Origin of the sequence: Musicola keenii (assembly GCF_014855505.1) — a bacterium.
Lineage (GTDB): Bacteria > Pseudomonadota > Gammaproteobacteria > Enterobacterales > Enterobacteriaceae > Musicola > Musicola paradisiaca.
Window position 1 is genome coordinate 1 of the sequence record NZ_JAAWVW010000018.1, and the last position, 55,452, is coordinate 55,452.

Genomic DNA, 55,452 nt, shown 5'->3' on the forward strand with positions numbered 1-55,452 from the left:
CGATTAAGACGATTAAGACGATTAAGACGATTAAGACGATTAAGACGATTAAGACGATTAAGACGATTAAGACGATTAAGACGATTAAGACGATTAAGACGATTAAGACGATTAAGACGATTAGATAAAGGTGTAAACAAAATGGCTATCAGCATTCGATTGGATGAAGACTTCGTCACTGAAGTCAAGGTGTATGCAGAAGCATCCAGCCGTAGTGTGCCCAAGCAGATAGAACACTGGGCCAGAATCGGCAGGATTGCTGAGGATAATCCCGATCTGACATACGAATTTATTATGGAAACTTTGCTCGCCCGAAGCGAAGCAGAGAATGGTAAGGTTTCTCGTTATGTCCGAAGAACAAAACCGAGCAGAGATTGAGGTTTATCAGACCAACCGGTTTGAAAAAGCAATGGACAAATTGCCACAGCAGTTCAGATCCGTTGTTGAAGATGAGATTGATGCGATTGTTGAAAATCCTGAACTGGGTGAACTCAAGAAAGGCGACTTGAGTTATTTAAGGGTTCATAAGTTCAAGCTGAACAACCAGTTAATATTGCTGGGATACAGTTGGAACCAGAACCAACTTATCATCCACCTGTTAATTTTGGGTTCTCATGAGAACTTTTATCAGGAACAGAAAAGGGTGAGAAAGTCAGATTTAAAACTCATCAGGTAAACGAACCCCGGCATCAGCCGGGGTTTTTTGCTTAAAAGTGGCGATGAAATCTTAGCCGCGTACCGCAATAGCTTCGATTTCGAGCTTCACATCTTTCGGCAGACGAGCCACTTCCACGCAGGAACGCGCCGGGAAGGTTGCATTATGCTCTTTGAAGAAGGCTTCATAAGCGGCGTTGACGGTGGCGAAGTCGTTCAGGTCTTTCACGAACACCGTGGTTTTGACGATGTTGCCTACGTTCAGACCAGCGGCTTCCACGATGGCTTTCACGTTTTCCAGCGACTGACGAGCCTGCGCGGTAACGTCGTCCGGCACCAGACCGGTTTTCGGATCCACCGGGATCTGGCCGGAGGTGATGATCATGCTGCCTAGGTCTACACCCTGAACATAAGGGCCGATCGCGGCCGGAGCCTGTTCCGTACTGATAATGCGTGACATGTTTTCTCCTGATTCATGCTGAGTGGACGTGTAAGGGGCACATTATTCCAAAAAGCCGGTGGTGTCGCCATCCATCGCACCGCTTTGGGGTGCTTAGTGGCCGTTCAGCACCGCCTGGCGCTCAAATTCTTTTTCGCAGTATTTGCACTTCAGGTGCACATCGTCATTGCGCTGTTTGACGCTGAAGGAAGAACTTACCGGTTCGATGCGGCTGATGCAGTTAGTGTTCGGGCAGGTGAGAATACCCTCGATATGGGAAGGCAACTGCGGACGTAGTTTGCGCACCACCTCGTAGTTATCGATCTGGTTGACGGTGGCCTGCGGCGCGTACATCGCCAGCTGGTTGGCCTGTTCTTCCGTCAGAAAAATGTTTTCTATTTTGATCAAATCCTTGCGGCCCAGATGGTTGGAGGGCAGGTTCAGGCCGATGGTGATACGTTGATCAGTGGCGGTGAGTTTGAACAGAGTCAGCAGTTTGAAACCGACCTGAGCCGGGATGTGATCGATAACCGTACCGCGTTTGATGGCTTCTACCTGTAGTTTGTTGTCGTGAGTCATTGTCTGTTCCCCCTTCATCACAGAACCAGTTCGCTGTTCAGCACCAGTGCCAGCAGAGCCTGACGTGCATAAATACCGTTGCCCGCCTGCTGGAAATAGTAGGCATAGGGCGTGCTGTCCACATCGGTGGTGATTTCGTCGATACGCGGCAGCGGGTGCAGGACTTTCAGGTTATCGCGGGCGTTGCCTAGGTCGGCGGCGCGCAGGATAAACTGCGATTTGATATTGATGTATTCCGACGGGTCCAGACGCTCTTTCTGAACGCGGGTCATGTACAGGATATCCAACTCCGGCACCACTTCTTCAACGCTGGCGTGCAGGCTGTAAGGGATGTTCTTCTCAGCCAGCATATTGAGGATGTAATCCGGCATCGCCAGCGCGTCTGGGGAAATGAAGTAAAAGCGGTTGCCGTCGAACTTGGCCAGCGCCTGGGTCAATGAGTGCACGGTGCGGCCGTATTTCAGGTCGCCGACCATGGCGATGTTGATATTGTTCAGGCGCCCTTGGGTTTCCTGAATAGTGAACAGATCCAGCAATGTCTGGGAAGGGTGTTGATTGGCGCCGTCGCCTGCGTTGAATACCGGTACGCCGCCGGAGAATTCGGCCGCTAATCTGGCCGCGCCCTCTTGCGGATGGCGCATCACGATGGCATCGACATAGTTGCTGATGACCGAAATGGTGTCGGCCAGGGTTTCGCCTTTTTTCCCAAGCGAAGTATTGCTGCTGTCGGCAAAGCCTACCACGGAAGCGCCCAACCGGTGGATGGCGGTTTCAAATGACAGACGGGTTCGGGTGGAGGCTTCAAAGAAGCAACTGGCGATCACTTTGTGCTTCAGCAGTTCCGGCTGCGGGTTGGCCTTTAGACTGGCGGCCACCTTCAACGTCAGCTCTAGATCGTCCCGGCTGAGATCGTTGATTGAGATAATGTGTTTTTTATAGAGCGGATTGACCATTTGGCGATTCTCCCCCACGGTTAGGTCCGATAAACAAAAGAAGCGATGTGTGCCGCCCAGCGCGACAGGCAAAAAAAAGCCCCTCGAATGAGGGGCTTTTTTAAAGAACGGTTGGGCAACGGAAGGAAAAAAACTGTCAGGCTGCCGAACGGCAGTTGCGGTTGATAACCCACGAAGACAGCGGTATTGGACATGTTCCCTCCCGGCAAATTGTGCGGCATTATACGCGCCGAAAATGTGAATTCAAGCAAAAAACGCCCGTTTTATGCGCCTGGCAATCGGTTGCGGACACCTGTGAACAGGAAACCTGACAAGCGGCGGTCTCGGCTTTCGCCGAGGGGAAAAATGACGGCTGTCGCCAGATGCCATTCATGCTGTCGTCATTTGCGCGCGGCAATATCGATAAGAGTACGCTTGGTATTTGTCTGGTGCCGTGTCGTAGGAATCAAATGTTTTACCGCATCACTTTTTTGCGATGACATGCTGGCGGGGGGCCGCTGGGAAGCGTATAAGGTGCTGTAAAACGTTGTTTCATTTTTTAAGGAGTGACCATGATCACCGGTAACGTCAATCATCTTGAGCTGGTTCCTTATTTGCCTGCTCGTCTGCGCGATGCGATTGAGTATGTTAAGCAGCACATTACGGCGCAGACGCCGCTGGGTAAGCATGATATCGACGGTAACAAGCTGTTTGTGCTGGTTTCCAACGACAGTACCGATGCATTTGAAAATCGTCGGGCCGAGTATCACGCCAAATACCTGGATATCCAAATCGTGCTGGAAGGCACTGAAGGCATGACGTTCAGCAACTTGCCGGCCGGCAAACCAGACGTTGACTGGTTGGCGGACAAGGATATCGCGTTCCTGCCGTCGGGCGAGCAGGAAAAACAGGTGGTACTGCAACCAGGGGATTTTGTGGTGTTCTTCCCCGGCGAAGTACATAAGCCGCTGTGTGCGGTCGGCGCACCGGCGCCGGTACGCAAGGCGGTAGTGAAAATCGATGCCTCTTTGGTGCTGTAACTGTTTTATCTAAGGCGCTGCGGCGCCTTTTCTCTCCTTACGGCAGGACGCTGCCGTCCACATCGTAGCAAAACGCAACCTTCTATTTTTTACCCGTATCTCTGTTTGATGTTGTCGTTGTCGTGCCGATAACCCAGCGCTGTGATCCACCTCGTAAATCATGGCGACAAAAATGAAACCGGTTGCTGCTATAGGATGTTTCAGGCAATCTGAAACCGGTTTCAGTGCGATAGAAACCCATCGTCTTGCATACCCGAAATGATTCAGGTCGCAGGAAGCGGCAGCCGAGCGAGCCCCGGTAGATGGTGGAAATCAAACGATCGGGGGCGATATACCCGTCGGCAGTCGGTTTCAAAGAGCCGGTTGATGAACGCGCAGACAAGGCCGAGGCGGCTAGGGGCTGTGAGTGGGCCACGCTGGCCTGAGATGATGATGGGGATCTCTGTTGCCGCCGGCTTTCGGCAGCTTTTACAAACAAGAGGTGGAAACTGTGAGTAAATTACCTGATGGCTTCTTATGGGGCGGCGCAGTTGCGGCCCATCAACTGGAAGGCGGATGGCAGGAAGGGGGTAAGGGTGTCAGCGTCGTGGATGTGCTGACGGCGGGGGCGCACGGCACATTGCGACGCATCACCGAAGGCGTATTGCCCGGCGAGAGCTACCCAAATCACGAGGCGATCGATTTTTACCATCGCTACAAGGATGACATCGCGCTGTTTGCGGAAATGGGGTTTAAGTGTTTTCGCACCAGCATCGCCTGGACCCGTATTTTCCCGAAGGGAGATGAGCTGGAGCCCTGTGAGGCCGGCCTGCGGTACTACGATGACCTGATCGACGAATTATTGAAACACGGGATCGAACCGGTCATGACCCTCAGCCATTTCGAGATGCCGCTGCATCTGGTTCAACAGTATGACGGCTGGATGAGCCGCAAAACGCTGGAGTGCTTTGTTCGTTTCGCCACTACGGTGATCGAGCGCTATAAGCACAAAGTAAAATACTGGATGACCTTCAACGAGATCAACAATCAGAAAAATGTCGCGGCGGAGATCTTCGGCTGGATGTGTTCCGGGGTGCGTTTCCCGCAGAAGGAGAAACCGGAGGAGGCGATGTACCAGGCGGTGCATCATCAGTTTGTCGCCAGCGCGCTGGTGGTGAAACGGGCGCATGACATCAATCCGGCGATTAAAGTGGGCTGCATGTGCTCTTTTGTGCCTTTCTATCCCTATTCGTGCCACCCGGAAGACGTGATGCTGGCCGCCAGATCGATGCACGATCGTTTCTACTTTTCCGACGTTCATGTGCGTGGATGCTATCCCGGTTATGCCCGGCGGGAGTGGGCGCTCAAAGGATATCACATCCGTATGGAACCGGAGGACGAGCAGATCCTGCGCGAGGGCAAAGCGGACTACATCGGTTTTAGCTATTACATGTCCAGCGTGGTCAAACATGATGTGCAGAACGCTATTGCCGCCAGTATGGACGGCAGCTCGGAGCATTCAATCCCGAACCCGCACCTGAAAGCCAGCGACTGGGGCTGGCAGATTGACCCTGTCGGCCTGCGCTATGCATTGGTGACGCTGTATGAGCGGTACGACGTGCCGCTGTTCATTGTGGAAAATGGGCTGGGCGCGCTGGATAAACCCGACGAAACGGGGGTTTGTCAGGATGACTACCGCATCGATTATTTGCGTTCTCATATCGAGGCCATGAAGGCTGCGGTCTGGGAGGATGGTGTGGAGTTGATGGGGTATACGCCATGGGGCTGTATCGACCTGGTGTCGTTCACGACGGGAGAAATGGCGAAACGCTATGGCTTTATCCATGTGGACAAACATGACGACGGCACCGGTACGTTGAAACGTACGCCGAAGAAATCTTTTTACTGGTATCAGCAGGCGATCGCGTCCAACGGCGAAATGCTGTAGGGCTCGCCCGGCGATGTCTTGCCAGACGGCGCGTTCGGTCTCGTTGGCTGAACGCGCTGCCTCTCGCCTGACTCGGCAAGGTTTTGGTGCCCTGTGGTTGACGGGAATGGCGATGCCGTTACGGCAGCTCGGCATTCTGGGCGAGTGTCGCCACCATGACCGCTTTGATGGTATGCATCCGGTTTTCCGCTTGGTCGAACACGATGCTATGTGTCGACTCGAACACGTCATTAGTGACTTCCATGCCATTGTGCAGGTCGTACTGCTCGGCCATTTGCTTGCCGAGAGTGGTCTGATCGTCGTGGAATGCTGGCAAACAGTGCAGGAATTTCACCTGCGGATTCCCGGTGGCGGCGATCATGTCCATATTGACCTGATACGGACGCAGTAGATTGATGCGCTCCGCCCAGGCGTCTTTCGCTTCGCCCATCGACACCCACACGTCGGTGTAGATGAAATCCACGTCTTTCACACCAGTGGCCACACTCTCCGTGAGGGTAATCGAGCCGCCGGTTTTGACGGCAGCGGCCTGGCATTCCGCTACCAGCGCCGCATCGGGCCAGCAGGCCTTCGGGGCGATCAACCGCAGATCGAGGCCGGTCAACGCGGCCGCATCCAGCATGGAGTTGCCCATGTTGTTGCGGGTATCTCCGACATAGGCCAGTTTCATGGCCGACAGCGGTTTCTCCGGCAGATGTTCCTGCATGGTCATCAGGTCGGCCAGCAACTGCGTGGGGTGGAATTCGTTGGTCAGGCCGTTCCAGACCGGAACGCCGGAAAATTCCGCCAGCGTTTCCACTAGCACCTGGCCGTAACCACGGTATTGGATGCCGTCATACATGCGGCCCAGCACACGCGCTGTGTCTTTCATGGATTCTTTATGACCGATCTGGCTGCCGCTGGGCCCGAGATAAGTTACTTGTGCGCCCTGATCATATGCAGCAACTTCGAAAGAGCAACGAGTGCGAGTCGAATCTTTTTCGAAGATGAGTGCGATGTTTTTGCCTTGCAGATGGCGGGTTTCAGTACCGTTTTTCTTATTGATTTTGAGGGTAGCGGCGAGTGACAACAGCGTTTCTATTTCCGCAGGGGTAAAATCCATCAGTCTTAAAAAGTGACGCTTATAAAACGGGTTCATCTTTTTGTCTCCATGTGGCTCAACGCGCGTGGTTGAATTAAAATTCACTTTATATGTGTAAATATTCAATTTCAAGTGTCGGCTTAAAACTTTCTGGTGGAGACGAACGCGGGGCTGTGGGAAAATAAGACCATCTTTGCCGTTTTTATGAGGACTGGGACATGGCAAACCGTGAATTGCTGGAAGAACAACGTGAAGAGACACGCCTGATTATCGAAGAGTTGCTGGAAGATGGCAGCGATCCTGACGCGCTCTATACTATCGAACACCATTTTTCCGCCGAGAAGTTCGAGGATCTGGAAAAGGTGGCGGTGGACGCCTTCAAGCTGGGCTACGAAGTTACGGACGCCGAAGAGCTGGATACGGAAGAAGGTATCACGCTGATGTGTTGCGATGCGATTTGCGAGGTGTCGTTGAATGCCGAACTTATCGATCAGCAAGTGGAGCAGTTGCTGGCGCTGGCGGAACGTCATCAGGTCAACTATGACGGCTGGGGCACCTATTTCGAAGATCCGAACGGCGACGATGACGATTTCGACGAGGAAGACGAAGATTTCTACGATGAGGACGATGACGGCAAACGTCATTGATTCTTGGGGTTGTTCTGATACCCGCCGCCCGGCGGGTATTTTATTTCCGGCTTAAAGCGTTTTCAGCATTCTGACTTCACAATCCACATGACCGGTACAACCCATGGCATGGTTGATATGCTGGAAACCCAGTTTCTCATAAAGATGGATGGCGCGGGTCAGGTGCCCGGTCGTTTCCAGATAGCAGCGTTGAAACCCTTGCAGACGGCCGAACTCCAGCGCGCGTTCAGCCAGTTGCCGGGCGATGCCCTGTCCACGGGCGATGGGTAAGAAATACATCTTTTGCAATTCACATACGTCGGTATCTCCGCCTGCCAGCGGCGCTAAACCGCCTCCGCCAACCACTTCGCCACGATATTCGACAACCCAGTAGATGCAGTGGGGACGGCTGTACACCTCGAACAGTCTATCCAGGTCGGGGTCGGAAACAGTGTATCCCTTATCGGCGGTTAGACCGAATTCGGCGGAAACACGCCGGATTACGCCAGCTATCGCGTCATTGTCGGCGGCGGTAATCGGGCGTGTCAGCAATGGGACTGAAGCTGGGATCGTCATGGATGCTCACTCTGGTCTGAAGACGGAGGAATCATGCTGACGTGTAATGGACAGCATGCTATATCGCCCGGCGATTATACGTGGTGAATGTGTCGAGCCAAACGTCTGTTATTGGGATCACCCCGAAATGGTTGTCATCAACTGGCGATCGGGCCGCATGACAATATTTCTGACGGCGTATTGCACTGATTTCTCTTTTATGAGATTTTTTCTCTTATTAAAGAAATGAAGGGGCGTTTAGCGATGGAAAATCGATTGTCGGATATCGATTTACGGCTGTCTGAACGGTTGTCCGCGTTGCGTCGTGAACGCGGTTGGTCGTTGGATGAGCTGGCGCTTAATAGCGATATCAGCCGTGCTACGTTGTCGCGTATGGAGCGGGGGGAAACCAGCCCGACGGCGGCGTTGCTGGGCCGGCTGTGTGTTGTGTATGGCTGTACGATGTCCCGTCTGCTGGCTGAAGTGGAAACACCGTCGCCGCAAAAGCTGGAACCGGGGCAGCAGACGGTCTGGGTGGATACTGAAACGGGTTTTGTCCGGCGTAGCGTTTCTCCGCCGGTAAATGGATTCAATGCGGAGATGATTCTCGGCCAGTTGCCAGCCGGTGCCCGGATTGAATACAACGCACCGCCGATTTACGGCCTTGAACACCATCTTTATGTTTTGGACGGGCGTCTGGAGATCGCGTTGGATGAGCGGATGTATGCATTGTCACCTGGCGATAGCCTGCGTTACCGGTTGCATGGTCCGTCTGCTTTTCATAACCCTGGCGCGGGTGATGTCCGTTACCTTATCGCCATTTGTAAACCCTGACAGGCCGTGATAGGAGCGGAATATGACTCATTCTGTCAATATGGCGGCAGTGCCGCTGGTGATTCGCAAAGATGATTTGTCCGGCGATAAGACCCGGGCGTTGGTGGCGCTGCATCTGGCGGGAATGCATGAAAGTTCGCCGCCGGAGCATGTTTTTGCTCTGGACGTGTCCGGATTACAGGCACCGAACGTGACATTCTGGAGCGTCTGGCAGGGGGACGACGTGGTAGGGATCGGCGCGTTGAAAATGCTGGATGCCGGGAGCGCCGAAATCAAGTCGATGCGTACCCATCCCCGGCATCTACGGAAGGGCGTGGCGGCATATTTGTTGGATTACGTTATCATGCAGGCTCGTCAGAGCGGGCTGCGTCGCCTGAGTCTGGAAACCGGCAGAGGCGATGCGTTTGAACCTGCATTGGCGCTGTATCGTAGTAGAGGGTTTGTTAATGGTGAGGCATTTTCAGATTATCATGCAACAAAATTCAATAAATTCATGCATTTAATTTTGTAGAATTCAGTGGGTGAACAGAGATCTCTGTGTGAGTGTCGTCGGGATGAGCGTTGGGTATTGAGGATATCGCGACCGATAGCAAGGATTGTTTTCTAATGATGATTATTAATCAGATAATATTTCAATCTAAGTAAAATCAATGGGAGATAATATTTTTTTTCATAGTTAGTTCGCTATCGTTATTGGGATATTTTAGTGAAAACATTAATATCAACATTCCCATTTCTTCAGTGACGAATAAAGTGCTGTTTATGGTAAACCGTATAGCATCATGGATGGCGGGGTTGATGTTCCTGCTTGTTTTTTCTTCTTTTTCTGTTAGTGCAGATGCCGAAGGTCTTATTCCTCAGGAAGGTGACTGGATTGCACCTGAATTTACTTTTCATACCGGCGAAACGCTGAAAGCCTTTCGTATGCATTATTACACGCTCGGCGATAGCAAAAAGCCGGCAATATTATTGCTGCATGGCACCAATCAACCAGTAAAAGCTTTGTTGGCCAACGGGTTTGCAGGTGAATTATTTGGGCCGGGGCAGCCGCTGGATATTAATAAATATTTCATCGTTATTCCTGAAAGTATTGGTTCGGGTAAAACCGCTAAGCCGTCAGATGGATTGCGTATGAAGTTTCCGCAGTACAATTATGCGGACATGGTGTTGGCGCAATATCGTTTGTTGACCGAAGGTCTGGGAATTACGCATTTGCGTCTGGTTATGGGATATTCCATGGGCGGAATGCAAACTTGGCTATGGGGCGAAAAATATCCTCAGATGATGGATGCGCTGGTGCCGATGGCCTCTCAGCCGACAGAGTTGTCCGGTAGAAACTGGATGCTGCGCCGGATGCTGATTGAATCCATCAAACGCGATCCTGCCTGGAACAACGGTGATTACACCGCACAACCGCCGGCGCTGCAGACTGCCAATATTATGTTCAGCATCGCCACTACCGGCGGTACGCTGGCTTACCAGAGCAAAGCGCCGACGCGCGCCCTGGCGGATAAACTGGTAGCGGAGCGGCTGGTTGCGCCTGTGACGGCGGACGCCAACGACTTTATTTATATCTGGAGTTCATCGGCAGATTATAATGCGGTACCGGAGTTGAACCGTATTCAGGCCCCCATGTTGGTGATTAACTCCGCCGATGATGAGCGTAATCCAATTGAAACAGGCATTCTGGATAATGAGCTCAAAAAAATAAAACATGCCGAGCTGTTCCTTATTCCTGCAAGTAAGGAAACTAGCGGACACGGCACCATGATGTCAGCGAAGTTCTATAAAGCCAGACTGGGTGAATTTATGGAGAAAATCCAGAAACATCATAAATAATCAGTGTCCGGCGGTATTTCGTTTTTCGGAGCAATGACTCCGGATGGCAATGAAGTCCGCCTACCTGTTAATGGCTGGCAAAAAATGCAATTACTGTCAGCCTTATTTCTTCTGTGATATTTCCTTTTCGTTTTTATTTCGGTTTATATCCGTTCAATTCAGGTTGCAGATAGCCGTGCCATTTACCGACCGAATGACAGCGGATATAGCGTTTTCCTGTGCGGCAATGATGGTGTTATTGCTGCGCTGTTCCATATATCAGGTTTGTATTCGCCATTGGGATACAGCATAAACAGCAGGGACAAATTATGTTTCGCAAAATCAAGATTCGCACCACATTAACCATCATGATTTTCTTACTGGCGGCGCTGTTGCTGTTTGTTGGTGTTATCGGGCTGGTCGCTGTGCAGTCGGGTAATCAGTCGTTTTCCAAAGTCGATAAAGACGTACTGCCGGGGCTGGTAGCGTTGAATGAAAGTTCCGAGTGGCTGCTGCGCGGCCGTCTGGATTTGCGTTTGTATGAATCGTTGGTCGGAAAAGGCGATATGGAAGCGGCTAAAGTCGCGCTGAACAGAGCCCGTACCAAAGTGGATGATTCCGGGAAAAAGTGGCGGGAATACCTGACTTATCCGCAGTCCGAGCAGGAAAAAGCGATCTCTGCGGAAATGTCCGCCCGACGTGACGCGCTGATGAATGACTTTATTGATCCGGCCTTCCGGGCATTGGACGCGGGAAATCTTGACGAATATCGGCAGCGGGCAGGGAAATCCACCGTGCTGTATGCCAGCTTTGATAAGGCGGCTAAAAATCTGGTGGCATTTAAACGCCAGAGTATTGATGACGCCTATGACGATTCCAACCAGCGCGTGTCGCGCGTGCGTATCGTGTTGGGCGTAGTGGTCGTGGTGACATTGCTGCTGGCTGTCTTGGCGTGGAATATCCTGACTAATCTGGTGGTGAAACCGCTGAATCAGGCGATTACGGTTTTTGACCGCATCGCGGAGGGCGATCTGCGGGCCCAGATCGATATCAACGGTAAAAACGAGATCGCCCATCTATTTGCCGCGGTGCAGCGTATGCGCGACGGGTTGGAAAACATGGTACGAGTGGTGCGTAGCGGTACCGATTCTATCAGCGTCGGCGTGGAAGAAATCGCTTCCGGTAACATCGACTTGTCCAGCCGAACCGAACAACAGGCCGCTTCGCTGGATGAAACCGCCGCCAGTATGGAACAGATTATGGCGATGGTGAAAAACAACGAGAGTCATACCCGCAAAGCGAATGATCTGGCGAAGAAAGCGTCCGATACCGCATCACGCGGTGGCGAGGTGGTGACGGAAGTGGTGGACACCATGCAATCCATCCGGGAAAGTTCGTCGAAGATCCCCGATATTGTCGGCGTGATTGATAGCATTGCGTTCCAGACCAACCTGCTGGCGTTGAACGCCGCCGTCGAAGCGGCGCGAGCCGGCGAACAGGGCAAAGGCTTTGCGGTAGTCGCGTCCGAAGTACGAATGCTGGCGCAGCGTAGCGCAACGGCCGCGCGTGAGATTGGCACCATGATTGAGAATTCACTGGGGCGCATCGAGAAAGGCGCCGGATTGGTGGAGGTGGCCGGTAAAACCATGAATGAAGTGCTGTTGGACGTCAGCAAGGTGGTTACGGTGATGGATGAAATCATGCTGGCTTCCGGCGAGCAGAGCCGGGGTATTTCACAGATTAATATCGCCATCAACCAGATGGACGGCGTGACGCAGCAGAACGCTTCGTTAGTGGCGGAGGTGGCGACCGCCGCCGGTTCGCTGAAAGAACAGTTGGGTAGCCTGCAGCAATCCGTGGCCAGTTTCCGGCTCGATAATGCACCCCATGATGCTCAAAGACAGCCATCCTCCGATCCGCGCTTTGCGCTGGTCGATAGACGCTGACGGGGCGCTATGATCCCCGGCGTCGGCATAAGGCGCCGGTGGGATGTCCCCTGTAGCGGCGATGATAACGTAAAAAGCCCCGGTTTCCCGGGGCTTTTTTATGCGGGCGATATCATTACAGCGCAGCGATGACGGCCTGTTGTTCCAACAACTTGGCTTTGGCAACTGCATAACCGTCACGTTTTTCACGCTCTTTGGCAACGACGGCTTCCGGTGCGCGCGCCACGAATCCTTCGTTGGACAGTTTGCTGTCAATACGGCCGATTTCCACTTCGAGCTTCGCCACTTCTTTCGCCAGACGATCCAACTCGGCGGCTTTATCGATCAGACCTGCCATCGGGATCAGCAGTTCAGCGCCGTCCACCAGTTTGGTGACGGAAACCGGGCCTTTGTCGCCGGCAGGCAGCAACGTGATGCTTTCCAGCCGCGCCAGCGTCTGAATAAAGCCGAGGTTATCCTGCACCCGGCGCGCGGTATCGGCGGAGGCATCGCGCAGCAGCAGCGTCAGCGGCTTGCTGGGGGCGATGTTCATTTCGGCGCGGATATTGCGCACGGCAACGATCGCCTGCTTGATCCACTCCAGATCGTTGAACGCTTGCTCATCTTCCAACGCGACGTCAAACGCCGGGAACGGCTGCAACATGATGGTATCGGCATTCACGCCTTTCAGCACTTTGACGCGCTGCCAGATGGTTTCGGTAATGAACGGAATAATCGGATGCGCCAGGCGCAGCAACGCTTCCAGCACTGTTACCAGCGTGTGGCGGGTACCGCGCAGTTCTGCTTCGCTGCCGCCGTTCATCACCGGCTTGGTCAGTTCCAGATACCAGTCGCAGAATTGGTTCCAGGTGAATTCGTACAGCACATTGGCGGCCAGATCGAAACGGTAGCTGTCCAGCGCTTCGCGGTAGGCTTTCACCGTGCGGTTGAATTCCGCCAGAATCCAGCGGTCTGCCAGCGACAGCACTTTTTCGCCGCCGCTAAAGCCGCAATCCTGCTCTTCGGTATTCATCAGCACGAAACGGCTGGCGTTCCACAGCTTGTTGCAGAAGTTACGGTAGCCTTCCAGACGTTTCATGTCCCAGTTGATGTCGCGGCCGGTAGAAGCCAGCGCCGCCAGCGTAAAGCGCAGCGCATCAGTACCATGCGGTTCAATGCCGTTCGGGAACTGTTTCTCCGTGCGTTTGCGGATTTTCTCCGCCAACTGTGGCTGCATCATGTTGCCGGTGCGTTTTTCCAGCAGGGCTTCCAGTGAAATGCCGTCTACCATATCCAGCGGGTCAATCACGTTGCCCTTGGATTTAGACATTTTCTGGCCTTCTTCGTCGCGGATCAGGCCGGTCATGTACACGGTATGGAACGGTACCTGCGGTTTGCCGTCTTCATCTTTGATGAAGTGCATGGTCATCATGATCATGCGGGCGATCCAGAAGAAAATGATGTCGAAACCGCTCACCATCACGCTGCTGGGATGGAACGCTTTCAGCTCCGGCGTCTGTTCCGGCCAGCCGAGAGTGGAGAATGTCCACAAGGCGGAAGAGAACCAAGTGTCCAGCACGTCGTCGTCCTGACGCAACGCGATACCCGTTTCCAGATTATTGTCGCGGCGTACTTCGGCTTCATCACGGCCGACATACACCTTGCCGTTGTCGTCGTACCACGCCGGGATGCGGTGGCCCCACCACAGTTGGCGGGAGATGCACCAGTCCTGAATGTCGCGCATCCAGCTGAAATACATGTTTTCGTACTGTTTCGGCACGAACTGGATACGCCCATCTTCCACGGCTTCCACCGCTGGCTTGGCCAGCACGGCGGCGCGCACGTACCACTGATCGGTCAGCATCGGTTCAATGACGACGCCGCCGCGGTCGCCGTAGGGCACTGTCAGGTCGTGTGGTTTGATTTCGTCAAGCAGGCCCAGTTCGTCAAAGGCGGCTACGACCGCTTTACGGGCGGCGAAACGCTCCAGCCCGCGGAAGGCGTCCGGTATTTCGCTGCTGTAGGCGGTGCTGGCTTCACCGTTGGTGCTGAATATTTCCGCTTCCTGGCGGATATCACCGTCGAAGGTCAACACATTGATCATCGGCAACTGATGACGTTTACCGACTTCATAGTCGTTGAAATCGTGCGCCGGGGTGATTTTCACGCAACCGGTGCCTTTTTCCATATCGGCATGTTCGTCGCCGACGATTGGAATGCGGCGGCCGACCAGTGGCAGGATCAGGTATTTGCCGATCAGATCTTTATAGCGCGGATCTTCCGGGTTGACCGCGACGCCGGTATCGCCCAGCACGGTTTCCGGACGGGTGGTGGCGACAACCAGATAATCTTTACCGTCGGCGGTTTTTACGCCATCAGCCAGCGGATAGCGCAGATGCCACATAGAACCTTTGACGTCGCGGTTTTCCACTTCCAAATCGGAGATGGCGGTACGCAGTTTCGGATCCCAGTTCACCAGGCGTTTACCGCGATAAATCAGGTCTTCTTTATACAGGCGAACGAACACTTCCTTCACCGCATTGGAAAGCCCCTCATCCATGGTGAATCGTTCGCGTTCCCAGTCTACGGAGTTGCCCAGACGGCGCATCTGCCGGGTGATGGTGCCGCCGGATTCGGCCTTCCACTGCCAGATTTTTTCGATAAAGGCGTCACGGCCGTAATCGTGGCGATTTTTACCCTCTTCAGCGGCGATTTTGCGCTCCACCACCATCTGGGTGGCGATGCCGGCGTGGTCGGTTCCTGCCTGCCACAGGGTGTTTTTACCCTGCATACGTTGGTAGCGAATCAGGGTATCCATAATGGTTTGCTGAAAGGCATGACCCATGTGCAAGCTGCCGGTGACGTTGGGCGGCGGGATCATAATGCTGAAACTGTCTTTGCTGGTATCGCCGTTGGGCTTGAAATAGCCCTGTTTTTCCCAGTGTTCGTAGAGCGGCTGCTCAATATCGTGTGGGTTATATGTCTTTTCCATTATGCTCAAAATTCAGTGAGTTGGCGGCGTCGCCGTGGTCAATTGGAAGCCGACGCTGCGGTAGGCTTTATAGCGTTCGCGCGCCAACTGTTTCAGGGATTCTTCGTAAGGGACGAAGTCTATCACTTCATGGAAAGCGGTGGCAAAATCTGCGAACTGGGGCATTAGGCTTATCAACAGGTCGCGCGGCCCGTTGCCGCGTTTGTGCGGCCAGGCCAGTTCCACCGGAGCACCCTGGCGAGGGCCTTCACCCGCCAGATTGTGGGGGACAAAGGTGTGCGGCTCTCGCTGCCACAGTGCTTCGTCCAGCCGCAGGGCTTGTTGTTCGTCTTCGCAGGCGATAAGAACGCGCTTTCCTGCCCGCCAGGCGGCCGCAGCCAAATCGCAGGACAGCGCCTCGCAGGCGTTAAGCTCTCCGCTGGGGGTGTCATGGTCGAGCAGATAAAAGATGGCGTTTTTCATAACGTTAACCGGCCGATATCCATAGAACGTCGCTGACGGGGTTCATCCCCGCCCTGGCGGGGATGGTGTGTCGACGCTATGTTAACAGCGTTCGGCGACGGGCGGACATTATTCCGTATCGTTCAGGCCGGCGCGGTTGAGCAGAAACTGGGACAGTAACGCCACTGGGCGCCCTGTGGCGCCTTTGGCTTTGCCGGAACGCCAGGCAGTGCCCGCGACATCCAGGTGGGCCCAATTGTACTTGCGGGTGAAACGAGACAGGAAGCAGGCGGCGGTGATGGCGCCGCCAGGACGACCGCCGATGTTGGCCATATCCGCGAAGTTGGATTCCAACTGTTCCTGATATTCATCGCCCAACGGCAGGCGCCAGGCGCGATCGCCGGACTGCTCGGCGGCCCCCAGCAGCTCGTGCGCCAGTGGATTGTGGTTCGACATCAGCCCGGTGAGATGATGACCCAGCGCGATCACGCAGGCGCCGGTTAGCGTAGCGACGTCGATAACCACTTCCGGATCAAAACGCTCGACGTAGGTCAGTGCATCGCACAGCACCAGACGGCCTTCGGCGTCGGTGTTCAGCACTTCAACAGTTTGGCCGGACATGGTGGTGAGGATATCGCCGGGACGATAGGCGCGGCCATCTACCATATTTTCGCAGCCGGCCAATATGCCGATAATGTTGAGCGGCAACGCCAGCTCGGCCGCCATGCGCATCACGCCGTAGACGGACGCGGCGCCGCACATGTCGTATTTCATTTCATCCATGCTGTCGGCGGGTTTGATGGAGATACCGCCTGCATCGAACGTCAGACCTTTACCCACCAGAACGATCGGTTTGACGTCGTTACTGGGGTCGCCCTTGTATTCAATCACCGACATCAGCGATTCGTTCTGAGAACCCTGTCCGACGGCCAGATAGGCGTTCATACCCAGTTCTTTCATCTGCTGTTCGCCGATCACGCGGGTGGTGATCTGGTCATAGTTGTCTGCTAACTGGCGTGCCTGTGAGGCCAGATACGCCGCGTTGCAAATATTCGGCGGCATGTTCCCGAGATCCTTGGCGGCTTTGATGCCGGAAGCGATCGCCAGGCCATGCTGAATAGCCCGTTCGCCGGAGGTCAGTTCGCGGCGGGTCGGTACGTTGAACACCATCTTGCGTAATGGGCGGCGTGGTTCGACACGGTTGGTTTTCAACTGATCAAAGGTATAGAGCGTTTCTTTGGCGGTTTCGACGGCCTGCCGTACTTTCCAGTAGGTATTGCGGCCTTTGACGTGCAGTTCGGTCAGGAAGCAGACGGCTTCCATGGAGCCGGTATCGTTAAGCGCATTGATGGTTTTCTGGATCACCTGTTTGTATTGGCGTTCGTCCAGTTCGCGCTCTTTTCCGCAACCAATCAGCAAGATACGCTCGGAAAGAATGTTCGGTACATGATGCAGGAGCAGTGATTGCCCAACTTTGCCTTCCAGTTCGCCGCGGCGCAGCAGTGCGCTGATATAGCCATCGCTGATTTTATCGAGTTGCTCCGCGATCGGGGACAGTCGACGGGGTTCAAATACGCCGACCACAATGCAGGCGCTCCGCTGTTTCTCCGGGCTACCGCTTTTTACGCTGAACTCCATGTACTCTCCTGAATCTCTAAAGACAACGGCGGGATCTACGGTTAGAATGTGACACTCCGTAATACTTTCCCGCCGTTGCGTTAACGTAACCTGTGTTAAGCTAAACGACGTAGCGAATTTGTTGCTGATGATACTCAGCAGGTTCTGATAAACATCCCGAAACAGGGATGTTGTAATAATGCTTTAGCTACGAAGGTTGCCACAAATGAGTATAAATGGCGAGTTAGCGAAAAAACTATCGACTTTCCTGCAAAAAGACAAGTTTTCACAGGCGTAATTGAGCGTGATCATCATTCGATATCTGGTTCGGGAAACCTTCAAAAGCCAAGTGGCTATCCTGTTCATCCTACTGCTGATTTTTTTCTGTCAGAAACTGGTGAGAATTCTGGGCGCCGCAGTCGACGGCGAGATACCTACGAATCTGGTGCTATCGCTATTGGGGCTGGGCGTGCCTCAAATGGCGCAGCTCATTTTGCCGCTGAGCTTGTTTCTGGGGTTGCTGATGACCTACGGAAAACTGTATGCGGAAAGTGAAATCACCGTCATGCACGCCTGCGGACTCGGCAAAAGCGTATTACTTAAAGCATCCCTGTTGTTGGCGATATTGACGGTGCTGTTGGCTATGGTGAATGTACTGTGGCTGAGCCCCTGGTCTTCCCGGCATCAGGACGAGGTTTTGGCGGAAGCGCGGGCCAACCCCGGCGTAGCATCCATGGTGGAAGGGCAGTTTCAGCAAACGCAGGATGGTAATTCGGTATTGTTTGTCGGCAATGTGAGCGGACAGGATTTCGAGCGTATCTTCATGGCGCAATTGCATCCACGCGAGAATACGCGCCCGTCTGTGGTCGTCGCTGATCGCGGACATATCGTGGCGCGTAATGACGGTGCCCAGATAGTTACCTTGAGCAAGGGGGTGCGGTATGAGGGCACTGCGATGTTGCGGGATTTCCGCATTACTGATTTTGTGAACTATCAGGCGGTAATGGGGCACCAGGACGTGGCGATTGATCCGACCAATGTCGAACAGATGGATATGAAAACGCTATGGAGCTCGCCCGATATTGCTGCCAGAGCCGAATTCCACTGGCGCCTGACGTTGGTTTTGTCTGTGCTGATTATGGCGGTGATGGTGGTGCCGCTCAGCGTGGTCAACCCACGTCAGGGGCGCGTATTGAGCATGCTTCCCGCGATGTTGCTCTATCTGGTGTTTTTCCTGCTGCAAAGTTCGCTGCGTTCTAATGCAAGTAAAGGCAAGTTGGATCCTCTGATGTGGATGTGGTTGACGAATCTGGTCTATTTCGGGATTGCGGTCGCGCTGAATCTATGGGATGGCGTACCGATGCGGAAAGTGCGGGCTCGTCTGCGAGTGAGAGGAGCCGTCTGATGTTTCGTGTGTTGGATCGCTATATCGGTAAAACTATTTTCAATACCATCATGATGACGTTGTTCATGCTGGTATCGCTCTCCGGCATCATCAAATTCGTCGATCAACTGCGTAAAGTCGGCCAGGGCAGTTATTCGGTTCTAGGCGCGGGTCTTTATACGCTGCTCAGCGTCCCCAAAGATATTGAGATCTTCTTCCCGATGGCCGCGTTGTTGGGGGCCTTGCTTGGGCTGGGCAACCTGGCGACGCGCAGTGAACTGGTGGTGATGCAGGCCTCCGGTTTTACCCGCCTGCAAATTGCCGGTTCGGTGATGAAAACCGCCATTCCGCTGGTGCTGCTGACGATGGCGATTGGGGAGTGGCTGGCGCCGCCGGGGGAACAAATGGCGCGTAACTATCGTTCCCAGATGATGTATGGCGGCTCCATGCTGTCCACCCAGAGTGGGTTATGGGCGAAAGACGGCAACGACTTTGTCTATATCCAACGAGTGCAGGGTGAGAATGAACTCGCCGGTGTGAACATTTATCATTTTGACAATCAGAGCAAGCTGCTGTCGGTGCGTTATGCGGCGTCTGCGGTGTATGAAAACGGTGTTTGGCAGTTGTCCCAAGTGGAAGAATCCGATCTGCGCAGCAACAAGCAAATCAGCGGAAGCCAGACAATCAGCGGCGAATGGAAAACCGGGTTGACGCCGGACAAATTGGGTGTGGTGGCGCTTGATCCGGATGCGCTTTCCATCCGTGGCCTGTATGACTATATCAATTACCTGAAACAGAGTGATCAGGAGGCCAGCCGTTATCAACTGAACATGTGGAGCAAACTGTTTGCGCCACTGTCGGTGGCGGTCATGATGCTGATGGCGCTATCGTTTATCTTCGGCCCACTGCGTAGCGTGCCCGCGGGGGTACGTATTGTGATTGGCATCAGCTTCGGTTTTCTGTTCTATGTGCTCGATCAGATCTTCGGGCCGCTCAGCCTGGTATATCGCATACCGCCGATACTTGGCGCTCTGCTGCCCAGTGCGTTGTTCCTGTTCATCAGCATTATGCTGTTGCTGAAACGTCGTTAAGCCTGACGGCTGGCGGATAATGCCGTCAGCTGTTGGCCACTTCCTCATGAGATTTTCCTATTTTTGCCGTCGATGGAAGTGATAAAGATGATTTTTTCAGCACTCGATATGCCAATGAAAGGATTAAGGTTGCGCTGTATCGATGTAACGGTATAATCCACCACGTTTTCCGCAAAGTACTACTTCGTGCCGAAGTGGCGAAATCGGTAGACGCAGTTGATTCAAAATCAACCGTAGAAATACGTGCCGGTTCGAGTCCGGCCTTCGGCACCAAAATTCAAAAATCAAGCCACCTTCGGGTGGCTTTTTTTGTGTCCGCTATCGTCCACTGACTTCCATATATCATTGTTAAATAAAGATTTAATCTGATTTTATTGTCTGGGTAGATTGTGCGTTTTTTCCACAATGGTCTTTTTGCATCCGTTGACATCCAGATTATTTGGGGGTCAAGATAAGGGTCAATTCGCTTCGATTATGAGTTGACCCCCAATTATGGCCCTGACTGACGTTGTTGCTCGTACCGCTAAGCCCCGCGAGAAGGCCTACAAGCTTGCGGATGCACATGGCCTGTACCTTCTGGTGAGTCCTAACGGTTCTAAGCGCTGGTATCTCAAGTACCGTTTCGACGGTAAGGAAAGCCGGATTGCTTTCGGTGCCTACCCGCTGATCTCGCTGGCGAAGGCCAGGGTGAAACGCGACGAGGTGCGATTACTGCTGTCAGAAGGCATCCACCCAACGGAAAAGCGGGAAGAAGAGAAAGAACAGGCACAGGCTGCGCTGAACACCTTTGAAAAGGTGGCAAAGGACTGGCACCGAAACATCAGCCAAAACCGATGGTCACAAACGCACGCTGGACGGGTATGGCGTGACATGGAACGTAATATTCTGTCTGCCATCGGCCAGCGCCACATCGCCGACCTGAAAACCAAAGACCTGCTTGAACCGCTTAAAGTCGTGGAGCAAAACGGCCATCTTGACTTGGCGTCGCGGCTACGCCAGCGCGTTACCGACATCATGCGTTACGCGGTACAAAATGACCTGATCGAGCGCAACCCGGCGCAGGATCTCACCGGGGTGATAGCTGCGCCAAAGGCGACGCATCGGCCAGCCTTGAAGCTCGATAAACTGCCTGACTTTCTGACACAGATTGAACGCTACAAAGGGCGAGCGTTAACCCGACTGGCTTTAAAACTCACCCTGTGCGTTTTCATCCGTTCCAGCGAGCTACGCTTTGCCCGTTGGCCGGAAATCGACTTTAAACGCGCGATGTGGACGATACCGCCCGAACGTGAAGCCATTCCCGGAGTGAAACACTCACAGCGTGGTGCAAAGATGCGCTCTGAACATCTGGTGCCGTTATCCCGACAGGCTTTAGCACTGCTGGAAGAGATTAAGGCTATCAGCGGCGCTCACGAACTGGTCTTCCCCGGCGACCACCAACCAACCAAACCGATGAGTGAAAACACCATCAACAGTGCATTGCGAACAATGGGCTATGACACCACCACCGAAGTATGCGGACACGGCTTCCGCACCATGGCCTGTAGCGCACTGGTAGAATCCGGTCAGTGGCCACGGGATGCGGTAGAACGCCAGATGAGCCATCAGGAACGCAACGGCGTCCGTGCTGCGTATATCCACAAAGCCGAACATCTTGAGGAGCGCAAGCTGATGCTGCAATGGTGGGCGGATTATCTGGATGCCAACCGGGAAGAGCATGTTGTGCCGTATGAGTTTAGAAATATCTGATTCATTAGAGAGTTGGCGATGTTGATGCCGGGCGTATCCTGCATCGAAGGTGTATGTATTAAGTTCCGCACCAGCCCCTTTTTGTGGGGGGCTGGTGCTCATTTTTCTTATGTGGATGATTTTTCTTGAGGATCATCATACCCAAGTATTATTTCTGCCAGCTAGTCAGAAATAATAAGCCTGGATGTGTCGCACCGATGCCAACCGACAAGCCAGTGCAAAATCCGGCTTATGAACACTGCGTCAATCTTAACCCAGTGACAGCTTAAGTTGCATTCCGCAAGCAGCGGCATATCGTTGTAAGGTTGAGATACTGGCACTGGATACATTTCTCTCAAGGCGACTTACGGCGGGGTGGCTCACACCCATGCGAGCGGCGATCTCTATACTTGTCAGACTTGATTTGGACTTCATTTCGATCAGAACAGCGCGAAGCGCTTCTTCTTGAGTTTCGTCCTCATACGCTTTTTTAACTTCAGGATGAGAAAGCGCTTTCGCTTTAACATCAGAAAATCGGATACCTTTAACTGCCATCTTTCAATTCCTCCCATCGTGACTTTGCCAGCGCTATTTCAGCTTTTGGGGTCTTAGGGGTTTTCTTGAGGAATGTCCTTAAAATATAGATCTTACGTCCTTTGGCGTAAGCAAAAAACGTTCTGCTGATGTCTTTTCTACCAACCCGTAGCTCAAACAATCCATCTTCAATGATGCCCGTGTCTGGATATCTTAGCTCGGGCCCTTTAGCTTCAAGCTTTTCCAGCCCTTTAAGCGCCTTTGCCTGCATAACAGGTTCGAGGTCATGAATTTCGCTTGCAGCTTCGGGGTGAAAAATCAATTCATACTGGCCGCTTCTGCAATGTCACACCGCCTGACGCGGGCGACCAGATCTAGACCATCATCGTGGCCGCAATGATTGCAGAACCAGGTGCCACGCCCCCGCTTGTCATCAAAGCGGAAGCGATCTTTTCCACCGCAGACAGGGTAAGGGCCATGCTGGCCCCCGGCAGGAAAGTAGATATCTAATGCCGCCAGAATCGACGGCGTAAAACACGCTCACCGTGGCTCAAAAATGTGCACTCCGCACCTGGTGCCGCTTTCCCGGCAGGCGCTGGCAACCTTAAAGCAAATCCAGCAAGTTAGCGGCGACCATGTGTTTATCTTTCTTGGCGACCATGACCCGCGTAAACCCATGAGTGAGAACAGGGTGAACAAAGCGCTGCGAGTGATGGGGTATGACACCAAGGTTTTTCTTCACTACCTGCTATTAAAAATCAGCTTCAGTCCCAATAGACCCATAACGCATCCGGCGGTGCTATCGACGATTTTTCTGTATTTCAGATAGGCGTTACGTGGTGATTCGGCGGAAAGAACAAAGGCGACGATAACATACCATCCGGCATCAATCAGGAATGCCACCAGTGGGATAACGGCATAAAAATACAAGGGAATCTGCTGGGGTAATAACGCGGAAAATACTCCGGCGAAGACAACTGCCGTTTTCGGGTTGCTTAATTGGGTGAATAGTCCAAACAGAAATGCACGCCGCAATGATAGGTTCGTTGTTTCCGTCTCGGGGCCTTGAGCCAACGGTGTGTTGGCGGAACGCCAGATCTTGACGGCCAGATAAACCAAATAGACTCCGCCGAAGACTTTCAACAGCCAGAATATCATCGGGACTGCCAAGAACACCGCATGCACGCCCAACAAGGCGATGACGGAAAATATCAACGCGCCTGAACCCATCCCCAATGCGGTGGCAACACCGTGATGTCGCGACAGCGCTATCGAATTCCTGGCCACAAACAGAAAGCTGGGGCCGGGGCTGATGGCACCGACGGCGAGCGCGGCGGCGATAGCGAAGATAGACATGTAGGTTGGCATTATTGACCTCTCTGGAATGGGAGCATTACACCTTTTGAGGTTAAGTCTGGCCGGGGGTGTGTGCAATAACAAGCTGAAAATAAAAGGAAGATCTTAGAATGAAGCGCTGCCCAAGGGGGACGAGAGCGACGGGAGACCGTGCGCCAGGTTGATGATTTGTGCGGTGGCTTGCTGCCGTCAAAAATAGTGTGATGTTTGGCTAATAACACAAGTCTGAAGGTCTAATTAATTGAATAATTACTATTTATTTTCGTTTTGCTTGCGAATTGACCGGCTTTTGACGCGATAGCAAAGATAAGAATGTGATATGGATCGCATCTTTTGTAAAAACGAATATAGTAACCATGGTGATAATTGACTTGTCAGTTACAAGGAACGAATTGGTAACAGTAATTTAAAGATAAGGTAACGATTATGAACATGAATATTAAAACCACCCTAGCTGCCATCGCACTGAGTGCTCTGTCCTTCGCCTCTTTCGCTGCAACTGAAGTTCAGGCACCGCAAGGTCAGGAAATCGGCAGCGTGTCCGCCAACGCTTCTACGTTGGATGGCCTGTCGGCTCGACTGGCGGCAAAAGCTGAACAAGCTGGCGCCAAGTCGTTCCAGATTGTTTCCGTCAGTGGTGACGACACCCTTCACGGCAATGCCGTACTGTACAAATAATTAACCGCGGCGTGGCGGGAGACCGCGACGCCACTTGCAGTTTGCGGTGCACGTCATATTCGTTGTACCGCCAGAATCCCTCCTTGTGTGTCCATTTTCTTTGTGTTGGCCGGGCGTTAGCCCGGTTTTTTTTATGCTGAGTTCCCCAAATGAGTGGTACCCATAACACCTGATGGGATAGGCGCTTCTTTCTGCTATCTATTTCCGGTTTAAAACTCGCTGAATATTCTTGTCGTTTTCTTTATATCCCTCTGAAGGAATATCCATAACCGATCCATAGAATGGTATGTCTTGCCGATGCATCTTGCTTGTCTTGATCGTATTGGCGGTCGCTGCCCCGAAGGACGGCTGGCAGACGAGTCGCTGTTTGCATAGAACGTGTTGTGGAGGGGAGTGATGACAAAGTTAACCCGACTTGCGGTGATGGCCGCGGGGGCTCTGCTGGCGGTGGGGTTTAGTTCGGTGGTGCTGGCCAGGCCGTACGGCCCTGGGCCCGGCCCCGGCCCGTGGCATGATTGGCGCTGGGGGCCGGTGTGGTATCCGGGCCCGGTGGTAGTGGTAACGCCCGATCCCGGCCCGCCGGTGGTTTATACCCAACCTGCGCCGGCGCAGGTATGGGTGGAGAAAACGCCGACGTATCGTTACTACTGCCCTGATCCGGCCGGGTACTACCCCAAAATCGGCCGTTGTCCCAAAGGTTGGATGAAAGTGGTGGCGGATAAGCCGTAACAGGAAGGACGTGGGAATGAAACGAAATTATGCGCTAGGCGTTATCGTTATGCTGCTTACCGGCGTCGGGCTATCAGGGTGCGTCTCGACGCCCACCGCGCCATCGGTGATGTCGTTACCCGGCAGTGGTAAAAGTTATGAGCAGTTCCGCGCCGACGATGCCGTGTGTAAAAACACCGCGTATCGAGCGGTGAATGGCGAAGCCAGTACGGCCAACAATCAGAGTGTCACGACAGCCGTCGCCGGTGCGGCTATCGGTACTGCGACGGGGGCGCTGCTGGGAGCAGCCGGCGGTGGCCCGCGGGGGACGTCCAACGGCGCAGCCGTAGGTGCGGCGAGCGGCCTGCTGGTCGGGTCGGCCATCGCCAGCGGCAATGGCGCTCGTACGCAGGGGGCATTGCAGGATCAGTTTGATGTGGTTTATATGCAGTGCATGTATGCGAAGGGCGAAAAAATCCCGCAGGCGTACTCTTGGGCGCAGCAGGCTGATGCTTCGGAAGTACCGCCGGATTACTCTCCTGGCGCATCGGCGGTGCCGCCGGATTATCACCCCTGAGGGGCGCCGTGCCACCTGTCTTTTTTCACTACCGGCGCAGGCCGGGCTCCGTATAACGGCGGCGCTCGGTCTGAAAGGATGTTGGCGCCGGCGAGTGGAAATCCGGCAGGAAGCGGCTGACATCCACCTCTTTAAACGCCGAACGCTCAACGTGGGTTTTGAGATGAAACGGTACGGTGCAGTCGAACAGGGTTTTGCACGATATGCCCAGCGGCAGAATGCTCGGGCGGCACTCCGGCGACTGGGTAGGATCCCACGGGTGGCAGCGTACACCGGGAATAAATACCGTATCGACGTCGCCCTGATCGCGGGTCGGCGTGGCCCACATCACGTCGTCGCTGTCAAAAATATCCACGTCTTTGTCCACCAGCATCACATGTTTTAGCTCAGGGAATGCCGAGAACGCCGGCCATGCCCTACCCGCTGGAGCTGATGGCGCCGCAAGGCTGCCCGTTTCCTCATTCTTCAGTCCAACCGCATCTAGCGGGTATATTTAAAACATGATTTTGAACATAATGATTCGTCTGCTTTTATTCACTCATGGCTTATAGGTTGTATGGTGAAATCTCCTGTTTCCAACTCGTCATCCCCGCACATTGCTGACGGTTTACCCATGCCAGCCCGTATCGGGGCGGTGTTGACGATAGCATTCGGTATCGCCATGGCGGTACTGGACGGCGCGATTGTCAATGTGGCGCTGCCAACCATCGCGGCAGATTTCCACATCACGCCAGCATCGTCTATCTGGATCGTCAATGCCTATCAACTGGCCATCACCATGACGTTGCTTTCCCTCTCGTCACTGGGAGATATCCTCGGTTATCGCCGCGTTTATCTGGTGGGCCTGGTGCTATTCACGCTGATGTCGGTGGTGTGCGCGCTGTCCGATTCGCTACTGACGCTCACTATCGCGCGCATCCTGCAAGGGTTGGCGGCGGCGGCGTTGATGAGCGTTAATACCGCGCTCATCCGGCAGATCTATCCCAAAACCCTGCTAGGGCGCGGCATGAGCCTCAACTCGCTGGTGGTGGCGGTATCGATCGCCGCCGGGCCGACTATCGCGGCGGCGATCCTGAGCATGGCCAGTTGGCAGTGGCTGTTCGCCGTCAATCTGCCATTCGGGGTGATAGCGCTGTTGCTGGGGCTGCGTTATCTGCCGCCGAGCAGGGGGGAGAAAGGGCACCGTTTCGATAAGGCGAGCGCGGTGCTGAACGCCTTAACCTTTGGGCTGTTTTTTACGGCGTTAGGCGGCGTTGCCCATCATCAGGCGCTGTGGTTAACGCTGATTGAACTGGCGGCGACGTTATTGGTGGGAACCTATTTTGTCCGCCGCCAGCTTTCCCAGGCTTACCCGCTGTTGCCGGTCGATTTGCTGCGCATCCCGGTGTTTGCCTTGTCGATGGGCACCTCGGTCAGTTCGTTCTGCGCCCAAATGCTGGCGATGGTATCGATGCCGTTCTATTTCCAGAGCACGCTCGGTCTGAATGAAATCGAAACCGGCCTGCTGCTGACGCCCTGGCCGCTGGCGACCATGGTGGCGGCGCCGATCGCCGGCCGTCTGTTGGAACGCATCAACGCCGGTATTTTGTGCACCGTGGGGCTGGCGATTTTCTCGGTTGGGCTCTATTCGCTGGCCTGGCTACCGGTATCAGCGGGGTATCTGGATATCAGCCTGCGTATGATGATCTGCGGCGCCGGGTTCGGCCTGTTCCAGACACCCAACAATCACACCATCGTCAGCGCGGCCCCCCGTCATCGTAGCGGCGGCGCCAGCGGCATGCTGGGTACCGCCCGGCTGGTGGGGCAGACCACGGGTGCGGCGTTGGTGGCGTTGATGTTCAATTTCTTCGGGAGTTACGGCACCCACGCCGCATTGCTGGCGGCGGGCAGTTTTGCCGCCGTGGCGGCGCTGATCAGCGGGCCGCGTATTTCCCGGTTGAAAGCGAAGTGAGCATAAGACAGCGACGGCCGGTTCGGCGCGCAATCGCCACGTTTCCTCGCATAAAGACGACGTTATGCCGATGAAACCTGATGGTTTCACGTCACAATCCTCATTGCCGATAGGGCGATGAGGAGACTGAAAAATGATTGGTAATGAGCAGATAAGATGGGATCCAAACAATGCGACCAACAAGGGAAAGGTCATCAATCGGGCGATGACGAATGGCCAGTACAAGGTCATTAATTTTCCGGATAACGGGCGGCGGGTTGTATTCCAGTGTTTTCATTGTAAAAGCTGGATCACTGAAGAAGCCGTTGAAGCGGATCACTACCCAAATCCTTCCGATCCCACTCTTCCCAATAACAATGACATCGGCCGGCTGGTGCTGGCCTGCCGGCCCTGCAATGCGGCGAATATCCAGAATACCCAGCAGATGAAGACCAGAGGTCAACTCAAGCTGGCGGGAGATGACCGCAAATATACCGAGGTTCAGGTAGCAGGCAAGCGGGTAGGGTAATTCTCATTGGTCAGCGTCAACGGTGTAAACCTGTTGGCGTAAAAATGCAGAGGCGAGGCTCCCGAAGGGACGCCTCGCCTCTCGTTATCGGCTCGGTGTCACGAGGTTATCCCTGTCACGACGCCACCATCACCGTCACCCCCAGCGCTTCGAATGCGGCTATCGCCTCCTGGCTGATGCCTGCATCGGTGATCAGGTAGTGGATGTTGGCCCAATCGCACGGCAGGGCGAACATGGAAACCTTATCGATTTTGCTGGAGTCCGCCACCACATAGACGGTTTTGGCCGAACGGATCATGGCGCTTTTCACCTTGATATCCGTCTCGCTGGGGAAACTCAACCCCAGACGCGGCGAGATGGCGGCGGTGGCGAGAAACAGCTTTTCGGCCAGCACATTTTCGAAGAAGCTAGCGGCCTTGTCGCCAGAGGTCGAGAGGGTGGGAAACTTGAAAGTACCACCGGTCAGCAGGATGTTGATCCCCGGTTCGCCGCCCAGTTTGAGCGCGATGTTCACCGCAGTGGTAATGACCGATAACCGGTGGATGTGCGCCATGTGTTCGACGATGGCGGTGGTGGTGGTGCCGGAATCGAAAATCACCGTGTCGCCGTTTTCGATCTGTGCGGCGGCCAGCCGGCCGATGGCGTCTTTTTCCTCTAGGTGAATCTGCCGTTCCAGCAGCAACGCGCCGGTGTTCTGTTTGCCGGTCACTAGCGTAGCGCCGCCGTAATAGCGTTGCACATGTCCCGCCTTCTGCAATTCACGCAGATCGGTGCGGATGGTGGCTTCCGTCAGGCCAAAGGTTTCGGTCAGCGTTTTTACGGTAACGGTGCCGTCTTCGCGCACCATCTCCAGAATTTTTTCCCTGCGTTGCTGCATATCCGCCAGCTGTTCACTTTTGCTTTTCAATCGAAACTCTCCTGTACCCAAACCGGTGACGATGCTCCGCCGTCAACCCGCTAATTGCCATGAAGTTTAACCTTCGTCTGTCCGGAATGCGAGGTGACGACGGCGAAAAAACAGGGACGTTTTCGCCGTTCCCCTGAGGCGTTCGCTCCGAACTCCCGCCGTGTATGCCCATCGTGCGCGCCTTGGCGCTGAATCATCGCCGTCTATAGGCGCTTCAATTTTTATCTGCTTTTGTTTGATATTTGATCTTGTCCACAGAATAGGCTAAATAGAGGGTGTATGTTTTCGATCGAAAATGAAATGTGATCGATCGATAGCGATGTGTCATGACGATCAGGAGGTAAGGGTGGACGTACAGGCAATCAGACAGACAGCGCGACAGGCCCGGCGCTATGTGTTGCAGATGAATCACCGGGCAGGCAAAGGGCATACCGGGGCTGATCTTTCCGAAGTGGATATTCTCTGCACGCTGTTCATGGCGGTGATGGATCGCACTCAGGCGCGGCCGGATCAAGATCGCTTCATCCTGTCGAAGGGGCACGGTGCCGGCGGGCTTTACTGCAGCGCTGCCGCCATGGGGCTTATCGATCCGGAAATTCTGAGTCAATACATGGGGGATGACACCCTGCTGGCCGGCCATCCCATTCATCAAAAATTGCCGGATCTGGTGGAAATCAACTCCGGCGCATTGGGGCACGGGCTGCCGATCGGCGTCGGGCTGGCGCTGGGCAACAAACTGGCTGGACGTGCGCATCGCCGTGTCTTCGTACTGATGGGCGACGGCGAACTGGCGGAAGGCTCCAACTGGGAAGCGGCGATGGCCGCCAGCAAATTCCGGCTGGATAACCTGGTTGCCATTGTCGATCGAAACCGTCTGCAACTGGCGGGCAAAACCGAAGACATCATGCCGCTGGAACCGCTGGCGGATAAATGGCGCGCCTTTGGCTTCGAGGTCGTCGAATGCGACGGCCACGATCCCGCCGCCATTATTCATGCCGTGAATGCTCCAACGGTGGGTAAACCGCGGGTGCTTCTCGCCAATACCGAAAAAGGGCACGGTATCTCATTCATGGCGAACGTACCGGCCTGGCACCATTCGGTGCCGAATGATGAACAGCTGGCGCAGGGGCTGGCGGAGCTGGAGGAGTGATGATGCAAGACTTACGTGATGCCGTAATCGCCACGCTGCTCGAAGAGCAAAACGCAGGCGCTAATCTGTGCGTCGTGGTGGCGGATTCCACCTCCACGTCGAAAATCGCACCGTTCGAGAAAGCCTTCCCCGAACGGGTGGTGAACGTCGGGATCGCCGAACAGAACATGGTAGGCATGGCGACAGGTTTGTCGCTGAGCGGGCCAACGGTGTTTACCGCCAATGCCGCGCCGTTTCTGCTGGCGCGCTCCAACGAACAAGTGAAGAACGACGTCTGTTACACCGACGCCAACGTCAAAATGCTGGGGCTCAATGCGGGGTTCGCCTACGGCCCGCTGGGCGCGACCCACCACTGCATGAACGATATCGCCATCGCCCGTTCGTTCGGCAATCTGCACATCTTCGCGCCGGCGGATGCGGTGCAGGCCAGCGCGATAGCGCGTTACGCCATTCATCATCGCGGGCCGGTGTATATCCGTATGGACAGCGACAAAGTGCCGGTTTTGCACGATGCCGACTGGTCGTTGACGCCGGGCAAGCCGGAGGTGGTGCAACAGGGGAACGAGGTGGTGGTGTTCTGTCTCGGCACGATTGTTCATGAGGCGCTGGCCGCTGCGACGGATGCCACCATTGTATCCCTGCCGTCGTTATGGCCGTTGGATGAAATGTCACTGTTGAAAATTATTAGCGAGCATCAGTATGTGATCTCGATGGAAGAACACGTACTCAGTGGTGGCCTCGGCAGCATCATTGGTGAATTGTTGCATAAACACCATTTGAGGCAGCGTTTCACCCCGCTGGGCGTCCCTCCCTACGAATTTACCCACAGCAGCAGTCGCGGCGCGTTGCGGCGTCAGTTCCATATCGATGCGGTCGGACTGCGCTTTACCCTGGAACAGCTTGCGTTACGCACCATTGCCTGAGGAGAAACAACCTGATGAGTAATGACAACGAGTATGACGTGAATTTGCGTTATGGCGTAGATACCGGGCTCAGCCTGACCGACAAGGTGGCGGTTGTCACCGGTGGTTTAGGCGGCATCGCCATGGCGAGCAATCAAATGCTGCTGGAGAAAGGCGCGCGCCTGGCGCTGCTTTATCCCGGTTTTGAGCGGGAAAAGGCGGCGCAGGTCGCCGAGCAGTTTGACCCGGCGCGGGTGTTGTTCGTGGAGTGCGATGTGACCGCACCCGACGACGTGGAAAAAGCGTTCGCCACGGTCGAGGCGCATTACGGCCAGCTAGACATCCTGATTAACTGCGCCGGCTACGTGATGTTGCAGCCGGTACTGGAAACCGAATTCGCCGAATGGCAGAAGCAGATTGCGGTCAACCTGAACGGCCCGTTCCTGTGCTCACAGGCGGCGGCGCGCCGAATGGTCAAGGCCGGACGCGGCGGCAAGATCATCAACATCGCCTCGCAGGCGGCGTCCATCGCCATCGATAACCACGTTGCCTACACCTCGGCGAAAGCAGGGTTACTGGGCATGACCAAAGTGATGGCAAAGGAGCTGGCACCGCACGGTATCAACGTCAACACCCTGTCGCCTACTGTGGTGCTCACGCCGATGGGTGAAAAAGCCTGGCGCGGTGAGAAGGGCGAAGCCATGAAGAAATTGATCCCGCTGGGCCGCTTTGCCTACACCGACGAAATCGCCGCCGCGGTGCTGTTCTTCGCCAGCAACGGCAGCGACATGATTACCGGAGCGGATTTAATGATCGACGGCGGGTTCACCATCTGGTGATGGTCGAAAATCGTTAAAAAATGTTTTTAAACAATTGATTACGCTGTTTCGCTGTACCCCGACAATAACGAAAGATAGAGAGAATATCATCATGAAATTGCGTTCAATGCTGTTAACTGCTGCCATCACCAGTGCCTTATCGCTGACCGCCCACGCGGCGGAAAAAGGCACCATCATGATTCTGGTCAATTCACTGGATAACCCGTACTACGCCTCGGAAGCCAAAGGCGCAGACAAGAAAGCGCAGGAGCTGGGTTATAAAACCACGGTGCTTTCCCACGGTGAGGACGTGAAGAAACAGAGCGAGCTTATCGATGCGGCTATCGGTAAGAAAGTTCAGGGCATCGTATTGGATAATGCCGACTCCACCGCCAGCGTCGCGGCGATCAAAAAAGCGAAGGCGGCGGGGATCCCGGTGGTGTTGATCAACCGTGAAATTCCGGTGGATGACGTCGCGCTGGTACAGATTACCCACAACAACTTCCAGGCGGGTTCCGATGTCGCCAACGTGTTCGTCGAGAAAATGGGCGAAAAAGGCAAGTATGCCGAATTGACCTGTAGCCTGGCGGACAACAACTGCGTGACCCGTTCCAAATCCTTCCATCAGGTGTTGGATCAGTACCCCGGCATGGCGAGCATCGCCCGTCAGGACGCCAAAGGTACGCTGATCGACGGTAAACGCATCATGGACAGCATTCTGCAGGCGCACCCGGATGTGAAAGGGGTGATCTGCGGTAACGGCCCGGTGGCGCTGGGCGCCATCGCCGCGCTGAAAGCCGCCGGCCGTAACGATGTGGTGGTGGTCGGCATCGACGGCAGCAACGACGAGCGCGACGCGGTGAAAGAGGGCTCGCTGAAAGCCACCGTCATGCTGCAGGCCCAGGCCATCGCCGCCCAAGGCGTGACCGATCTCGACAACTTCATCCAGAAAGGCGTGAAACCCGCCAAACAGCGCGTCATGTTCCGCGGCATCCTGATCCAACAGGATAACGCGAGCAAGGTGCAAGACTTCAACTTCAAATCCTGAGTCCATGCTGTCGCGCCCCTACGGGGGCGCAGAGGAGAAGAGTATGTCCAGACAAGTCTGGCTGGCGCTGGCCGTGCTTGGGTTGGGCGGATGCCGCATCGTCTCGCAGCAGGAGTTGGCCGACCTGCGTCATCCCCCCAATCCTCATATGGCGAATATCGGGCAAACCTGGCAACAAAAACTGGTGCCGCAACTGGTAAAAGAAGCACGCCCGCTTGCCGCGCTGATGAAAGATCTACGCAGCAGCAACGATATGGACGCCGCCTGCAAACAGCTCGGTTATCGTGCGCAGGATGAGAACGCCTGTGTGTTTACCGTGCGCGTCACCGGTACGGTAGAGCAAATCGATACCGCATCGCGCAATGGCAAGATGCTGATCAAAGACGCCGACGGCGAGAGCGTCTCGGTACAACTGGGGCCGACGCTGCGCGGTACCGAATTGCGCGATAGCTATAAAGGCACGAGTTATCAGGACTTCAACGATCAGGTGCTGTTCGGCGATTACGGCCGCGCCATCAACCAGCAGGCGCTGGCGATGATCCAGGCGGCGCACCCGAAGGTCGGCGATCGGCTTGACGTGGTGGGCGTGTTCAGCGCCTGGGATATTCCGCAGTCGGCGCCGGATATCACGCCGGCGCAGATCACACGCACGGATAAGGGGGGATGATGGCAGACATGACAACGCCCCTGTCGCCGCAGGCCGCGCCGGACGTGATTATCGAAACGCGCGACCTGTCGCGCGTCTACCCAGGTGTGACTGCGCTCGATCGGGTCAACTACCGGGTGTACCGCAACCAGGTCAACGTGCTGATCGGCGAAAACGGCGCGGGCAAATCCACCATGATGAAAATGCTGGCGGGGGTGGAGACGCCGTCGTCCGGGCAGATTCTGCTGGACGGCGAACCGGTGACGTTGGGCTCGACCCATCAGGCGGAGCGGCAGGGCATCAGCATTATTTTTCAGGAACTCAACCTGTTCCCCAACATGAACGTGATGGACAACATCTTCATCGCCAACGAATTTTTCCAGCGTGGGGTGATCAACGAAAAGTACCAATACGCACTGGCCAAGACGTTGCTGGAACGGCTGGAACTGGACGTCGATCCTTATACGCCGCTGGGCGAACTGGGCATCGGCCATCAGCAGTTGGTGGAGATCGCGCGTGCGCTGTCCAAGGACACGCGCGTGCTGATCATGGATGAGCCGACCTCGGCGTTAAGCCAGTCGGAAGTCAAGGTGCTGTTCAGCGTGATCGAACAACTCAAACGCCGAGGCGTCACCATCATCTATATCTCCCACCGGCTGGAAGAACTGATGGAAATCGGCGATCACATCACCATTTTCCGGGATGGTCGTTTTATCGCCGAACGTGAGGTGCGAGACGCCAGCGTGCCCTGGATCATTGAACAGATGGTCGGCGACAAGAAGAAACACTTCGATTATCAGCCTGCGCCGCAGGGCGAGACCGTGCTGGAGGTTCAGGGGCTGACGGCCTTGCACCAGAGCGGCGGCTACCGCCTTAACGACGCGTCATTCACGCTGCGCAGAGGCGAAGTGGTGGGCATTTACGGCCTGCTGGGGGCCGGGCGCACTGAATTGTTCAAAGGCTTGATCGGCCTGATGCCGTGCCAACAGGGCAGCATTCGTCTCAACGACGACAGTGTTGAACGCCTTGGTTTTCAGCAACGGTTGAAAAAGGGCATCGCGCTGGTGCCGGAGGACAGGCAGGGCGAAGGCGTGGTGCAACTGATGTCCATCAAATCCAATATGACGCTGTCGTCGTTCAGCCTGCGCGGCTTTCGACGCGCCTGGTCGTGGCTGAAACCGCAGGAAGAAAACCGGCAGGTAGATGAGATGGTGCAGCAGTTGTCGATCAAGGTCAGCGACGTTGAACTGCCGATCACCTCGCTGTCCGGCGGCAATCAACAAAAGGTGGTGCTCGGCAAGGCGCTGATGACCCGCCCGCAGGTGGTGCTGCTGGATGAACCGACCCGCGGTATCGATGTGGGCGCCAAAACCGACGTTTATCACCTGATCGGCAACATGGCCCGGCAGGGGCTATCAGTGATGTTTTCCTCTTCCGAACTGGATGAGGTGATGGCGCTGGCCGACCGCATTCTGGTGATGGCGGACGGGCGCATTACGGCGGATTTGCCGCGCGAACAGGTGACGCGGGAAGCGCTGATCAGCGCATCCACCCCGCACGCATAAACAGGCCGGAGTTGATCATGAATCAAAAATATATGTTTTACATGTACCTGCTGAAGGCCAGAACTTTTATCGCGTTGCTGATCGTGGTGGCCTTTTTCAGCCTGATGGTGCCGAACTTTCTTACCACCTCCAACTTGCTGATCATGACCCAGCATGTGGCGATCACCGGGTTGTTGGCGATCGGCATGACGTTGGTGATCCTGACCAGCGGTATTGATCTGTCCGTCGGCGCAGTGGCCGGTATCTGCGGCATGGTGGCCGGCGCGCTATTAACCAACGGCATCCCGTTGTGGGGCGGCAATGTGCTGTTTCTCAATGTGCCGGAGGTGATCCTGGTCGTTGCGTTGTTCGGCGTGCTGATCGGGTTGGTCAACGGCGTGGTGATCACCCGGCTCGGCGTGGCGCCGTTTATCTGCACGCTGGGCATGATGTATGTCGCCCGCGGCGCGGCGCTGCTGTTTAACGACGGCAGCACCTACGCCAACCTCAACGGCATGCCCGAACTGGGCAATACCGGGTTTGCCATTCTCGGTTCCGGCACGCTGCTCGGCATCTATCTGCCGATCTGGCTGATGGCGCTGTTTCTGCTGATCGGCCTGTATCTGACGCGCAAAACCCCGCTGGGCCGCTACATCTATGCCACCGGCGGTAACGAATCCGCCGCGCGCCTCGCCGGGGTGCCGATCGTCAACGTGAAGATTTTCGTCTACGCCTTTTCCGGCCTGTGCGCCGCGCTGGTGGGGTTGGTGGTGGCGTCGCAACTGCAAACCGCCCATCCGATGACCGGCAACATGTTCGAGATGGACGCCATCGGCGCCACCGTGTTGGGCGGCACCGCGCTGGCGGGCGGGCGCGGGCGGGTGTCCGGCTCCATCATCGGCGCGTTCGTGATTGTTTTTTTGGCCGACGGCATGGTGATGATGGGGGTCAGCGATTTCTGGCAGATGGTGATCAAGGGCGTGGTGATCGTCACTGCGGTAGTGATCGATCAGTTCCAACAGCGCTTGCAGAACAAGGTGGTGATGATGCGTCGTCACGAAAAAAAGCAGGCGGTTAACCCGCTGTCGGAGGTGAGCCATGTCTAGAGACATTATCGTCGCGTTGGATGAAGGCACCAGCAACGTCAAGGCGGTCGCTATTGATGCCGACGGCCGGGTCGTCGCCAATGCCTCGCGTGCGCTCACCTTGATGACGCCGCAGGCCGGTTGGGTAGAACAGGACGGCGCAGCGCTACTGGCCGGGTCGTTTGCGGTGGTACGCGAGGTGATGGAACAGGTAGGCGCTGAGCGGGTGGCGGCGCTGGCCGTCAGCAACCAGCGGGAAACCGCCATCGGCTGGCGGCGTGATACCGGCCAGCCGATTTCCCCCGCGTTGACCTGGCAGTGTTCCCGTTCCGCGCCGTTTTGCGAACAACTGCGGCGCGAACATCGGGAAGCGGCGATCCGCGCGATTACCGGGTTGCCGGTGGCGCCGCTGTTCTCCGGCTCCAAGATGCGCTGGCTGCTGGATAACACGCCGGATGGCCACGCCCGAGCGGCGCGTGGTGAGATTTGCCTGGGCACCATCGACGCCTGGCTGTTGTGGCATCTGACCGGCGGACGCCAGTTCCGCTGTGATTTGTCCAACGCCGCTCGCACCCAATTGCTTAATCTGCATCGTTTGCAGTGGGACGATGACATGCTGGCGCTGTTCGGCGTGCCGCGTGCGGCGTTGCCGGAGCTGATGCCCTCGGCCGGCGAATTCGGCGTCACCCAGGGCGTGCCCGGCGTACCGGACGGTATTCCGATTCTGGCGATGGTGGGGGATTCCCACGCCGCGTTGTACGGCCACGGGCTGGGGCGTCCGGGCGGGGTGAAAGCCACCTACGGCACCGGTTCGTCAGTGATGGCGCCGCTGGGCGTGCCGGATACACGTATTACCCAACTGGCCACCACCGTGGCCTGGCACGACGGCGAACGGCCGGTGTATGCGCTGGAAGGCAATATTCCCCATACCGGCGACGGCGTGGCCTGGATGTTACAAGCCACCGGGCTGAACCGGCTGCCGGCGGCGGAGCTGGCCGCGCAGTTGCAGACGTTGCCCGCCAGCGTGGACTCCACCGACGGGGTGTATTTCGTCCCGGCGCTGACCGGCACCGGCGCGCCTTGGTGGAACGATCGCGCCCGCGGCGTGATGTGCGGACTAAGCCGTGGCAGCGGGCAGCCGCATCTGGTGCGGGCGGCGTTGGAAGCGATCGCTTATCAGATTGCCGATGTGGTCGACGCCATGCGTCAGCACCCGGATTTTCATCTGGCGCAGTTGATGGTGGACGGCGGGCCGACGCGCAATGCCTGGTTGATGCAGTTTCAGGCCGACCTGCTGGGCTGCCCGGTGGCGCGCAGCGCGACCGCCGAACTGTCGGCGTTGGGCGCCGGGCTGCTGGCGCGGCGCATGCTGGGGCGGCTGAGTGACGCACAACTGGAACCACTGCTGCCGGCGCACGAGTGCTGGTACCCGGACGAGGCGCGGCATCGGCGGTATCAGGAAAGCTGGCAGGGCTGGAAGGCGGCGGTACAACGCACGTTGTGGCAGGACGCGCCGGTACTGGCTTGAGCTATCCAAACAATGATGTATGGTCATGAAGAGGAGAATCAGAGTGCAACGGAATTTTCAGGGTAAGACGGTGGTGATTACCGGCGCCTGCCGGGGGATTGGTGCCGGCATCGCGGAACGTTTCGCACGTGACGGCGCTAGCCTGGTGATGGTCTCCAACTCGGAGCGGGTGTTTTCCACCGCCGACGGCATACGAGAGCAGTATGGCGCGGCGGTGCTGCCGTTGGTGGCGGATGTCACCGATGAAGAGCAGGTGCAGCACCTGTATCAGCAGGCGATGGCGCATTTCGGGCGGATTGATGTGTCGGTACAAAACGCCGGGATCATCACCATCGATTACTTTGACCGGATGCCAAAGGCCGATTTCGAGCGGGTATTGGCGGTAAATACCACCGGCGTGTGGTTATGCTGCCGAGAAGCGGCGAAATACATGGTGAAACAGCAGTCCGGCTGCCTGATCAATACCTCATCCGGTCAGGGCCGCCAGGGCTTTATCTATACGCCGCACTACGCCGCCAGCAAGATGGGCGTCATCGGCATTACCCAGAGCCTGGCGCAGGAACTGGCGCCCTGGAACATCACGGTTAACGCCTTCTGCCCCGGCATTATCGACAGTGAAATGTGGGACTACAACGACCGGGTATGGGGAGAGATCCTCAGCACCGAGGAAAAACGCTACGGCAAGGGCGAGCTGATGGCGGAGTGGGTACAAGGCATCCCGCTCAAACGCGCCGGCAAACCGCAAGATGTCGCCGGGCTGGTGGCGTTTCTGGCATCAAGCGACGCGCGCTACATCACCGGCCAGACGATCAATGTGGACGGCGGGCTGATTATGTCGTGAGGGGCGACGACACGGGCGGATTACCGCTGAATGCCGCGAGCATCAACGCCTGCACCGGAGAGATATCTGGCGCGGGCGTTTTTATTCCGATGAGGATGCCCGTCAGGTGATGGGGATTGGCAAGCGCACCCACATCGCATTCAGCTTGTTTACAGATGGGCGCGGCGGCGGGAAGCCGAGTCGATGTGCGGCGGCATTCGTGCTGGCGGCTAAGTTAGCGCTGAAAAATATGCTGCCGATGGTACGCCAGATGGGCCAGATCCGGTGCGTAGCGTTCAACGTCCGGCAGCCTCATTTGTTGGCCTTCATATTGTGCGAACAGTGTGGCGCTGGCGGGGCTGACGAGTTTTTTGATCTGGCGGGACAGCACCAATTCCAGATGATCGTTGAAGGTGATAAGCCCGGTGTCGAACGCCTTGTCGTGCAAGGCGGAAAGGCACAGGCCGTTGCGTGGATCGAGCCGGTACTCGGCGGCATCTTTCCAAGGGCGGATATGGCTGGCGATCAGCAGCGTTGGTGTCTCCAGACCGGTCAAGCAACAGCGTTCGCCATAGACGCCCAGCACCCGTTTGCGAAACAGTTGCTGACCGACGCGAGTACGAATCGGTGTTAGGCGCTCGCGACCGTAAACATCGGGCGCGGGTTCCAGCGCCTGCGATGGTGCCGTCGTTGGGGTGAGACGTCCCATCGCCTGCTGGCATTGTTGTTCAAACCGTTGAGGATCCTGCTCCATTTCCTGCCAGAGTGCCCTATCGGCCTTGGATACCTGGCTAAGGCCGGTGCGCCCGGAGTTAAGGATTATCGGATCTAGACTGGCGAGATTGACCAGCTTCATCGCCAGCGCGGAGGGTGTTCTGCCCATCAGTTCGGCATAGTGGATGATATCGGGGTTGCGGGAATGCAGCTTGCCAAAGGGCAATTGGCTGTACAGGGTGAACGCAATCAGCAGTTGGTCGCGCGTCCAAAGTGTGGTGGCCGCCATGTCGTTGCCTTGACCGGTTAGATGATGCGTTAACTATGCCAGGCGAAGTGGTGTAATGAAACACACATTCCCGGTTGGCCTGCACCTTAATGGTGCGTTTGGTCGCCATACCGTTGCGTTAAGCCAGCGAGCGTTGGGGATGCGCGGGAAAATTTTCGTCGCTCGCCGTCGGCGTTTATAACCCCAGCGCGTCCATAAATAGCTTGATGATGACGTTGATCTTGCGGCCTTTGCGGATAACGAGACTGATGGGCACCAAGATGCGCAGGTCGTCGGCGCCGATGGCGCGCAGTTGTCCCTGTTCGACGTAGCGCTGCGCATAGTGGGTGGGGAGATACCCGATAAAACAGCCGGTCAGCAGTAACATGGCGACGGCTTCCACCTGCACCGCCTGCACATGGCTGCTGTGAAAATTGAAGGGCTTGCGGGCATAATTCAGGCTGGAATAGGCGTGATTGACAATAACGGCCTGTTTTAATCGCGGTAAAGTCAGTAATTCATTTTCCATAGGGAAGAATTCATGTTCTCGTCCGCAATATAATTGAGATTCTTCGATATATAGCGGGTAATAATCAAAATCCATTTTCTCTTGATATACCGGTGCAATACCGCAGGTAAAACGGCCTTCATTTATTCCTCTTTCTAAATCATCTAATGATGTGGTCTGTAATCGAATGCTGACCTTTGGTGCAGATTGGTGCAATGTTTGCACTGCTTTGGTGATAGGGGAATTCGGGTCGGTAATTATATTGTCGATCAGCGAAATATTGATTTCCCCTAATATTTCATTACGGGTGCTGTGCAATTTATCGCGAAATTGATTGATGGCGCCAAAAAGTTCCAATGTGGCTTGGTATACACTAATGCCATGTTCTGTAAGTAAAAATCCATCTCTCCCTCGGCTGCATAACGTCATGCCGAGCCGAATTTCCAGATCGGAAATCTGTTTGCTGATAGCGGCGAGCCCAATATTCAATTCAACGCTGGCCGAGGTGAATCCGCCGGCTTCAACCACGCATTTAAATACCCGCAGTAATTTCAAATCAACGTTGTTTATTGAAAGTTGCGTAGCGTCATTTTTGGCTGGTGATGGGTTTCCCAAACTGGAAAGTCTACTTTCCATAATGAATATTTACCTCCGCCTATTTTTATTATGAATATAACCACCGTCAGGCGGGTGCATGTTTCTCAATTCATCGACAAATCTGCCAGATTTATTTTTTTTGTCCAACAGGAAATACCCTTTTTTTATCAATGCATATGACGAATATGTCTGTATGAGGCTTGTTATGGCGAAGAGTTCCGATCTGCTGTGGGGCGCGCGTTTCAAAAATCCGCCCGCCGAATCCCTGACCACCCTGTCGCGTAGCCCGGACTATTATTTCTCGCTGGCGCCGTACGACCTGGCGGGCTGTCGCGCCCATGCGCATGAATTGCAGCGGGCCGGATTGCTGACGGAAGCGGAAACCCGCCAGATCATCGATGCACTGGCCACGCTGGATGACGACTTCCGCGCCGGCAAAACGCAGCCGGTATGGGGCGATGAAGACGTGCATACCTTTATCGAGCGCGAGCTGACCGAGCGGCTGGGTGCCGTCGGCGGCAAGCTGCGCGCCGGTCGTTCCCGCAACGATCAAACCGCTAACGATTTACGCCTCTATCTGCGTGACAGCGTGCGCCAGATTACCCGCCGGCTGTTGGCCTTGCAGGCGGCGCTGGTGAAACAGTCCGAACAGCATGTGGAGACGTTGGCGCCCGGTTTTACCCACTTGCAGCAGGCGCAGCCGATCGTCTTCGGCCATCAGTTGATGGCGCACGCCCAGTCGTTTTCGCGCGATATTCAGCGCCTGCAAGATTGGGATAAACGCTGCGCGCTGTCGCCGCTCGGCGCGGCGGCGATGGCCGGTTCGGCGATTGCCAAACACCCGGAGTTGTCCGCCGCCGAGTTGGGGTATGACGGGCCTTGCGAAAACTCCATCGACGCGGTGGCCAGCCGCGACCATGTGGCCGAATTCCTGTTTGCCGCCAGCATGCTGGGGGTGAACCTGTCCCGGCTGAGCGAAGAGGTGTGCCTGTGGGCCTCCCGTCAGTTCCGCTGGGTGGAGATCGACGACAGTTACGCGACCGGCAGTTCCATCATGCCGCAGAAGAAAAACCCGGATATCGCCGAACTGACGCGCGGCCGCAGCGGGCGGCTGATCGGCAATTTGGCGGGGATGCTGGCCACCATGAAGGCGCTGCCGCTCTCCTACAACCGCGACCTGAGCGAAGACAAACGCCATGCGATGGATGCGGTGGAAACCCTGCTGGTGGTGCTGCCTGCCATGGCTGGCATGCTCGATACCCTGGTGGTGAACAAAGAACAGCTGCTGCGTCAGGCGCCGGATGGGTTCACGCTGGCGACGGAAGTGGCGGATTGGCTGGCGGTGCGCGGCGTGCCGTTCAAAGAGGCTCACGAGATTACCGGCAGACTGGTGCGTTTTTGCGAAGCGCACGCGCTGCAACTGTGGGAAGTGGGCGACGCGCAGCTGGCGGAAGTGGATGAACGTCTGACGCCGGATGTGCGCAACGCCTTGACCCTGACGGCGGCGATCGGCGCCCGTGATGGCTATGGCGGTACCGCACCGGCCCGCGTAGCGGAACAGATAATGCGTCTGAAGCAGGTCATGGCCGTACAGGCTGAATGGGCGTGCACGTATCAAGGGCCGACCTTGTCATAACGCCGTTCTCCGGCGGACGGACGATGCAGGGATGAGCGCCGGGGGGCCTCGCTCTGCACCGTCCCGTCCCACCCGGCGCTCAAACGCCCGCTATGACGCCCCGTTATGATTTTTCGGCCGTTGCGGCTTAACCAGATGGAGCTCGGAATGAGTAGTTCACCGCTTCCCGATGTGGAAAATGCGCCGGCGCGCAATAACAAATACGTCGACCTTAGCCACTATGAGTATGTGCCGCGCCGCTATTACGGCCGCATCACCGCCACCGTGGTGATTGTCGCGTTGCTGGCGGCGTTGGTGCACGCCTTCTCTCGCGGGAATATCGAGTGGTCGTATGTCGGCCAGTTTTTTACCGCCAAAGCCATCCTTGACGGGGTGGTCAATACGCTGGTGATGGCGGTGCTGGCGATGGCGCTCGGCATTCTGTTCGGTGTCATCGCCGCCATCATGCATATGTCGCCTAACCCGGTGCTGCACTATGTCTCGGTGGGCTACGCCTGGATCTTCCGCGGCACGCCGCTGATCCTGCAACTGTTGCTGTGGTTCAACCTGGCGTTGGTGTTCCCGCGCATTACGGTGCCGGGGGTGTTCAGCGTGGAAACCGTCACCGTGATGACCCCGTTTTTCGCCGCGCTGCTGGGGCTGAGCATCAACCAGGGGGCGTATACCTCCGAAGTGGTGCGCGCCGGGCTGCTGTCGGTCGACATCGGCCAGTACGAAGCGGCCAAAGCTATCGGCATGCCGCGCCTACAGGCGCTGCGGCGCATCATTCTGCCGCAGGCGATGCGGGTGATCATCCCGCCGGTGGGCAACGAGTTCATCAGCATGATCAAGACCACCAGTCTCGCCAGCATGATTCAGTATTCCGAACTGCTCTATAACACCCAGAACATTTACTACGCCAATGCGCGCGTGATGGAACTGCTGTTTGTGGCGGGCATCTGGTACCTGATGGTGGTGACGGTGCTGTCCTTTGGTCAAAACCGGCTGGAGAAATATTTCTCCCGCGGCAACCGGCGTCGCGCCTGATTCGGGCCGGGAGAACAGAACCATGAGAACCATCGTAAAAGCGGTCAACGTCAATAAATACTTTGACGACTTTCATGCGCTGAAAGACATCAATCTCGACGTCAGCTATGGCGAGGTGATGTGCATTCTCGGCCCGTCCGGCTCGGGGAAAAGTACCTTTCTGCGCTGTATCAATCAGCTGGAAAAAATCGACAACGGCGGCATCTGGATCGACGACGAGCTGGTGGGCTACCGCGTCGCCGGTAAAAAACTGTACCCACTGAGCGACAAGCAGATTGCCCGCCAGCGGCTGCATACCGGCATGGTATTCCAGCGTTTCAATCTCTTTCCTCACAAGACCGCGTTGGAAAACGTGATCGAAGGGCCGATGCAGGTGCTGCTGCGCCCCAAACGGGAAGCCACCGAAGAGGCGATGGATCTGCTCAACCGGGTGGGGTTGGCCCACAAGGCCAATGCCTATCCGGAGTCGTTGTCCGGCGGGCAGCAGCAGCGCGTCGCCATTGCCCGCGCGTTAGCGATGAAGCCCAAGCTGATGCTGTTCGATGAACCGACTTCGGCGCTCGACCCGGAGATGGTCGGCGAAGTATTGGGCGTCATGAGGACGCTGGCGAAGGATGGCACCACCATGTTGGTCGTCACCCATGAGATGGGTTTTGCCCGGGAAGTGGCAAATCAGGTCGTGTTTATGGATGAAGGCCAGATTATTGAACGGGGCGCCCCTGAGGATGTGTTGCTGAATCCGCAGAACCCCCGGCTGCAAAATTTTATTTCTGCAATTCTTCTCTAACGTCAACAACAGGGTAACTACAGATGAAAAAAATAATGCTGTCCGCTTTAATCACCGGCGCTCTGCTGGGCTCCGCCGCGCATGCCGCCATCACGCTGCCCGACACCATCAAAAGCAAGGGCGAGCTGACGGTCGCCATCATGCCGAACTATCCGCCGATGGAGTTCAAGGATCCGGCCACCAACCAGCTGATGGGTGTGGATTACGATCTGGGCATGGAAATGGCGAAAAAGCTGGGCGTCAAAATCAACTGGCAGGAGATCGGCTTTGAGCAGATGATCAACGCCGTCGCCACCAAGCGCGTCGATATGATCATGTCCGGTATGACGGATACCCAGGAACGCCAGAAAGTGGTGAGCTTTGTTGACTACTTCTCCACCGGCCCGCAGTTTTACACCACCACCTCCCGCAGCGATATCAAAGAGCTGACTGACCTGTGCGGCAAGCGCGTGGGTTCCAGCCGTCGCACGACGTTCCCGGCGGAAATCGCCGCCTGGAGCAAAGCCAACTGTGAAGCGGCGGGCAAACCGGCAATCGAGGTAGTCGGTGCCGAAGGTACCGCCGACGCGCGCGCCCAACTGCGTCAGCGGCGTCTGGACGGCGCGGTGCAGGGCAGCGAAACCCTGCCGTACATCATGAATCTGGAAAAAGATACCTACAAACCGCTGGGCAAAGCCTTCTCTTTCCAACTGACCGGCATTGGTATCGACAACAAGGATCCGGTACTGGTAGCCGCTGTGCAGGCGGCCTTCAACGAGATGATCGCCGACGGCAGCTATCAGGCCATCCTCAGCAAATGGGGCTTGCAGGACGGTGCGCTGAAACAGGCAACCATCAACCAGGGCCGTTAATCGGCCAGTGAGGAGAGTGATGACGATGGAGTCTCTGACGCAGCGTCCGCGCTGGCCGGACAATAAACGCGGTTGTATGGCGCTGGCTTTCGATCTCGACGGGCCGACCGGCGACGCCATGCTGAACGGGTCTATTTGGCAAAAGCCGGAGTATTTTACCTTCGGCGGCTATGGGCCGTTTCGCGCCTTGGGGCGGATCCTGGCGCTGTTGGAGCAGTTCTCGATCCCGGCGACTTTTTTCGTGCCTGCCTGGGTGGTGGAGAACTGGCCGAAACAGTGCGCCGCCATCGTCGAGCAAGGCCATGAGGTGGCGTATCACGGCTACCGTCATGAGTCTTTCTATGCACTTTCCGCCGAGGAGCAGCGCCGGGTGATGGACGTTTCCGCGGACATTTTCTGGCGCTATCTCGGCATCCGCGCCGAGGGGTTCCGCACGCCGTCGGGGGACTGGCACGCCGATACGCCGGCGGTGCTGGTGGACTGCGGCGTGACCTACTCCAGCAGCATGCGCGGCGACGACCGCCCGTACCTGATCCCGGTGGCCGGCCGCGACCGCGCGCTGGTGGAGATCCCAGGGCGTTGGGAGATGGACGATTACGCCTCGCTGGCCTATACCCGTTCGCCCAACTTTCCCGCCGGACTGGATCGCACCGCCAGCTATGCACTGACGCTGGATAACTGGTGCCGCGAGTACGACGGCGCAATGGATGAAGGGTTGTGCCTGACCACGCTGTTCCATCCGAAAATTTCCGGCAAACCGGGGCGCATCCTGCTGCTGGAACAGTTTCTTTCCCACCTGCGCCAGCGTGACGATGTGTGGTTCGCCCGCTGCCGCGAGGTGGCTCACTGGCATCTCAGGGAGGAACGCCCATGAGCGAGTTTGCCCACTGGCCCGCCCCCTACCGCTGTGCGGTGGTAGTGACCATCGATTATTACGATGTCCACGGCATCCTCACCCAGACACCTGCCGTGGCCGGCCGGGAAAAAACACTGTCGGTCTGGCGCTATGGCACCACGCGCGGCGTGGATCGTTTGCTGGCGCTGCTGGCGCGCAAACAGATCGCTGCGAGTTGGTGTCTGCCGGCCATCGTCGCTGAAGAAAACCGCGACCTGTTCGCGCGCATCGTCGCCGGCGGCCATGAGATAGCCTGTTCGGGCTATCGCCATCAGGATTTTGACGCTATCACGCTGGCGGAACAGGTCGCCAGCCTGCACCAAGGGTGCGACGCGCTGGAGACGCTGAGCGGGACGCGCCCGGTCGGCTTCCGGCTGCCCGCCGGGCAGTGGAAACCGGGGTTCGTCGAGGCGATGGCGCAGGCGGGGATCCGCTGGTCGTCCAGCTGGCGCGGCGACGATCTGCCCTATTTCCATCAGGAGGCGCCGCTGGTGGAGCTGCCGCTGCACTATGAGTTGGAGGACGACCCCTATTTTGCCTTCAATCTCAGCCCGGCGGTGCCGCCGGGGCAGTCTCGCATCGCGTCTTATGCCCATACGCTGGAGAACATGAAGCTCGATTTTCGCGGTTTTTATCGCTTCGGCGGTTGCTATGTGTTGCGGTTGCACCCGGAAATCATCGGTACGGCGGGCCGCATCGGCCTGCTGGACGAACTGCTGGATTTCATTTGCAGCCATGACAACGTTTGGTTGGCGACGGCGGGCGAGGTGGCGGCATGGTGGCAAACGCAGCCGACCAATGCGCCGGAGCATCCGGCGGCGATTTATCATCAGCATGTGAATACGCAGGTACAGTCATGAACAATGCGCAGGCGCAACTGGCCGCATTTATCTGCCAGACCCGTTTCAGCGATTTCCCGGCCGAGCTGGTAGAACGCTGCAAACGCCATATTCTCGATACCCTCGGCGCGGCGCTGGCCGGGGTGGATAGCGACGTCTATCGCGCCGTCGATCGCGCCCTGTCCGAACCGGCGCCCGAAACGGGAGCGGTGCTGTGGGGGCGCAATAGCGTGGCCAGCGTCCGTCAGGCGGCGTTGCTCAACGGCGTAGCGGCGCACATGTATGAACTGGACGATACCGGCGGCTGCGATCACTCCGGCGCGGTGGTGCTGCCGGCGGTGCTGGCGATATTACCGATGTGTCCGCAGCCGGTATCCGGCCAGGATCTGATCCGGGCGGTGGTCATCGGCTATGAAGTGGGGCGTCGGGTGCTGGAAGCTTGCGGCGGCTATTCGCCCCATAACGGCGCCGGCTGGCATTCCACTGCCACCTGCGGTGTGTTCGGCGCGGCGGCGGCGGCGGCCAGCCTACTGAGGCTACCGCAGGAAAAGATGGTGGCGGCGCTAGGGTTGGCCGGCAGTTTCAGCGGCGGGTTGTGGGCGTTTATCCACGACGGTTCCCAGAGCAAGAAATTGCACGCGGGACGGGCGGCGGAAGGCGGCGTGCTGGCGGCATTGCTGGCGAATGAGTCCGTCAGTGGGCCGACCCAGCTGTTCGAGCCGGTATGGGGCGGTTTTCTGTCCACGTTGGCGGCGAATAGCGCTCAGCCGGCGGCGCTGACGCAGGATTTGGGGCAGGTGTGGAAGCTGCTGCGTTGTTCGATCAAACCCTACGCTTCCTGCCGCGGGGTGCATTCCGCCATTGATGCATTGAACGTGCTGCTGACGCGAATTGACGGCGACGCCGACGCCATCGAGCGAATTACCGTCAGCCTGAGCCCGTTCCTGCATGGGATGTGCGGCAACTGCGATCTGGACAGCCTGGCGGCGGCGCAGATGAGCCTGCCCTATGCGCTGGCGGCGCGGTTGGTGCATGGTCATGCCGGGTTGAATGCTTACCTGGACGGGAACCGCCAGCATCCGGGGATTGCGTCGATGTTGGCGCGCATTGAACTGCACCTTGACCCACAGCAGGACAGCGACAGCGAACCGTTGCTGACCCTGACTACGCGCCGGGGTGAGTGCTTCAGCCATCGGGTGGAGATCGCGCTGGGCTCGCCGCATAACCCGCTCAGTGATGCGGCGCTGCTGGAAAAATTCACCGCGTTAGCGGTACGTGCGCTACCAGAGCCCCGCGTACGGGCATTGGCCGATCTGTGCCTGGGGCTGGAACAGCTCGCGGATGTGCAACCGTTGGCGGAGACGCTGATGCTCGAATAGCTATTGCTGCGACGATACGGTACGAGAGCGATAAACCGACGGGGAGGCGTTGTTTCGATGCCTCCCCGTTATCCTGATAATGCCTGACTGACTTTCAAACCATCCAGATTGACGGCATAGCAGGCATGGGATGAGATGGTGATAAACAACACTTTTTCTTCGCTCACATCAACATGAACCAACATGCCTAAAGGGATTGCGATTAATTTTTGATTTTGCTGAATAGCAAACAATAAATTGTAGCTATAACTGGTGCTGGAACTGCTCTCTTTCGACCAGAAAATCCATGCGCTTTCGCTATTACGGTTCAGGTTTAAAAAACCGGTTTTAATTGTGTCGATTATTTTGTTCCTGAGCGAATCAGAAATCGAACCGCCGACTACCGCGTTAATATGATCGGAAACCTGTGCAATGGTTTGTTCTGGCGAGCCGCTGGCAACGTGAAAATTAATGACTTGCTCTATCGTTAAGCCGGCGTCATTGGCAACGGAAATCGCTTTATTGGTATCAAAATTCAGGGTCGACGTTAATGCATTTTGAAATACCCGGCTGATGGCCAACGACTGAGGGATATATTGCGCTTCAACACTGAATAGGGTTTTGAAATGCAGGGGTTGCTCCTGTTCTGCCTGTAAAGCATATCGATTAACCATAACGGGCGCAGAGATAATATTCAGTACGATCGGACTGTTATAAATAGTCGGATGTAAGTCGTCTGTAATATTCAAAATAAGCCCCCTGGTTCAGGTTAATGAAATAATGCTGTCTCTGGGCAACCGGAAAAAATAGGCGATTACTCCAGCGGTTTGACGATCTGGAATCCTTTTATGGATATCGTAATCTCTTCTTTTTTCAAGGTTAAACGCCAGTCTTTGGTGCTAAATATATCGGTGATGGCGGTACTCGGCGTGACCGTAATGATAAGTGGGCCTGCGGCCATCATGGCGCCGGTTTCATCCCCTTGGCTGACAAGAAATAAACTGTATGAATAACTGACGACCTGATGTTGGGTATCAGGCTGGGTAGTGATATGAAACCAGGGTTTATCTTTTTGTGTATCCAGATCGCAAAAAGCATGAGACAAAATATTTTGAATATATGTGTCTTGACTTATACCCAATACGCCTTCGATTTTTAACTGTTCGGATAACGCGGTGGTTAAAGCGGACAGGGTGTCAAATGACTTTTTTACGGTCGTATTATGGGTAGCGACAATCGCCAGATCAGGTTGCGCCTGCGCTTTTTTTACCGCCTTAGCCAAATCCAGCTGGCCGCGATCATCGACTTCATGTGCAAACAGCTGAGCCAGAGAGAGGGCTTGGGCATAATAGTTTTCATTTTGAAGATTGAGAAACACCTGATACGGCAAGGTATTATCATCATCCGGGTAAATTTCTATACTCATATTATCACCATGTATGAATCGTTATATGTTCTGCTATTTAGCGGTGAGCGCCTCAACAATCACCATACTCTTGAAGTTCATGTGCTGGGTAATTGATGAGCCTGCTACTAGTGCCAGAACATTCGCATCTGACTGCGTGATGGTAATGTCAACGCTGGTTAACTGACCGACCATAACCGAACCTGTCGCCATATTTTGCGTGACATCAAACATATTATATTGGTACTTCAATGTGTTTGATTGCTCGTTGAAAATTGTAAAATAATTACCGTTTTTCTGAGCATTAAGGTCGATAAAGGCTTTGGCGGCAATACCGAATGCCATCCAGTTTTCTGTGGCCGCGCCTTGTACCATGCGGATGAGGTTTTGCAACTGGTCAATGGCGACCCAGACCTGAGAAATAGTGCTGTTCCCTTTTACGGTATGTGTACCGACAACCGCCAGCGTATCGTGACTTTTTGCAATCGATAGCGCCTTCTCGAAATTAATCCCTTGCTGAGAAATGTAAGCCTCATTGAAAATATTGGCCATATTGATGGCCTGAGCAACGTATGTTAAGTCGACATTTAATGTGACGCTAAAGTTTTTATTTCCGTCGACAATATTCGTCGGGTTTAAGGTAATGGCATTCATCTCAGTGCCTTATTTCATATCCGGTAAGGAGAATAATAAAAATGCCATGACGAGCATGGCATTTTCAGAATTAGGATTTGAGTGCTTCAACAACAGTGATGGATTTCACATTAACAGAATAATTATGTTTGTCTTTGATGGTAATCCAGAGCACTTGTTCTTTATCGACATCAACGGTAATGGTCAAGCCGATAGGTGCGGCGGCCATAACGGAACCGGTATCCTGATTGGCAACAGCAAATAAGATATTGTAAGTATAGGTTGTTTTCGATTCGCTCTCTTTATTCCAGAAAATCCACTTACTTTCTTTTTGTGCATCAAGGTTGGTAAAACCCTGTTCAATCGTGCTGGCAAATTTTTTATACGTTGGGCTGTCTTTATCGAGCACTACGCCGACAACGGTATCCAGCAATTTCATGACGTCGTCCACCATGGCGGATACCTGGTTGTTTTGCTTGGTAATAGACTGATTTATCGTACCTATAATCGCCATTTCAGGGTGGTTTTTTACCAGATCAATGGCTTTATCAAAATTAAATTCAAGATTGTCTCCATTAATGGCGCTCTGAAATACTCTTGACATTTCAATCGCCTGTCCGACATATTTTTGTGGTAATTGAAATAACGTGTTGAAATTAAGATCTAAGTTTGAATTATTTGCCATTAGTTCATTGCTATTCAATACAATGATATTATCGAATTTCATCTCGATACTCTCCAGGAATAAAATGTGTAGGGGCACTGTTTTCTATTTTAACCTAGGAGTCGTTTTTAAAAAGATCAAGCTGCATGGTAGGTATATTTTATTTCCGACTGATGACTGGTTTGCGGCTAATTATTCGTTGGTTATGTTTTTAATTATTAATAAACTTATTTTCATACTGTGATGATATTGCTATTACTTAAATATTTAATCATCTATTTCATTGTATGCCCGACATATTTCATATTACAGATGTGTTGGCGGTGTTTTTTCACTTGCTTTATGTTGCGGAGTCATCTCATCAGGATTCACGGACTTAATTGCCTTACGGCAACGTTAAATCAGTGGTTGGGGTAAACGAGAAAAAACCACCGAGTTGCAACGTGACGTATGACGAGAAGCTATGCCCGCTAACATGATCAGAACGGTAATACCGCTTTCGCAAAACAAGAAATAACCTTCTCTTATCGACAATCACGCAAATGGTGCAGGCGGGTGAATGTGTGCACTGGAATAGCACCCGATTTCTGCTAACAGGCATGGGCTGCGGTTTTTCACTCCGGGATTGTCATTTATTTTTATTATTGCCGATGTGAATAAATCCAGAATGAATCGGTACTTTCTCATTTTGAGAAAGCCTGGATCGAAAATCTGTAACGGTAATTGGCCGTGATTGGCGTTGGTCTTGCAATGCTGTTAACGAATGTTTTTGTTGGTGACCATTTTTTTATTCGTCCTTTATTGTGGTTAGGAGAACAGCATGGCTCGTAATCTGGCAAGACATATTCGTAAATATGCATTAACCGCGTTATTGGCCGGCTGCGCGTCCGCCAGTTATGCGGGAAAACAAAACGATACTCTGGTTTACGCCTCCGACAGTGAGGTGGAAAACGTCAGTCCTTACCACAATAACATGCGGGAAGGCGTCATTCTGGCGCATCTGGCGTGGGATACGCTGATTTATCGCGATCCGAAAACCGGCGAGTACAAAGGCGAACTGGCGACCGACTGGAGCTGGGAAGCGCCCACTGTGCTGCTGCTGCATCTGCGTAAAGGCGTGACCTTCCATAATGGCGACGCCTTTACCGCCGATGATGTGGTGTACACCTTCCAAAGTATCGGTGGGCCGAACACCGCCTCGGTGATCCCGCAGAGCGTGGATTGGATCGACCATGTCGAGAAAGTCGACGACTATACGGTGCGGTTGCATCTGAAAAAACCGTTTCCGGCCGCGCTGGAATATCTCTCCGGCCCAACCCCTATCTACCCCGCCAAATACTTCCAGCAGGTGAAGCTGGAGGGCTTTAGCAAAGCGCCGATCGGCACCGGCCCTTACAAGATTGTGAAGGTTACACCGGGGCAGGGGGTATTGATGGAGAAAAACCCGAACTACTTCAAGGACAGCCCTATCGGCCAGCCGAAAATCGGCAAACTGCAATTTGTGGTGATCCGCGATCCGGAAGCGCGCGTGGCGCAACTGATGACCGGCCAGGTGGATTGGATCTGGCGTGTGGCCTCGGATCAGGCGGCGTCTCTGGCCTCGGTGCCGAATATCACCGTGAAAAGCGGCGAAACCATGCGTGTGGGCTTTTTGGAGCTGAATACCAATGCCACCGGCCCTGAAGGCGCGCCGTTCAAGGATTTGCGCGTGAGGCAGGCGATCAGCTACGCCATCAACCGCCAGGCGATGGTGGACAACATGGTGCGTGGCGGCAGTAAGCCGGTGTTCTCCGCCTGTTTCCGTTCCCAGACCGCCTGTGACGACAGCCAGGTCATGCAATACCCGTATGATCCGGCCAAGTCTAAACAACTGCTGGCGGAAGCGGGTTTCCCCGACGGTTTTGAAACCGATTTGTGGGCCTATCGCGAACGTGACTACGCCGAGGCGATCATCGGCGACCTGCGCAAAGTGGGGATTCGCGCCCGTCTGCACTTCGTCCAGTACCCGGTGATGGCCAATGCGCTGGCGTCCGGCCAGGCGCCGCTGGCGTTCAGCACCTGGGGATCGTTTTCCATCAACGACGCGACCGCGTTCGTGACGCCGTACTTCGGCGGCAAGGGCAACGATATCTGGAAAGATCCGGACATCATCGCCGAGCTGGCGAAAGCGGATGCCATCACAGTGCCGCCGCAGCGTAAGTCGGCCTACGCCAAGCTGCTGGCGAACATCTCGGCGAAAGCCTATATGGCGCCGTTGTTCTCCTATTCCACCAACTACGCCTTTACGTCAGACCTGAATTTCCAGGACTGGCCGGATGAATTGCCGCGCTTCGCCGAAGCGAGCTGGAAGTAATCCGCCATCGGGAAGGGGCGGCCCTTCCCGGAGCGTCCGTTTTGCGAGGAGCACTCTCATGGTGAAGTTCATTTTTCATCGGTTACTGGTTGCGTTGGCGGTGCTGTTCACCGTGGCGGTGGTCAGTTTTTCACTGCTGCACTTGTCCGGCGATCTGGCGGCGGCGATCGCCGGGCCGGACGCGACCGCAGACACCATCGCCCAGATTCGGGTACAGAACGGGCTGGATCAGCCGCTGCTGACCCAGTTCTCCCGCTGGATGTGGTCGGCGCTGCACCTGGATTTCGGCCGCTCGTTCTATTTTGAAAATACGGTGATGGAGCTGGTGGGGCAGCGCATGCCGGTTACGCTGCAACTGGGCGTGGCGTCGCTGTTGCTGGCGCTGACGGTGGCGATCCCGCTGGGCGTTTTGGCCGCGGTGTTCCGCGATACCTGGGTGGATCGCCTGGCCATGCTGGTGGCGGTGATCGGCCAGGCGATGCCGAACTTCTGGTTCGCGCTGGTGTTGATCCTGATTTTCGCCGTTGGCCTGAAATGGGTGCCGGTGGCGGGGAATACCACCTGGTTGAACTTCGTGCTGCCCGCTGTGGCGCTGGGCTACTACGCCATGCCGTCGCTGATGCGTTTAACCCGTTCCGGCATGCTGGATGTGCTGGGTTCCGACTATATCCGCACCGCCCGCGCCAAAGGACTGAGCGCGTTCAAGGTGGTGTTCAAGCATGGCCTGCGTAACGCCATCATCCCGGTGGTGGCGCTGGCGACAGTGGAACTGGGATTCATGCTGGGCGGTTCGGTGGTGATCGAGTCGGTGTTCTCGCTGCAAGGGCTGGGGCAATTAGCCTGGGATTCCATCTCCCGTAACGATTTCCCGGTGGTGCAGGCCATCGTTTTGATTATCGCCGTGTTTTATATCGGACTGACCTTTCTGGCGGATGTCCTCAATGCGGCACTGGATCCGCGTCTGCGCAGCAAATAAGGAGCCGCAATGAAAAGTACGCTTGCACGTTTCGCCGTGATGATGAAAAGCGCGCCGGCCGTTGAGCCAGGGCTGCTGCCCGAGCCGGGGCCGTGGCAGCGCTGGAGGCGAAAAATACTCGGCCACCACGGCATGACGCTGGGGGTGATGATTTTGGGCGGTATCGTCCTGCTGGCGATCCTGGCGCCGCTGATAAGCCCGCACGATCCCTTCGCGCAGGAAGTCAGCCGGCGGCTGATTCCGCCGGTATGGCACGACAAAGGCAGCTGGGATCACCTCCTCGGTACCGACAAACTGGGGCGCGATTATTTAAGCCGGTTGCTGTATGGCGCACGGGTATCGCTGGCCATCGGTCTGATCTCGGTGATGATCTCTGGGTTTATCGGTATTTCGCTCGGCGTTCTGGCCGGGTACTTCGGCGGTCGCGTCGATGCGGCGGTCAGCTATCTGTTGACGGTGCGCCTGTCGATGCCGGTGATTCTGGTGGCGCTGGCGCTGGCCTCGCTGGTGGGCGGGTCGGTGAAGGTAGTGATCATGCTGCTCGGCTTGTTGTTGTGGGATCGCTTTTTGATCGTCTCCCGTTCGGTGACGCGCCAACTGCGGGAAGCGGAATTTATCGCCGCCGCCCAGACGCTGGGCGCCTCGTCGCTGTTCATTATGCTGCGGGAGATCCTGCCCAATCTGCTGGGGCCGCTGACGGTGGTGGCCACGCTGGAGATCGCCCACGCCGTGTTGCTGGAGGCGACGCTGTCGTTCCTCGGGTTGGGGGTGCAGCCGCCGATGCCGTCGTGGGGGCTGATGGTGGCTGAAGGCAAAGCATATATGTTCTTCCAGCCGTGGGTGATCGTGATCCCGGGGGTGGTGCTGGCGTTGCTGGTGCTGGGCATCAACTTGGTGGGTGATGGCCTGCGCGATATCACCGCGCTGGACGGCCGCAATTAAGGGCCTACCCCACCAGGCTATTTTACTGGCCATTTGGGCTCTGGGCGGTGCTTGAAATCCTCACGTACTGTGTACGTTCCGGTTTACTCGCTGCGCTCGCCCGTTGGGCCGGACAAATTGCTTTGTTCGTTCAACATGCAACGCATGTTGTCTCCGCGCTGTCCGTGTCCAAACTGGCTGCGCCAATGACGCCTATTGCGATAGGTGCGAAGGAGGTCGGGATGCATTCTGCTGACAACAATCCACACGAATACCCGCACGAGATCGTGCTGGACGTGAAAAATCTGCGCGTTGACTTGCCGACGCCGCGCGGCACGCTGCATGCGGTGCGCGGCATCGATTTCTCGGTACGGCGCGGCGAGATGCTGTGTCTGGTGGGAGAGTCCGGTTGCGGCAAGTCGATGACGTCGCTAGCGCTGATGGACTTGCTGCCGCGTCGGGCGGTACGCACGGCGGACTATATCCGTTTCAAAGGGCAGGATTTGCAGTCATTACGTCCGAAACAGATGTCGATGCTGCGCGGCAACCAGATGGCGATGATTTTTCAGGAGCCGATGACGTCGCTCAACCCGTCGTT

At 55.6% G+C, this 55,452-nt stretch carries 57 protein-coding genes, 1 tRNA gene and 3 pseudogenes (1 of these 61 only partly in view); 40 read left to right on the top strand and 21 right to left on the bottom strand.

Going from position 1 to position 55,452, the window contains the following annotated elements:
- Positions 1-141 precede the first annotated feature (141 nt).
- Both HEP82_RS15985 and HEP82_RS15990 read left to right on the top strand, forming a co-directional pair.
- Positions 142-378, top strand: coding sequence for a ParD-like family protein (locus HEP82_RS15985; RefSeq protein ID WP_071605140.1), 237 nt, complete (start codon positions 142-144; stop codon positions 376-378).
- Positions 347-676: a type II toxin-antitoxin system RelE/ParE family toxin gene (locus HEP82_RS15990; protein ID WP_192459002.1), complete on the top strand. Its 330-nt coding sequence runs from the start codon at positions 347-349 to the stop codon at positions 674-676. The genes HEP82_RS15985 and HEP82_RS15990 overlap by 32 nt, the downstream gene beginning before the upstream one ends.
- Positions 677-727: 51 nt before the next feature.
- On the opposite strand, the gene ridA is transcribed toward HEP82_RS15990, so the two are convergent.
- From ridA to HEP82_RS16010, 4 genes are all read right to left on the bottom strand, one after another.
- The gene (gene ridA / locus HEP82_RS15995) at positions 728-1,114 is read right to left on the bottom strand and encodes a 2-iminobutanoate/2-iminopropanoate deaminase (protein ID WP_192459003.1); all 387 of its coding nucleotides are present in this window, start codon (positions 1,112-1,114) and stop codon (positions 728-730) included.
- Between the two features lie 93 nt (positions 1,115-1,207).
- The gene (pyrI, locus tag HEP82_RS16000; protein ID WP_192459004.1) at positions 1,208-1,672 is read right to left on the bottom strand and encodes an aspartate carbamoyltransferase regulatory subunit; all 465 of its coding nucleotides are present in this window, start codon (positions 1,670-1,672) and stop codon (positions 1,208-1,210) included.
- A gap of 17 nt (positions 1,673-1,689) precedes the next feature.
- Positions 1,690-2,625 (bottom strand): aspartate carbamoyltransferase, encoded by a 936-nt coding sequence (pyrB, locus tag HEP82_RS16005; protein ID WP_192459005.1) that lies wholly within the window; start codon positions 2,623-2,625, stop codon positions 1,690-1,692.
- 20 nt (positions 2,626-2,645) lie between these two features.
- Complete coding sequence (locus tag HEP82_RS16010; protein WP_192459006.1) at positions 2,646-2,819, bottom strand: hypothetical protein; 174 nt, start codon at positions 2,817-2,819, stop codon at positions 2,646-2,648.
- 357 nt (positions 2,820-3,176) lie between these two features.
- Between HEP82_RS16010 and HEP82_RS16015 the strand changes: the two genes are divergently transcribed.
- Entirely contained in the window at positions 3,177-3,644 is a 468-nt protein-coding gene (locus tag HEP82_RS16015; protein ID WP_192459007.1) for a YhcH/YjgK/YiaL family protein, read from the top strand.
- 490 nt (positions 3,645-4,134) lie between these two features.
- A complete protein-coding gene (locus HEP82_RS16020; protein WP_192459008.1) occupies positions 4,135-5,571 on the top strand; it encodes a 6-phospho-beta-glucosidase in 1,437 nt (478 codons plus the stop codon).
- Between the two features lie 118 nt (positions 5,572-5,689).
- Here HEP82_RS16020 and argF read toward each other — a convergent pair whose 3' ends face one another.
- Positions 5,690-6,709, bottom strand: a complete 1,020-nt coding sequence (argF, locus tag HEP82_RS16025) for an ornithine carbamoyltransferase (RefSeq protein WP_192459009.1) — start codon at positions 6,707-6,709, stop codon at positions 5,690-5,692.
- Between the two features lie 161 nt (positions 6,710-6,870).
- Between argF and rraB the strand changes: the two genes are divergently transcribed.
- Positions 6,871-7,299 carry a ribonuclease E inhibitor RraB gene (gene rraB / locus HEP82_RS16030; RefSeq protein ID WP_192459010.1) on the top strand — a complete coding sequence of 143 codons (429 nt, stop codon included), beginning with the start codon at positions 6,871-6,873 and terminating at the stop codon, positions 7,297-7,299.
- A gap of 51 nt (positions 7,300-7,350) precedes the next feature.
- Here rraB and HEP82_RS16035 read toward each other — a convergent pair whose 3' ends face one another.
- Positions 7,351-7,854, bottom strand: coding sequence for a GNAT family N-acetyltransferase (locus tag HEP82_RS16035; protein WP_192459011.1), 504 nt, complete (start codon positions 7,852-7,854; stop codon positions 7,351-7,353).
- 243 nt (positions 7,855-8,097) lie between these two features.
- On the opposite strand from HEP82_RS16035, the gene HEP82_RS16040 reads away from it, so the two are divergent.
- The 4 genes from HEP82_RS16040 (at position 8,098) to HEP82_RS16055 (ending at position 12,431) form a co-directional block, all read left to right on the top strand.
- The gene (locus HEP82_RS16040; RefSeq protein WP_192459012.1) at positions 8,098-8,667 is read left to right on the top strand and encodes a helix-turn-helix domain-containing protein; all 570 of its coding nucleotides are present in this window, start codon (positions 8,098-8,100) and stop codon (positions 8,665-8,667) included.
- A 22-nt stretch (positions 8,668-8,689) separates the two neighbouring features.
- On the top strand, positions 8,690-9,178 hold the full coding sequence (locus HEP82_RS16045) for a GNAT family N-acetyltransferase (RefSeq protein WP_192459013.1): 489 nt from the start codon (positions 8,690-8,692) through the stop codon (positions 9,176-9,178).
- 251 nt (positions 9,179-9,429) lie between these two features.
- On the top strand, positions 9,430-10,506 hold the full coding sequence (locus HEP82_RS16050; protein WP_192459014.1) for an alpha/beta fold hydrolase: 1,077 nt from the start codon (positions 9,430-9,432) through the stop codon (positions 10,504-10,506).
- 308 nt (positions 10,507-10,814) lie between these two features.
- Positions 10,815-12,431, top strand: coding sequence for a methyl-accepting chemotaxis protein (locus HEP82_RS16055; protein ID WP_192459015.1), 1,617 nt, complete (start codon positions 10,815-10,817; stop codon positions 12,429-12,431).
- Positions 12,432-12,546: 115 nt separating this feature from the next.
- On the opposite strand, the gene HEP82_RS16060 is transcribed toward HEP82_RS16055, so the two are convergent.
- The 3 genes from HEP82_RS16060 to pepA form a co-directional block, all read right to left on the bottom strand.
- On the bottom strand, positions 12,547-15,402 hold the full coding sequence (locus tag HEP82_RS16060; protein WP_192459016.1) for a valine--tRNA ligase: 2,856 nt from the start codon (positions 15,400-15,402) through the stop codon (positions 12,547-12,549).
- Positions 15,403-15,414: 12 nt separating this feature from the next.
- Positions 15,415-15,864, bottom strand: a complete 450-nt coding sequence (locus HEP82_RS16065; protein ID WP_023638497.1) for a DNA polymerase III subunit chi — start codon at positions 15,862-15,864, stop codon at positions 15,415-15,417.
- A gap of 108 nt (positions 15,865-15,972) precedes the next feature.
- Complete coding sequence (gene pepA / locus HEP82_RS16070) at positions 15,973-17,481, bottom strand: leucyl aminopeptidase (RefSeq protein WP_192459017.1); 1,509 nt, start codon at positions 17,479-17,481, stop codon at positions 15,973-15,975.
- Between the two features lie 283 nt (positions 17,482-17,764).
- On the opposite strand from pepA, the gene lptF reads away from it, so the two are divergent.
- From lptF to HEP82_RS16090, 4 genes are all read left to right on the top strand, one after another.
- Positions 17,765-18,865 carry an LPS export ABC transporter permease LptF gene (lptF, locus tag HEP82_RS16075; RefSeq protein ID WP_192459018.1) on the top strand — a complete coding sequence of 367 codons (1,101 nt, stop codon included), beginning with the start codon at positions 17,765-17,767 and terminating at the stop codon, positions 18,863-18,865.
- Complete coding sequence (gene lptG / locus HEP82_RS16080) at positions 18,865-19,935, top strand: LPS export ABC transporter permease LptG (protein WP_192459019.1); 1,071 nt, start codon at positions 18,865-18,867, stop codon at positions 19,933-19,935. The genes lptF and lptG overlap by 1 nt, the downstream gene beginning before the upstream one ends.
- Before the next feature lie 188 nt (positions 19,936-20,123).
- Positions 20,124-20,208: transfer RNA gene (locus tag HEP82_RS16085), tRNA-Leu, on the top strand.
- Between the two features lie 219 nt (positions 20,209-20,427).
- Positions 20,428-21,684, top strand: coding sequence for a tyrosine-type recombinase/integrase (locus HEP82_RS16090; protein ID WP_192459020.1), 1,257 nt, complete (start codon positions 20,428-20,430; stop codon positions 21,682-21,684).
- Positions 21,685-21,933: 249 nt separating this feature from the next.
- Here the strand turns inward: HEP82_RS16090 and HEP82_RS16095 are convergent, their stop codons facing one another.
- From HEP82_RS16095 to HEP82_RS16105, 3 genes and pseudogenes are all read right to left on the bottom strand, one after another.
- On the bottom strand, positions 21,934-22,218 hold the full coding sequence (locus tag HEP82_RS16095) for a helix-turn-helix domain-containing protein (protein ID WP_192459021.1): 285 nt from the start codon (positions 22,216-22,218) through the stop codon (positions 21,934-21,936).
- Positions 22,208-22,519, bottom strand: coding sequence for a type II toxin-antitoxin system RelE/ParE family toxin (locus HEP82_RS16100; RefSeq protein ID WP_192459022.1), 312 nt, complete (start codon positions 22,517-22,519; stop codon positions 22,208-22,210). Before HEP82_RS16100 ends, HEP82_RS16095 begins: the two co-directional genes overlap by 11 nt.
- Positions 22,520-22,527: 8 nt before the next feature.
- Positions 22,528-22,719, bottom strand: a pseudogene (locus HEP82_RS16105) (primase-helicase zinc-binding domain-containing protein); the annotation flags it as partial.
- On the opposite strand from HEP82_RS16105, the pseudogene HEP82_RS16110 reads away from it, so the two are divergent.
- Positions 22,718-22,930 (top strand): annotated as a pseudogene (locus HEP82_RS16110) (integrase); the annotation flags it as partial. The pseudogenes HEP82_RS16105 and HEP82_RS16110 sit on opposite strands and share 2 nt — an antisense overlap.
- 8 nt (positions 22,931-22,938) lie before the next feature.
- On the opposite strand, the gene HEP82_RS16115 reads toward HEP82_RS16110, so the two are convergent.
- Complete coding sequence (locus tag HEP82_RS16115) at positions 22,939-23,565, bottom strand: LysE family translocator (RefSeq protein ID WP_192459023.1); 627 nt, start codon at positions 23,563-23,565, stop codon at positions 22,939-22,941.
- Between the two features lie 420 nt (positions 23,566-23,985).
- On the opposite strand from HEP82_RS16115, the gene bhsA reads away from it, so the two are divergent.
- The 3 genes from bhsA to HEP82_RS16130 all read left to right on the top strand — a co-directional run bounded on the left by bhsA (position 23,986) and on the right by HEP82_RS16130 (position 25,516).
- Positions 23,986-24,231 carry a multiple stress resistance protein BhsA gene (bhsA, locus tag HEP82_RS16120; RefSeq protein WP_192459075.1) on the top strand — a complete coding sequence of 82 codons (246 nt, stop codon included), beginning with the start codon at positions 23,986-23,988 and terminating at the stop codon, positions 24,229-24,231.
- Positions 24,232-24,627: 396 nt separating this feature from the next.
- A complete protein-coding gene (locus HEP82_RS16125) occupies positions 24,628-24,960 on the top strand; it encodes a hypothetical protein (RefSeq protein ID WP_192459024.1) in 333 nt (110 codons plus the stop codon).
- A 16-nt stretch (positions 24,961-24,976) separates the two neighbouring features.
- Entirely contained in the window at positions 24,977-25,516 is a 540-nt protein-coding gene (locus HEP82_RS16130) for a YMGG-like glycine zipper-containing protein (RefSeq protein WP_192459025.1), read from the top strand.
- A gap of 97 nt (positions 25,517-25,613) precedes the next feature.
- Here the strand turns inward: HEP82_RS16130 and HEP82_RS16135 are convergent.
- Positions 25,614-25,922: pseudogene (locus HEP82_RS16135) on the bottom strand (UbiD family decarboxylase); the annotation flags it as partial.
- Positions 25,923-26,072: 150 nt separating this feature from the next.
- Between HEP82_RS16135 and HEP82_RS16140 the strand changes: the two are divergent.
- Both HEP82_RS16140 and HEP82_RS16145 read left to right on the top strand, forming a co-directional pair.
- The gene (locus HEP82_RS16140) at positions 26,073-27,467 is read left to right on the top strand and encodes an MFS transporter (RefSeq protein WP_192459026.1); all 1,395 of its coding nucleotides are present in this window, start codon (positions 26,073-26,075) and stop codon (positions 27,465-27,467) included.
- Between the two features lie 133 nt (positions 27,468-27,600).
- Complete coding sequence (locus tag HEP82_RS16145; RefSeq protein ID WP_192459027.1) at positions 27,601-27,975, top strand: hypothetical protein; 375 nt, start codon at positions 27,601-27,603, stop codon at positions 27,973-27,975.
- 115 nt (positions 27,976-28,090) lie between these two features.
- On the opposite strand, the gene HEP82_RS16150 is transcribed toward HEP82_RS16145, so the two are convergent.
- Positions 28,091-28,882 (bottom strand): DeoR/GlpR family DNA-binding transcription regulator, encoded by a 792-nt coding sequence (locus tag HEP82_RS16150; RefSeq protein WP_192459028.1) that lies wholly within the window; start codon positions 28,880-28,882, stop codon positions 28,091-28,093.
- Between the two features lie 346 nt (positions 28,883-29,228).
- Here HEP82_RS16150 and HEP82_RS16155 point away from each other — a divergent pair, with 346 nt between their 5' ends.
- The 9 genes from HEP82_RS16155 to HEP82_RS16195 all read left to right on the top strand — a co-directional run bounded on the left by HEP82_RS16155 (position 29,229) and on the right by HEP82_RS16195 (position 38,444).
- Positions 29,229-30,032, top strand: a complete 804-nt coding sequence (locus tag HEP82_RS16155; RefSeq protein WP_192459029.1) for a transketolase — start codon at positions 29,229-29,231, stop codon at positions 30,030-30,032.
- On the top strand, positions 30,032-30,955 hold the full coding sequence (locus tag HEP82_RS16160; protein ID WP_192459030.1) for a transketolase family protein: 924 nt from the start codon (positions 30,032-30,034) through the stop codon (positions 30,953-30,955). The genes HEP82_RS16155 and HEP82_RS16160 overlap by 1 nt, the downstream gene beginning before the upstream one ends.
- 14 nt (positions 30,956-30,969) lie before the next feature.
- On the top strand, positions 30,970-31,773 hold the full coding sequence (locus HEP82_RS16165; RefSeq protein ID WP_192459031.1) for a GolD/DthD family dehydrogenase: 804 nt from the start codon (positions 30,970-30,972) through the stop codon (positions 31,771-31,773).
- 91 nt (positions 31,774-31,864) lie between these two features.
- A complete protein-coding gene (locus HEP82_RS16170; protein ID WP_192459032.1) occupies positions 31,865-32,800 on the top strand; it encodes a D-ribose ABC transporter substrate-binding protein in 936 nt (311 codons plus the stop codon).
- Positions 32,801-32,843: 43 nt separating this feature from the next.
- On the top strand, positions 32,844-33,467 hold the full coding sequence (locus HEP82_RS16175) for a DUF2291 family protein (RefSeq protein WP_192459033.1): 624 nt from the start codon (positions 32,844-32,846) through the stop codon (positions 33,465-33,467).
- Positions 33,467-35,011 carry a sugar ABC transporter ATP-binding protein gene (locus HEP82_RS16180; RefSeq protein WP_192459076.1) on the top strand — a complete coding sequence of 515 codons (1,545 nt, stop codon included), beginning with the start codon at positions 33,467-33,469 and terminating at the stop codon, positions 35,009-35,011. Before HEP82_RS16175 ends, HEP82_RS16180 begins: the two co-directional genes overlap by 1 nt.
- A 17-nt stretch (positions 35,012-35,028) precedes the next feature.
- A complete protein-coding gene (locus tag HEP82_RS16185; RefSeq protein WP_192459034.1) occupies positions 35,029-36,096 on the top strand; it encodes an ABC transporter permease in 1,068 nt (355 codons plus the stop codon).
- On the top strand, positions 36,089-37,603 hold the full coding sequence (locus tag HEP82_RS16190; RefSeq protein WP_192459035.1) for an FGGY family carbohydrate kinase: 1,515 nt from the start codon (positions 36,089-36,091) through the stop codon (positions 37,601-37,603). Before HEP82_RS16185 ends, HEP82_RS16190 begins: the two co-directional genes overlap by 8 nt.
- Positions 37,604-37,646: 43 nt before the next feature.
- Positions 37,647-38,444: an SDR family oxidoreductase gene (locus HEP82_RS16195; protein ID WP_192459036.1), complete on the top strand. Its 798-nt coding sequence runs from the start codon at positions 37,647-37,649 to the stop codon at positions 38,442-38,444.
- Positions 38,445-38,658: 214 nt separating this feature from the next.
- Here HEP82_RS16195 and HEP82_RS16200 read toward each other — a convergent pair whose 3' ends face one another.
- Positions 38,659-39,426 (bottom strand): HNH endonuclease, encoded by a 768-nt coding sequence (locus HEP82_RS16200; protein ID WP_192459037.1) that lies wholly within the window; start codon positions 39,424-39,426, stop codon positions 38,659-38,661.
- Positions 39,427-39,481: 55 nt separating this feature from the next.
- On the opposite strand from HEP82_RS16200, the gene HEP82_RS20140 reads away from it, so the two are divergent.
- Positions 39,482-39,607 (top strand): hypothetical protein, encoded by a 126-nt coding sequence (locus tag HEP82_RS20140; RefSeq protein ID WP_269150432.1) that lies wholly within the window; start codon positions 39,482-39,484, stop codon positions 39,605-39,607.
- Here HEP82_RS20140 and HEP82_RS16205 read toward each other — a convergent pair.
- Positions 39,602-40,549, bottom strand: a complete 948-nt coding sequence (locus HEP82_RS16205; protein ID WP_192459038.1) for a LysR family transcriptional regulator — start codon at positions 40,547-40,549, stop codon at positions 39,602-39,604. The genes HEP82_RS20140 and HEP82_RS16205 overlap by 6 nt on opposite strands.
- 166 nt (positions 40,550-40,715) lie before the next feature.
- On the opposite strand from HEP82_RS16205, the gene argH reads away from it, so the two are divergent.
- From argH to HEP82_RS16240, 7 genes are all read left to right on the top strand, one after another.
- Positions 40,716-42,146, top strand: coding sequence for an argininosuccinate lyase (argH, locus tag HEP82_RS16210; protein WP_192459039.1), 1,431 nt, complete (start codon positions 40,716-40,718; stop codon positions 42,144-42,146).
- Positions 42,147-42,293: 147 nt separating this feature from the next.
- Complete coding sequence (locus tag HEP82_RS16215; RefSeq protein WP_192459040.1) at positions 42,294-43,172, top strand: amino acid ABC transporter permease; 879 nt, start codon at positions 42,294-42,296, stop codon at positions 43,170-43,172.
- 22 nt (positions 43,173-43,194) lie between these two features.
- The gene (locus HEP82_RS16220; protein ID WP_192459041.1) at positions 43,195-43,959 is read left to right on the top strand and encodes an amino acid ABC transporter ATP-binding protein; all 765 of its coding nucleotides are present in this window, start codon (positions 43,195-43,197) and stop codon (positions 43,957-43,959) included.
- Between the two features lie 23 nt (positions 43,960-43,982).
- Complete coding sequence (locus HEP82_RS16225; protein ID WP_192459042.1) at positions 43,983-44,810, top strand: ABC transporter substrate-binding protein; 828 nt, start codon at positions 43,983-43,985, stop codon at positions 44,808-44,810.
- A 25-nt stretch (positions 44,811-44,835) separates the two neighbouring features.
- Positions 44,836-45,684 carry a polysaccharide deacetylase family protein gene (locus HEP82_RS16230; RefSeq protein WP_192459077.1) on the top strand — a complete coding sequence of 283 codons (849 nt, stop codon included), beginning with the start codon at positions 44,836-44,838 and terminating at the stop codon, positions 45,682-45,684.
- Positions 45,681-46,565, top strand: coding sequence for a polysaccharide deacetylase family protein (locus tag HEP82_RS16235; protein WP_192459043.1), 885 nt, complete (start codon positions 45,681-45,683; stop codon positions 46,563-46,565). The genes HEP82_RS16230 and HEP82_RS16235 overlap by 4 nt, the downstream gene beginning before the upstream one ends.
- On the top strand, positions 46,562-47,923 hold the full coding sequence (locus HEP82_RS16240) for an MmgE/PrpD family protein (protein WP_192459044.1): 1,362 nt from the start codon (positions 46,562-46,564) through the stop codon (positions 47,921-47,923). The genes HEP82_RS16235 and HEP82_RS16240 overlap by 4 nt, the downstream gene beginning before the upstream one ends.
- A 68-nt stretch (positions 47,924-47,991) precedes the next feature.
- Here HEP82_RS16240 and HEP82_RS16245 read toward each other — a convergent pair whose 3' ends face one another.
- The 4 genes from HEP82_RS16245 to HEP82_RS16260 all read right to left on the bottom strand — a co-directional run bounded on the left by HEP82_RS16245 (position 47,992) and on the right by HEP82_RS16260 (position 50,667).
- On the bottom strand, positions 47,992-48,651 hold the full coding sequence (locus HEP82_RS16245; RefSeq protein WP_225622513.1) for a cytolytic delta-endotoxin: 660 nt from the start codon (positions 48,649-48,651) through the stop codon (positions 47,992-47,994).
- 65 nt (positions 48,652-48,716) lie between these two features.
- Positions 48,717-49,328 carry a type-1Ba cytolytic delta-endotoxin gene (locus HEP82_RS16250; RefSeq protein ID WP_192459045.1) on the bottom strand — a complete coding sequence of 204 codons (612 nt, stop codon included), beginning with the start codon at positions 49,326-49,328 and terminating at the stop codon, positions 48,717-48,719.
- A 33-nt stretch (positions 49,329-49,361) separates the two neighbouring features.
- Positions 49,362-49,961 (bottom strand): type-2Aa cytolytic delta-endotoxin, encoded by a 600-nt coding sequence (locus tag HEP82_RS16255; protein WP_192459046.1) that lies wholly within the window; start codon positions 49,959-49,961, stop codon positions 49,362-49,364.
- Positions 49,962-50,031: 70 nt separating this feature from the next.
- Positions 50,032-50,667 carry a delta-endotoxin CytB gene (locus HEP82_RS16260; protein ID WP_192459047.1) on the bottom strand — a complete coding sequence of 212 codons (636 nt, stop codon included), beginning with the start codon at positions 50,665-50,667 and terminating at the stop codon, positions 50,032-50,034.
- Between the two features lie 757 nt (positions 50,668-51,424).
- On the opposite strand from HEP82_RS16260, the gene HEP82_RS16265 reads away from it, so the two are divergent.
- The 4 genes from HEP82_RS16265 to HEP82_RS16280 all read left to right on the top strand — a co-directional run.
- Positions 51,425-52,957 carry an ABC transporter substrate-binding protein gene (locus HEP82_RS16265; protein WP_192459048.1) on the top strand — a complete coding sequence of 511 codons (1,533 nt, stop codon included), beginning with the start codon at positions 51,425-51,427 and terminating at the stop codon, positions 52,955-52,957.
- A 58-nt stretch (positions 52,958-53,015) separates the two neighbouring features.
- Entirely contained in the window at positions 53,016-53,933 is a 918-nt protein-coding gene (locus HEP82_RS16270; RefSeq protein ID WP_192459049.1) for an ABC transporter permease, read from the top strand.
- 9 nt (positions 53,934-53,942) lie between these two features.
- Positions 53,943-54,875 (top strand): ABC transporter permease, encoded by a 933-nt coding sequence (locus HEP82_RS16275; RefSeq protein WP_192459050.1) that lies wholly within the window; start codon positions 53,943-53,945, stop codon positions 54,873-54,875.
- Positions 54,876-55,096: 221 nt separating this feature from the next.
- Positions 55,097-55,452, top strand: the 5' end (the start) of a protein-coding gene (locus tag HEP82_RS16280; protein WP_192459051.1) for an ABC transporter ATP-binding protein. 664 nt of this gene lie beyond the right edge of the window; 356 of the gene's 1,020 nt are visible here — the first part of the coding sequence; it begins with the start codon at positions 55,097-55,099; its stop codon lies off the right edge, out of view.

Excerpts from the sequence above, each read along its gene's own strand:
- HEP82_RS15985 (WP_071605140.1), top strand. The coding sequence starts at position 142 with ATGGCTATCAGCATTCGATTGGATGAAGACTTCGTCACTGAAGTCAAG.
- HEP82_RS15990 (WP_192459002.1), top strand. The coding sequence starts at position 347 with ATGTCCGAAGAACAAAACCGAGCAGAGATTGAGGTTTATCAGACCAAC.
- ridA (WP_192459003.1), bottom strand. The coding sequence starts at position 1,114 with ATGTCACGCATTATCAGTACGGAACAGGCTCCGGCCGCGATCGGCCCT.
- pyrI (WP_192459004.1), bottom strand. The coding sequence starts at position 1,672 with ATGACTCACGACAACAAACTACAGGTAGAAGCCATCAAACGCGGTACG.
- pyrB (WP_192459005.1), bottom strand. The coding sequence starts at position 2,625 with ATGGTCAATCCGCTCTATAAAAAACACATTATCTCAATCAACGATCTC.
- HEP82_RS16010 (WP_192459006.1), bottom strand. The coding sequence starts at position 2,819 with ATGTCCAATACCGCTGTCTTCGTGGGTTATCAACCGCAACTGCCGTTC.
- HEP82_RS16015 (WP_192459007.1), top strand. The coding sequence starts at position 3,177 with ATGATCACCGGTAACGTCAATCATCTTGAGCTGGTTCCTTATTTGCCT.
- argF (WP_192459009.1), bottom strand. The coding sequence starts at position 6,709 with ATGAACCCGTTTTATAAGCGTCACTTTTTAAGACTGATGGATTTTACC.
- rraB (WP_192459010.1), top strand. The coding sequence starts at position 6,871 with ATGGCAAACCGTGAATTGCTGGAAGAACAACGTGAAGAGACACGCCTG.
- HEP82_RS16035 (WP_192459011.1), bottom strand. The coding sequence starts at position 7,854 with ATGACGATCCCAGCTTCAGTCCCATTGCTGACACGCCCGATTACCGCC.
- HEP82_RS16040 (WP_192459012.1), top strand. The coding sequence starts at position 8,098 with ATGGAAAATCGATTGTCGGATATCGATTTACGGCTGTCTGAACGGTTG.
- HEP82_RS16045 (WP_192459013.1), top strand. The coding sequence starts at position 8,690 with ATGACTCATTCTGTCAATATGGCGGCAGTGCCGCTGGTGATTCGCAAA.
- HEP82_RS16050 (WP_192459014.1), top strand. The coding sequence starts at position 9,430 with ATGGTAAACCGTATAGCATCATGGATGGCGGGGTTGATGTTCCTGCTT.
- HEP82_RS16055 (WP_192459015.1), top strand. The coding sequence starts at position 10,815 with ATGTTTCGCAAAATCAAGATTCGCACCACATTAACCATCATGATTTTC.
- HEP82_RS16060 (WP_192459016.1), bottom strand. The coding sequence starts at position 15,402 with ATGGAAAAGACATATAACCCACACGATATTGAGCAGCCGCTCTACGAA.
- HEP82_RS16065 (WP_023638497.1), bottom strand. The coding sequence starts at position 15,864 with ATGAAAAACGCCATCTTTTATCTGCTCGACCATGACACCCCCAGCGGA.
- pepA (WP_192459017.1), bottom strand. The coding sequence starts at position 17,481 with ATGGAGTTCAGCGTAAAAAGCGGTAGCCCGGAGAAACAGCGGAGCGCC.
- lptG (WP_192459019.1), top strand. The coding sequence starts at position 18,865 with ATGTTTCGTGTGTTGGATCGCTATATCGGTAAAACTATTTTCAATACC.
- HEP82_RS16090 (WP_192459020.1), top strand. The coding sequence starts at position 20,428 with ATGGCCCTGACTGACGTTGTTGCTCGTACCGCTAAGCCCCGCGAGAAG.
- HEP82_RS16095 (WP_192459021.1), bottom strand. The coding sequence starts at position 22,218 with ATGGCAGTTAAAGGTATCCGATTTTCTGATGTTAAAGCGAAAGCGCTT.
- HEP82_RS16115 (WP_192459023.1), bottom strand. The coding sequence starts at position 23,565 with ATGCCAACCTACATGTCTATCTTCGCTATCGCCGCCGCGCTCGCCGTC.
- bhsA (WP_192459075.1), top strand. The coding sequence starts at position 23,986 with ATGAATATTAAAACCACCCTAGCTGCCATCGCACTGAGTGCTCTGTCC.
- HEP82_RS16125 (WP_192459024.1), top strand. The coding sequence starts at position 24,628 with ATGACAAAGTTAACCCGACTTGCGGTGATGGCCGCGGGGGCTCTGCTG.
- HEP82_RS16130 (WP_192459025.1), top strand. The coding sequence starts at position 24,977 with ATGAAACGAAATTATGCGCTAGGCGTTATCGTTATGCTGCTTACCGGC.
- HEP82_RS16140 (WP_192459026.1), top strand. The coding sequence starts at position 26,073 with ATGGTGAAATCTCCTGTTTCCAACTCGTCATCCCCGCACATTGCTGAC.
- HEP82_RS16145 (WP_192459027.1), top strand. The coding sequence starts at position 27,601 with ATGATTGGTAATGAGCAGATAAGATGGGATCCAAACAATGCGACCAAC.
- HEP82_RS16160 (WP_192459030.1), top strand. The coding sequence starts at position 30,032 with ATGATGCAAGACTTACGTGATGCCGTAATCGCCACGCTGCTCGAAGAG.
- HEP82_RS16165 (WP_192459031.1), top strand. The coding sequence starts at position 30,970 with ATGAGTAATGACAACGAGTATGACGTGAATTTGCGTTATGGCGTAGAT.
- HEP82_RS16170 (WP_192459032.1), top strand. The coding sequence starts at position 31,865 with ATGAAATTGCGTTCAATGCTGTTAACTGCTGCCATCACCAGTGCCTTA.
- HEP82_RS16175 (WP_192459033.1), top strand. The coding sequence starts at position 32,844 with ATGTCCAGACAAGTCTGGCTGGCGCTGGCCGTGCTTGGGTTGGGCGGA.
- HEP82_RS16180 (WP_192459076.1), top strand. The coding sequence starts at position 33,467 with ATGGCAGACATGACAACGCCCCTGTCGCCGCAGGCCGCGCCGGACGTG.
- HEP82_RS16185 (WP_192459034.1), top strand. The coding sequence starts at position 35,029 with ATGAATCAAAAATATATGTTTTACATGTACCTGCTGAAGGCCAGAACT.
- HEP82_RS16190 (WP_192459035.1), top strand. The coding sequence starts at position 36,089 with ATGTCTAGAGACATTATCGTCGCGTTGGATGAAGGCACCAGCAACGTC.
- HEP82_RS16200 (WP_192459037.1), bottom strand. The coding sequence starts at position 39,426 with ATGGCGGCCACCACACTTTGGACGCGCGACCAACTGCTGATTGCGTTC.
- HEP82_RS20140 (WP_269150432.1), top strand. The coding sequence starts at position 39,482 with ATGAAACACACATTCCCGGTTGGCCTGCACCTTAATGGTGCGTTTGGT.
- HEP82_RS16205 (WP_192459038.1), bottom strand. The coding sequence starts at position 40,549 with ATGGAAAGTAGACTTTCCAGTTTGGGAAACCCATCACCAGCCAAAAAT.
- argH (WP_192459039.1), top strand. The coding sequence starts at position 40,716 with ATGGCGAAGAGTTCCGATCTGCTGTGGGGCGCGCGTTTCAAAAATCCG.
- HEP82_RS16215 (WP_192459040.1), top strand. The coding sequence starts at position 42,294 with ATGAGTAGTTCACCGCTTCCCGATGTGGAAAATGCGCCGGCGCGCAAT.
- HEP82_RS16220 (WP_192459041.1), top strand. The coding sequence starts at position 43,195 with ATGAGAACCATCGTAAAAGCGGTCAACGTCAATAAATACTTTGACGAC.
- HEP82_RS16225 (WP_192459042.1), top strand. The coding sequence starts at position 43,983 with ATGAAAAAAATAATGCTGTCCGCTTTAATCACCGGCGCTCTGCTGGGC.
- HEP82_RS16230 (WP_192459077.1), top strand. The coding sequence starts at position 44,836 with ATGGAGTCTCTGACGCAGCGTCCGCGCTGGCCGGACAATAAACGCGGT.
- HEP82_RS16235 (WP_192459043.1), top strand. The coding sequence starts at position 45,681 with ATGAGCGAGTTTGCCCACTGGCCCGCCCCCTACCGCTGTGCGGTGGTA.
- HEP82_RS16240 (WP_192459044.1), top strand. The coding sequence starts at position 46,562 with ATGAACAATGCGCAGGCGCAACTGGCCGCATTTATCTGCCAGACCCGT.
- HEP82_RS16250 (WP_192459045.1), bottom strand. The coding sequence starts at position 49,328 with ATGAGTATAGAAATTTACCCGGATGATGATAATACCTTGCCGTATCAG.
- HEP82_RS16255 (WP_192459046.1), bottom strand. The coding sequence starts at position 49,961 with ATGAATGCCATTACCTTAAACCCGACGAATATTGTCGACGGAAATAAA.
- HEP82_RS16260 (WP_192459047.1), bottom strand. The coding sequence starts at position 50,667 with ATGAAATTCGATAATATCATTGTATTGAATAGCAATGAACTAATGGCA.
- HEP82_RS16265 (WP_192459048.1), top strand. The coding sequence starts at position 51,425 with ATGGCTCGTAATCTGGCAAGACATATTCGTAAATATGCATTAACCGCG.
- HEP82_RS16270 (WP_192459049.1), top strand. The coding sequence starts at position 53,016 with ATGGTGAAGTTCATTTTTCATCGGTTACTGGTTGCGTTGGCGGTGCTG.
- HEP82_RS16275 (WP_192459050.1), top strand. The coding sequence starts at position 53,943 with ATGAAAAGTACGCTTGCACGTTTCGCCGTGATGATGAAAAGCGCGCCG.